The organism is Ancylobacter rudongensis (assembly GCF_900100155.1).
Taxonomy (GTDB): domain Bacteria; phylum Pseudomonadota; class Alphaproteobacteria; order Rhizobiales; family Xanthobacteraceae; genus Ancylobacter; species Ancylobacter rudongensis.
Genome location: NZ_FMTP01000006.1, coordinates 169040 through 224425, shown reverse-complemented (window position 1 = coordinate 224425; position 55386 = coordinate 169040). Strand labels below are relative to the sequence as shown.

At 68.9% G+C, this 55386-nt stretch carries 54 protein-coding genes and 1 tRNA gene (2 of these 55 only partly in view); 20 read left to right on the top strand and 35 right to left on the bottom strand.

What is annotated here, in order from left to right:
• The 5 genes from BLO63_RS16145 to BLO63_RS16130 all read left to right on the top strand — a co-directional run.
• Positions 1 to 1200, top strand: the 3' portion of a protein-coding gene (locus tag BLO63_RS16145) for a primosomal protein N' (RefSeq protein ID WP_244517908.1). The gene continues 1026 nt to the left of window position 1, outside the view; the window shows 1200 of its 2226 coding nt (coding positions 1027-2226); its start codon lies off the left edge, out of view; the stop codon is at positions 1198 to 1200.
• A 124-nt stretch (positions 1201 to 1324) separates the two neighbouring features.
• The gene (locus tag BLO63_RS21150; RefSeq protein WP_162841823.1) at positions 1325 to 1480 is read left to right on the top strand and encodes a DUF5993 family protein; all 156 of its coding nucleotides are present in this window, start codon (positions 1325 to 1327) and stop codon (positions 1478 to 1480) included.
• Between the two features lie 10 nt (positions 1481 to 1490).
• On the top strand, positions 1491 to 2090 hold the full coding sequence (locus BLO63_RS16140) for a disulfide bond formation protein B (RefSeq protein WP_091442591.1): 600 nt from the start codon (positions 1491 to 1493) through the stop codon (positions 2088 to 2090).
• Between the two features lie 207 nt (positions 2091 to 2297).
• Positions 2298 to 2591: a hypothetical protein gene (locus BLO63_RS16135; RefSeq protein WP_018388049.1), complete on the top strand. Its 294-nt coding sequence runs from the start codon at positions 2298 to 2300 to the stop codon at positions 2589 to 2591.
• A 3-nt stretch (positions 2592 to 2594) separates the two neighbouring features.
• Positions 2595 to 3539 (top strand): AEC family transporter, encoded by a 945-nt coding sequence (locus BLO63_RS16130; RefSeq protein WP_091442588.1) that lies wholly within the window; start codon positions 2595 to 2597, stop codon positions 3537 to 3539.
• 10 nt (positions 3540 to 3549) lie between these two features.
• Here the strand turns inward: BLO63_RS16130 and BLO63_RS16125 are convergent, their stop codons facing one another.
• From BLO63_RS16125 to sdhC, 10 genes are all read right to left on the bottom strand, one after another.
• The gene (locus BLO63_RS16125; RefSeq protein WP_091442705.1) at positions 3550 to 4821 is read right to left on the bottom strand and encodes a glycerophosphodiester phosphodiesterase family protein; all 1272 of its coding nucleotides are present in this window, start codon (positions 4819 to 4821) and stop codon (positions 3550 to 3552) included.
• An 80-nt stretch (positions 4822 to 4901) separates the two neighbouring features.
• A complete protein-coding gene (locus BLO63_RS16120) occupies positions 4902 to 5570 on the bottom strand; it encodes a DUF2161 domain-containing phosphodiesterase (RefSeq protein WP_126280742.1) in 669 nt (222 codons plus the stop codon).
• Between the two features lie 22 nt (positions 5571 to 5592).
• Complete coding sequence (locus BLO63_RS16115) at positions 5593 to 6303, bottom strand: spermidine synthase family protein (protein WP_091442584.1); 711 nt, start codon at positions 6301 to 6303, stop codon at positions 5593 to 5595.
• A gap of 93 nt (positions 6304 to 6396) precedes the next feature.
• A complete protein-coding gene (gene mdlC / locus BLO63_RS16110) occupies positions 6397 to 8013 on the bottom strand; it encodes a benzoylformate decarboxylase (RefSeq protein WP_244517907.1) in 1617 nt (538 codons plus the stop codon).
• 182 nt (positions 8014 to 8195) lie between these two features.
• Positions 8196 to 9074 (bottom strand): tRNA glutamyl-Q(34) synthetase GluQRS, encoded by an 879-nt coding sequence (gene gluQRS, locus BLO63_RS16105; RefSeq protein ID WP_091442580.1) that lies wholly within the window; start codon positions 9072 to 9074, stop codon positions 8196 to 8198.
• Between the two features lie 7 nt (positions 9075 to 9081).
• Complete coding sequence (locus tag BLO63_RS16100) at positions 9082 to 9696, bottom strand: LysE family translocator (protein WP_091442577.1); 615 nt, start codon at positions 9694 to 9696, stop codon at positions 9082 to 9084.
• A 69-nt stretch (positions 9697 to 9765) separates the two neighbouring features.
• Complete coding sequence (locus BLO63_RS16095) at positions 9766 to 10548, bottom strand: succinate dehydrogenase iron-sulfur subunit (RefSeq protein WP_091442576.1); 783 nt, start codon at positions 10546 to 10548, stop codon at positions 9766 to 9768.
• Between the two features lie 21 nt (positions 10549 to 10569).
• On the bottom strand, positions 10570 to 12408 hold the full coding sequence (gene sdhA / locus BLO63_RS16090; RefSeq protein WP_091442573.1) for a succinate dehydrogenase flavoprotein subunit: 1839 nt from the start codon (positions 12406 to 12408) through the stop codon (positions 10570 to 10572).
• A gap of 4 nt (positions 12409 to 12412) precedes the next feature.
• Complete coding sequence (sdhD, locus tag BLO63_RS16085) at positions 12413 to 12811, bottom strand: succinate dehydrogenase, hydrophobic membrane anchor protein (protein WP_018388059.1); 399 nt, start codon at positions 12809 to 12811, stop codon at positions 12413 to 12415.
• 4 nt (positions 12812 to 12815) lie between these two features.
• Complete coding sequence (sdhC, locus tag BLO63_RS16080; RefSeq protein WP_091442572.1) at positions 12816 to 13208, bottom strand: succinate dehydrogenase, cytochrome b556 subunit; 393 nt, start codon at positions 13206 to 13208, stop codon at positions 12816 to 12818.
• A 307-nt stretch (positions 13209 to 13515) separates the two neighbouring features.
• Here sdhC and BLO63_RS16075 point away from each other — a divergent pair, with 307 nt between their 5' ends.
• The 4 genes from BLO63_RS16075 to BLO63_RS16060 all read left to right on the top strand — a co-directional run bounded on the left by BLO63_RS16075 (position 13516) and on the right by BLO63_RS16060 (position 18449).
• Positions 13516 to 14814: a CE1 family esterase gene (locus tag BLO63_RS16075; RefSeq protein ID WP_091442569.1), complete on the top strand. Its 1299-nt coding sequence runs from the start codon at positions 13516 to 13518 to the stop codon at positions 14812 to 14814.
• A 336-nt stretch (positions 14815 to 15150) separates the two neighbouring features.
• Positions 15151 to 17088 carry a M23 family metallopeptidase gene (locus tag BLO63_RS16070; protein ID WP_091442566.1) on the top strand — a complete coding sequence of 646 codons (1938 nt, stop codon included), beginning with the start codon at positions 15151 to 15153 and terminating at the stop codon, positions 17086 to 17088.
• Positions 17088 to 17747: an alpha/beta hydrolase gene (locus BLO63_RS16065; protein ID WP_091442564.1), complete on the top strand. Its 660-nt coding sequence runs from the start codon at positions 17088 to 17090 to the stop codon at positions 17745 to 17747. The genes BLO63_RS16070 and BLO63_RS16065 overlap by 1 nt, the downstream gene beginning before the upstream one ends.
• A gap of 144 nt (positions 17748 to 17891) precedes the next feature.
• A complete protein-coding gene (locus BLO63_RS16060) occupies positions 17892 to 18449 on the top strand; it encodes an HNH endonuclease (RefSeq protein WP_091442561.1) in 558 nt (185 codons plus the stop codon).
• 64 nt (positions 18450 to 18513) lie between these two features.
• On the opposite strand, the gene BLO63_RS16055 is transcribed toward BLO63_RS16060, so the two are convergent.
• Both BLO63_RS16055 and BLO63_RS16050 read right to left on the bottom strand, forming a co-directional pair.
• Positions 18514 to 19059, bottom strand: a complete 546-nt coding sequence (locus BLO63_RS16055) for a disulfide bond formation protein B (RefSeq protein WP_244517906.1) — start codon at positions 19057 to 19059, stop codon at positions 18514 to 18516.
• A gap of 98 nt (positions 19060 to 19157) precedes the next feature.
• Entirely contained in the window at positions 19158 to 19973 is an 816-nt protein-coding gene (locus BLO63_RS16050) for an alpha/beta hydrolase (protein ID WP_091442558.1), read from the bottom strand.
• Between the two features lie 395 nt (positions 19974 to 20368).
• Between BLO63_RS16050 and BLO63_RS16045 the strand changes: the two genes are divergently transcribed.
• From BLO63_RS16045 to BLO63_RS16035, 3 genes are all read left to right on the top strand, one after another.
• The gene (locus BLO63_RS16045; RefSeq protein ID WP_091442556.1) at positions 20369 to 20707 is read left to right on the top strand and encodes an immunity 53 family protein; all 339 of its coding nucleotides are present in this window, start codon (positions 20369 to 20371) and stop codon (positions 20705 to 20707) included.
• 92 nt (positions 20708 to 20799) lie between these two features.
• Positions 20800 to 21891: a FecCD family ABC transporter permease gene (locus tag BLO63_RS16040; RefSeq protein WP_091442554.1), complete on the top strand. Its 1092-nt coding sequence runs from the start codon at positions 20800 to 20802 to the stop codon at positions 21889 to 21891.
• A complete protein-coding gene (locus BLO63_RS16035; RefSeq protein ID WP_091442551.1) occupies positions 21891 to 22703 on the top strand; it encodes an ABC transporter ATP-binding protein in 813 nt (270 codons plus the stop codon). The genes BLO63_RS16040 and BLO63_RS16035 overlap by 1 nt, the downstream gene beginning before the upstream one ends.
• Positions 22704 to 22766: 63 nt before the next feature.
• Here BLO63_RS16035 and BLO63_RS16030 read toward each other — a convergent pair whose 3' ends face one another.
• The 8 genes from BLO63_RS16030 to BLO63_RS15995 form a co-directional block, all read right to left on the bottom strand.
• A complete protein-coding gene (locus BLO63_RS16030; protein ID WP_091442548.1) occupies positions 22767 to 23543 on the bottom strand; it encodes a 2,3-dihydro-2,3-dihydroxybenzoate dehydrogenase in 777 nt (258 codons plus the stop codon).
• Entirely contained in the window at positions 23525 to 27418 is a 3894-nt protein-coding gene (locus BLO63_RS16025) for a non-ribosomal peptide synthetase (RefSeq protein ID WP_091442546.1), read from the bottom strand. The genes BLO63_RS16030 and BLO63_RS16025 overlap by 19 nt, the downstream gene beginning before the upstream one ends.
• Positions 27419 to 27422: 4 nt before the next feature.
• Complete coding sequence (locus tag BLO63_RS16020; protein WP_091442543.1) at positions 27423 to 27710, bottom strand: phosphopantetheine-binding protein; 288 nt, start codon at positions 27708 to 27710, stop codon at positions 27423 to 27425.
• Positions 27710 to 28351 (bottom strand): isochorismatase family protein, encoded by a 642-nt coding sequence (locus BLO63_RS16015; RefSeq protein ID WP_091442540.1) that lies wholly within the window; start codon positions 28349 to 28351, stop codon positions 27710 to 27712. Before BLO63_RS16015 ends, BLO63_RS16020 begins: the two co-directional genes overlap by 1 nt.
• A 1-nt stretch (position 28352) precedes the next feature.
• Complete coding sequence (locus BLO63_RS16010) at positions 28353 to 29978, bottom strand: (2,3-dihydroxybenzoyl)adenylate synthase (RefSeq protein ID WP_091442537.1); 1626 nt, start codon at positions 29976 to 29978, stop codon at positions 28353 to 28355.
• The gene (locus tag BLO63_RS16005) at positions 29975 to 31243 is read right to left on the bottom strand and encodes an isochorismate synthase (RefSeq protein WP_244517905.1); all 1269 of its coding nucleotides are present in this window, start codon (positions 31241 to 31243) and stop codon (positions 29975 to 29977) included. The genes BLO63_RS16010 and BLO63_RS16005 overlap by 4 nt, the downstream gene beginning before the upstream one ends.
• A gap of 22 nt (positions 31244 to 31265) precedes the next feature.
• Positions 31266 to 32414 carry a YncE family protein gene (locus BLO63_RS16000; RefSeq protein ID WP_091442531.1) on the bottom strand — a complete coding sequence of 383 codons (1149 nt, stop codon included), beginning with the start codon at positions 32412 to 32414 and terminating at the stop codon, positions 31266 to 31268.
• 64 nt (positions 32415 to 32478) lie between these two features.
• Positions 32479 to 33549 (bottom strand): ABC transporter substrate-binding protein, encoded by a 1071-nt coding sequence (locus BLO63_RS15995; RefSeq protein WP_244517904.1) that lies wholly within the window; start codon positions 33547 to 33549, stop codon positions 32479 to 32481.
• A gap of 428 nt (positions 33550 to 33977) precedes the next feature.
• Here BLO63_RS15995 and BLO63_RS15990 point away from each other — a divergent pair, with 428 nt between their 5' ends.
• Positions 33978 to 35300 (top strand): UDP-glucose dehydrogenase family protein, encoded by a 1323-nt coding sequence (locus tag BLO63_RS15990; protein WP_091442527.1) that lies wholly within the window; start codon positions 33978 to 33980, stop codon positions 35298 to 35300.
• Positions 35301 to 35467: 167 nt separating this feature from the next.
• A complete protein-coding gene (locus BLO63_RS15985; protein ID WP_244517903.1) occupies positions 35468 to 36520 on the top strand; it encodes a YihY/virulence factor BrkB family protein in 1053 nt (350 codons plus the stop codon).
• Positions 36521 to 36574: 54 nt separating this feature from the next.
• Here BLO63_RS15985 and BLO63_RS15980 read toward each other — a convergent pair whose 3' ends face one another.
• From BLO63_RS15980 to BLO63_RS15960, 5 genes are all read right to left on the bottom strand, one after another.
• Positions 36575 to 37195 (bottom strand): TPM domain-containing protein, encoded by a 621-nt coding sequence (locus tag BLO63_RS15980; protein WP_091442522.1) that lies wholly within the window; start codon positions 37193 to 37195, stop codon positions 36575 to 36577.
• Complete coding sequence (locus BLO63_RS15975; RefSeq protein ID WP_091442519.1) at positions 37195 to 38025, bottom strand: TPM domain-containing protein; 831 nt, start codon at positions 38023 to 38025, stop codon at positions 37195 to 37197. The genes BLO63_RS15980 and BLO63_RS15975 overlap by 1 nt, the downstream gene beginning before the upstream one ends.
• Before the next feature lie 2 nt (positions 38026 to 38027).
• Entirely contained in the window at positions 38028 to 38648 is a 621-nt protein-coding gene (locus BLO63_RS15970; RefSeq protein WP_091442517.1) for a LemA family protein, read from the bottom strand.
• A 349-nt stretch (positions 38649 to 38997) separates the two neighbouring features.
• Positions 38998 to 39813 carry a COG3904 family protein gene (locus BLO63_RS15965; protein WP_091442514.1) on the bottom strand — a complete coding sequence of 272 codons (816 nt, stop codon included), beginning with the start codon at positions 39811 to 39813 and terminating at the stop codon, positions 38998 to 39000.
• A 4-nt stretch (positions 39814 to 39817) separates the two neighbouring features.
• On the bottom strand, positions 39818 to 41104 hold the full coding sequence (locus tag BLO63_RS15960; RefSeq protein ID WP_091442511.1) for a hypothetical protein: 1287 nt from the start codon (positions 41102 to 41104) through the stop codon (positions 39818 to 39820).
• Between the two features lie 282 nt (positions 41105 to 41386).
• Between BLO63_RS15960 and BLO63_RS15955 the strand changes: the two genes are divergently transcribed.
• Positions 41387 to 43654: a class I SAM-dependent methyltransferase gene (locus BLO63_RS15955; RefSeq protein WP_091442509.1), complete on the top strand. Its 2268-nt coding sequence runs from the start codon at positions 41387 to 41389 to the stop codon at positions 43652 to 43654.
• Positions 43655 to 43851: 197 nt separating this feature from the next.
• Here the strand turns inward: BLO63_RS15955 and BLO63_RS15950 are convergent.
• Positions 43852 to 43927, bottom strand: a tRNA-Ala gene (locus BLO63_RS15950).
• A 236-nt stretch (positions 43928 to 44163) separates the two neighbouring features.
• Between BLO63_RS15950 and BLO63_RS15945 the strand changes: the two genes are divergently transcribed.
• Together BLO63_RS15945 and BLO63_RS15940 are read left to right on the top strand one after the other, a co-directional pair.
• Positions 44164 to 44448: a YggT family protein gene (locus tag BLO63_RS15945; protein ID WP_091442507.1), complete on the top strand. Its 285-nt coding sequence runs from the start codon at positions 44164 to 44166 to the stop codon at positions 44446 to 44448.
• A gap of 17 nt (positions 44449 to 44465) precedes the next feature.
• Positions 44466 to 44792, top strand: a complete 327-nt coding sequence (locus tag BLO63_RS15940) for a DUF167 family protein (RefSeq protein ID WP_205409346.1) — start codon at positions 44466 to 44468, stop codon at positions 44790 to 44792.
• A 48-nt stretch (positions 44793 to 44840) separates the two neighbouring features.
• On the opposite strand, the gene BLO63_RS15935 is transcribed toward BLO63_RS15940, so the two are convergent.
• The 3 genes from BLO63_RS15935 to BLO63_RS15925 form a co-directional block, all read right to left on the bottom strand.
• Positions 44841 to 45350, bottom strand: coding sequence for a GNAT family N-acetyltransferase (locus BLO63_RS15935; RefSeq protein WP_162841822.1), 510 nt, complete (start codon positions 45348 to 45350; stop codon positions 44841 to 44843).
• Between the two features lie 167 nt (positions 45351 to 45517).
• Positions 45518 to 47347, bottom strand: a complete 1830-nt coding sequence (typA, locus tag BLO63_RS15930) for a translational GTPase TypA (protein ID WP_091442501.1) — start codon at positions 47345 to 47347, stop codon at positions 45518 to 45520.
• 165 nt (positions 47348 to 47512) lie between these two features.
• Positions 47513 to 47746, bottom strand: a complete 234-nt coding sequence (locus tag BLO63_RS15925) for a hypothetical protein (RefSeq protein WP_091442498.1) — start codon at positions 47744 to 47746, stop codon at positions 47513 to 47515.
• A 232-nt stretch (positions 47747 to 47978) separates the two neighbouring features.
• Between BLO63_RS15925 and BLO63_RS15920 the strand changes: the two genes are divergently transcribed.
• The gene (locus tag BLO63_RS15920) at positions 47979 to 48275 is read left to right on the top strand and encodes a hypothetical protein (RefSeq protein ID WP_091442496.1); all 297 of its coding nucleotides are present in this window, start codon (positions 47979 to 47981) and stop codon (positions 48273 to 48275) included.
• An 18-nt stretch (positions 48276 to 48293) separates the two neighbouring features.
• Here the strand turns inward: BLO63_RS15920 and BLO63_RS15915 are convergent, their stop codons facing one another.
• Positions 48294 to 49421, bottom strand: coding sequence for a site-2 protease family protein (locus BLO63_RS15915; protein ID WP_091442494.1), 1128 nt, complete (start codon positions 49419 to 49421; stop codon positions 48294 to 48296).
• 152 nt (positions 49422 to 49573) lie between these two features.
• On the opposite strand from BLO63_RS15915, the gene BLO63_RS15910 reads away from it, so the two are divergent.
• Positions 49574 to 50071, top strand: coding sequence for a pyridoxamine 5'-phosphate oxidase family protein (locus tag BLO63_RS15910; protein ID WP_091442491.1), 498 nt, complete (start codon positions 49574 to 49576; stop codon positions 50069 to 50071).
• Positions 50072 to 50082: 11 nt separating this feature from the next.
• Here BLO63_RS15910 and BLO63_RS15905 read toward each other — a convergent pair whose 3' ends face one another.
• Positions 50083 to 50970, bottom strand: a complete 888-nt coding sequence (locus BLO63_RS15905; RefSeq protein ID WP_091442490.1) for an AraC family transcriptional regulator — start codon at positions 50968 to 50970, stop codon at positions 50083 to 50085.
• 133 nt (positions 50971 to 51103) lie between these two features.
• Between BLO63_RS15905 and BLO63_RS15900 the strand changes: the two genes are divergently transcribed.
• On the top strand, positions 51104 to 51859 hold the full coding sequence (locus BLO63_RS15900; protein WP_091442487.1) for an SDR family NAD(P)-dependent oxidoreductase: 756 nt from the start codon (positions 51104 to 51106) through the stop codon (positions 51857 to 51859).
• 184 nt (positions 51860 to 52043) lie between these two features.
• On the opposite strand, the gene BLO63_RS15895 is transcribed toward BLO63_RS15900, so the two are convergent.
• From BLO63_RS15895 to BLO63_RS15880, 4 genes are all read right to left on the bottom strand, one after another.
• The gene (locus tag BLO63_RS15895; protein WP_091442485.1) at positions 52044 to 53273 is read right to left on the bottom strand and encodes an argininosuccinate synthase; all 1230 of its coding nucleotides are present in this window, start codon (positions 53271 to 53273) and stop codon (positions 52044 to 52046) included.
• A gap of 102 nt (positions 53274 to 53375) precedes the next feature.
• The gene (locus BLO63_RS15890) at positions 53376 to 53909 is read right to left on the bottom strand and encodes a hypothetical protein (RefSeq protein WP_091442483.1); all 534 of its coding nucleotides are present in this window, start codon (positions 53907 to 53909) and stop codon (positions 53376 to 53378) included.
• A 9-nt stretch (positions 53910 to 53918) separates the two neighbouring features.
• On the bottom strand, positions 53919 to 55166 hold the full coding sequence (gene rlmN / locus BLO63_RS15885) for a dual-specificity RNA methyltransferase RlmN (RefSeq protein ID WP_091442481.1): 1248 nt from the start codon (positions 55164 to 55166) through the stop codon (positions 53919 to 53921).
• A 96-nt stretch (positions 55167 to 55262) separates the two neighbouring features.
• On the bottom strand, positions 55263 to 55386 hold the final stretch of the coding sequence (locus tag BLO63_RS15880) for a GyrI-like domain-containing protein (RefSeq protein WP_091442479.1). The gene runs 596 nt beyond the window's last position; only the last 124 of its 720 coding nucleotides appear in the window; its start codon lies off the right edge, out of view — the gene reads right to left on this strand; the stop codon is at positions 55263 to 55265.

Here is a 55386-nt window from a genome sequence, read left to right as displayed (position 1 = left end):
GGCGTCCACTACCATGCCCGCGACATGGCGGTGGTGCGGGCGCGGCTGGAGGGGGCGACCATCGCCCTCGTCTCCGCCACCCCCTCGATCGAGACCGAGGTCAACGCCCGGCGCGGGCGCTATACGCGCCTCGCTCTGCCCGAGCGCTTCGCCGGCACCAAGGTGCCCCGGCTGGAGCCGATCGACCTGCGCCGCGAGGGCCCGCCGCGCGGCCAGTGGATCGCTCCCCGCCTCGCCCGAGAGATGCAGAGCACCGTCGAGGCCGGCGGGCAGGCGCTGTTGTTCCTCAACCGGCGCGGCTATGCCCCCCTCACCCTCTGCCGCGCCTGCGGCCACCGCATCAAATGCCCCTCCTGCTCCTCCTGGCTGGTCGAGCACCGCTTCCGCCGCCGGCTGGAGTGCCACCAGTGCGGCTACGCCATGCCGGTGCCGAATGAGTGCCCGAACTGCCACGAGCCCAACGCGCTCATCCCCTGCGGCCCCGGCGTCGAGCGGCTGCATGAGGAGGCGGCGAAGCTGTTCCCGCAGGCCCGGCTGCAGGTGCTCTCCAGCGATCTCGCCGGAGGGGTGGAGCGGCTGCGCGCCGAGCTGAAGGCGATCGAGGATGGCGAGGTCGACATCATCATCGGCACCCAGCTCGTCGCCAAGGGGCACAACTTCCCCGGCCTCGCCATGGTCGGCGTCATCGATGCCGATGTCGGCCTGGGCCATGGCGATCCCCGCGCGGCCGAGCGCACCTTCCAGCTGCTGCACCAGGTCGCCGGCCGCGCCGGCCGGCACGAGGTGGAGGGGCGCGCGTTTCTCCAGACCTATATGCCCGAACACCCGGTGATGCAGGCGCTGGTGGCGGGCGACCGCGACGCCTTCTATGACCGCGAGATCGCCATCCGCGAGGAAGCGCATCTGCCGCCCTTCGCCCGCTTCTGCGCCCTCATCGTTTCCGGCACCGATTCGCACGCGGCGCAGGCGCATGCCCGCGCGCTGGCGGCCTGCTCGCCCTTCACCGACAAGGTGCGCGTGCTGGGCCCGGCCGAGGCGCCGCTGGCGCTGATCCGCGGCCGCCACCGCTTCCGCCTGCTCGCCCGCTGCGAGCGCAGCTTCGACCTCTCCGGCTATGTCCGCGCCTGGATGGCCGGCGCGCCGCGCGCCACCGGCAGCCTCAAGGTCGAGATCGACATCGACCCGCAGAGCTTCGTGTAACCGCCGGGTGTCGTGCGGAGTGTCGTGCAGGGCCCGGCCCCACCGCACTGCGTCATGACAATGCGTCACACTCCTGCTTCTCTACCAAGCGGTAGCATTTGCCGGCAGTGGAGCGTGCAGCATCATGATGAGTCTTCCGTTTTTCGGGTTCTGTCTCGCTCTGGCCTTCGCGGCGCTCGGCAGGCGGGCCCTTGCGGTTGCCGCAAGCCTCGTCTCGATCGGGGTGCTGCTGACCCTGTTCAAGCTGCACGCCACCTCCGCGCTCGACGTCGTGCTGTGAGGGGGGCGCCATGAAAACCCACCTTGCCGCCGATCCCCTGACCCCGGACCTCTCCCGCCTGCTCAACGCCCTCGGCCTCATCGCCATCGGCGTGGTGCTGCTGTTCGGCTTCTACGACCAGTTCGTCGGCGGTGAGTTGCCCTGCCCGCTCTGCATCCTGGAACGTGCCGGCTTTGTCGGTGTCGGCGTCGGGCTGGCGCTGAACCTGAAGTTCGGCCCGCGGCCGAGCCACTATGCCCTCGCCATGCTGTCCGCCATCGCCGGCGACGTTGTGGCCGTGCGGCAGACGCTGCTGCATATCGTGCCCGGCACCGGAACCTTCGGCGCCGCCTTTCTCGGCCTGCATTTCTACACCTGGGCGGCGCTGTTGTTCGTCGTCATTGTCGGCGGCTGCGCGCTGCTGCTGCTGTTCGATCGCCAGTTCGCCCCCGCCCCGCGCGTCTACCGGCTCGGGGGGCTGGCGCTACTCGCCTTCGGGCTGATCGCGCTGCTGGCGCTGGGCAATGGCGTCTCCACCGTGCTGGAATGCGGCAACGGCCTGTGCCCTGACGATCCGGTGAGCTATCTGCTGATTGAGGGCGAACCGCCGGCCCCGGCACCGGCGCCCTGAGCGGGGCGCCAGACGCCGCGCCGGCCGAAATCCATCCGCACCATTGACGGCGGCGCGCGCGGCGCCTAGCTTCCCGGCCATGATGATCGCTTCGATCGAGAGTGCGCGGTTTTGCGCGGGACGGCGAATTCGCCGCCCGGCCGACAGGTTCGGCCGGGTTTCCTGAACGCACGCCATCTCGATTCCTCGTCATCATCGGACGCTCCCATGACTGCCGGTCTTTGCCGCCACCGCCTCGTCGTCGAGGCGGATGCCCATCCCAATCTCATGCTCCGCCTGCTGGAGCCCTTCGCCATCCATGACGTGCAGCCCACCCGCATCCGGCTGGACGGGCCGGCCGATGGCAAGATCGACCCCGCCCATCTCGGCACGATGCGGGCGGAAATCGCCTTTGTCGCCGGCCCCGACATCGCCGAACGCCTGTGGGCACGCATCGACGTGATGGTGCCGGTGCGCACCTCGCATCTCGTGTCGAGCGCCTCGGGCGAGATCGCGGCCTGAGCGATGCTGGCCCAGCTCGGTGCCATCGCCCTTGTCGTGGCGCCGGTCTTCGGCCTGATCGGTCTCGGCTTCATCGCCTCGCTCTCGGGCCATCTGCGCGAGCGCGCCGCCGAGGGCCTGTCCGAATATGTGTTCGGGCTGGCCGTGCCGGTGCTCATCTTCAAGACGCTGGCCGAGGCGCAGCTGCCGCAGGAGGGCCAGCCCTGGGGCTACTGGATCGCCTATTTCACCGGCGCCTTCCTGGTCTTCGCCCTCGGCATGGTGGCGGCGAAAAGGCTGTTCGGGCGCGGGCACCTCGAATCGGTGATCCAGGGCTTCACCTCCGGCCAGGCCAACACGGTGTTTGTCGGCGTGCCGCTCATTCTCCAGGCCTTCGGGCCGGAGGGAGCGGTGCCGCTGTTCCTGCTGATCGCCATTCATTTGCCAATCATGATGGTGCTGGCCACCGTGCTGGCGGAAGGCGCGGCGGCCGGCGTGTCGCTGGCCAGCCTGCGCCGGCTGGGGCGGATGCTGGCCTTCAACCCGATCCTGCTCGGCATCTATGCCGGCGGCATCGCCAAGCTGGCGGGCTATGTGCCGGGCGGGGTCTTGAAGCAGACGCTGGACATGCTGGCCGCCTCCGCCGTGCCCTGCGCGCTGGTCTCGCTCGGCCTGGCTTTGCACCGCTATCCCATCCGCGGCGATATCGGCCCGGCGGTTCTCATCACCACGCTCAAGCTCGGCGTCCACCCGGCCATCGTCTATGCGCTGACGCGGGTGCTGCCGATGCCGCCGGTCTGGGCGGATGTGGCTGTCGTGTTCGCCGCCATGCCCTGCGGCATCAACGCCTATCTGCTGGCCCAGCGCTACAAGGCCGGCGTCACCGCCGCCGCCAGCGCGGTGTCGCTGTCGACGGCGGCGAGCCTGTTCACCGTGACGATCTGGTTCCTGATCCTCGGCGTGAGCTGAGACGCCGTCCTCAGTTGAGCTTCATGCAGTTGGCGTAGAAGGTGGTGGTCGCCGGCCAGTCCGAGAACACGCCGATCACGCCAATGTCGCGGCCGAGCACGTCGAGCAGCGCCAGCATGTCGCCGTCGCGGTCGATCACCGGCTTGACCGACTGGTAGTAATAGCCCCCGCCCGTATTGAGCGGGCCGGAGCGCTCCAGCGACCAGGCGATCAGGCCGAGCCCCGCCTTCTTCGCCGCCTCGGCATAGGCGGAGGGCACGATCCTGCCGTCCTTGTGCGTCACCAGCATCCACAGCGGCGGGGCGAGGATCTTCACGCCCTTATCCGCCAGTTCCTGCATGGAAGGCTGCCAGCTCTCGGGCTTCATATTGTCGAAGCCCTTGTTCTCCTCGTCGCGGCCGTCGAGATAGACCGCCTGGGCGCCGAAGGCCGGCTCGGCCTTGAGCCAGTAGAGCACGTCGTCGAGCCGGAAGGACTGGGCGTAGACATCGCGCGGGTCGATGCCGGCCGCCTTGTACTCGTCGATCATCTGCTGGGCGTAGTGCTCCTGGCTGTAGCTGCCCTCGAAGGGCATGGCGACCTCAGGGGTCTTCAGCTCGGGGGTGAATTTCAGGCCCAGCGACTTCACCAGATCGATATATTCCTTGTGCGAGACCAGCGTCGCCCGGTTCACGTAGAGGTCGGTGCGCCAGCTCGGCGTGCCGTCCATATATTCCTGCGCCGTCACCCCGCGCGGGTTGAAGCCGTCCATCTTCGGCCGCAGCGATTTGAACTCGGCCAGCGTCAGGTCGCTGGTGCAGCACTTGGCGCTGGCCTTGCGCCCGGTGGTCGGGTCGGCCGGCTGGAAGCCCTCCGAGCATTTCGCCGCCAGTTCCGGCCGGGCGAGAATGTCGGTCGTGGTGTGCAGGTCGCACTGGGCATGCCGGCACACCAGCTCGCGGTCTTTGGTGAAGGCGACATCGCATTCGATCACGCCGGCGCCCATGCGCGCGGCGGCGATGTAGCCCTCGCGCGTGTGTTCGGGAAATTGCAGCGGCGCGCCGCGATGGGCGATGGAGAAGTTCTTCGCCGTGAACGGGCCCTTGCACTGGGCCAGCTGCTCCTTCAGCGCCCCATCCTTCATCTCGCCGACGAGATAGAACGGGCGCGGACCGATCTCGATGCTGCCGATCCCGGGGCCGCCACTCTCCGCCGCCGCCGGAGCGGCAAGTGCCAGCGCGAACAGCGCCGCGGACAAGGGCCGGAGGGTGGGACGCAAGGTGGCGCGCAAAGCTGGGAAGATCGTCACGGAGCTCTCCTGTCGGCTCGGGCGGTGCCCCCTGGCTATTCCCCGCCGGTGACAGCGGTTTGACGCGGCGCCGGCTACACCGAGGGTTCGACCACCGCCTGCGGCCAGCGCGCCAGCGCCTCATGCCCGGCCGGCGTGAGTTCATAGACGCCGCGCTCGGTGCGGGCGAACCAGCCATAGACATTGTCGCGCAGGATTTTCCCCGCATCCGGCGCGCGCGGGCGCAGATCGCGCGGGCGTGCCGGCCCCGCCGCCAGCACGGCGGCGCAGGCCAGCGCCTGCTGGCGATAGGCGGTCATCACAGGCACCCGCGAGCCGCCGCCCACTGCCGGGTCGCCCTGCCGCCGCCTGTGCTCGGACACCAGGCGCGAGCGCCGGCGCGGGTCCTTGCGCGGCATCGGCGCATCAGGCGCGACCAGGATCGTCACCGCGCCGTCCGGCGCCACCAGCAGCATGCCGAAGCCGAGCCGGCGGCAGAGATTGCGGAAGCGGGCATCGCTCTCGCGGCCGCCGCCGCGCAGCGAGGCCCGTGCCGCGAGCCACACCTCGTCGCCGGCCCCGGCGCGGTGCACCGCCTGCAGCACCAGCTCCAGATTGAAGCTGAGCTTCAGTTCGCCGATCACCACAATAGGGGTCTCGTCATCGGAGAGCGCCACCAGGTCACAGCCGCCGATCTCCCCCTTCACGGTGAAGCCGCGTTGTTCCAGAAAGCGCTTGATCGGCAGATAGAGCGAGGTCTCCAGGGTCCGTCCTCCGGGCTTGAACTCAGGGACGGCGCGGCGGGCGCGGCGCCGCCGGGGCACCGCCCGCGCGCTTTTCGGCCAGCCAGATCACATGGCGCGCGCCGCTTTTGCCATGGGCGCGCACCCGCGCCTCCTCCACAGCGAAGCCCGCCCGGCGCAGGCGGCTGGTGAAGCCGCTATCGGGCGCCGAGGACCACACCGCCAGCACACCGCCCGGCCGCAGCGCCGCCCATGCCGCGCCCAGCCCGGCGGGGCTGTAGAGCCCGTCATTGGCCGCCCGCGTCAGCCCGCCCGGGCCATTGTCGACATCGAGCAGGATGGCGTCATAGGCGGCCCGGCCCTTGCCGATCAGGCCGGCGACATCGCCTTCCTGAACGGTGACGCGGGGATCATCGAGGCTGTCGCCGAAGATCTCCGCCATCGGCCCGCGCGCCCAGCCGATCACCGCCGGCACCAGCTCCGCCACCACGAGACGCGCCTCGGGCCCCACCTCGCCCAGCGCGGCGCGCAGGGTGAAGCCCATGCCGAGCCCGCCGATCAGCAGTACCGGCGCCGGGCGCGCGCCCAGCCGGGCGCAGACCAGCGTCGCCAGCGCCTGCTCCGAGCCGCTGAGGCGGCTGTTCATCAGCTCGATCGCCCCGGCCATGATGGAGAATTCCGCGCCCCGCCGCTTGAGGCGCAGCTCGCCGCCCTCGGGCACGTGGGCGGTATCGAGCAGGGTCCAGGGAATCATGAGGGCGTCTCGGTGCGCGGCATCCCCCGAGGTAGCGCCGAACGGGCCCCCCGGGCAAGACGCGCGCGCCGATACCGCCTTTCGCCGCGCCGCTCAGATCAGCGGCGGGATGGACGGGTTGATCGGCACCTCGAACACGGTCGGCCCCGTGGCATTGAACGCCGCCGCCATCCGCTGCTTCAGCACGCCGAGATCGCTGATCCGCTCGGCGGCGCAGCCAAATCCCTTGGCGAGGCTGACGAGGTCGAGGCCGGGAATGTCCAGCCCCGGCACGCCGGGCGTCTCCTCCAGCACGGCGAAGGATTTGAGGATGCCATATTCGCCATTGCGCAGCGCCAGGATCACCAGCGGCAGCCCGCTCTGCGCCGCCGTCCACAGCGCCTGCAGCGAATATTGGAACGAGCCGTCGCCGATGATCAGCATCACTGGCCGGTTGCGCCCGGTGTCGCGCTCGCCCAGCGCGATGCCGACCGAGGCCGGCAGGTTCCAGCCGAGCCCGCCGCTGGCGAAGGTGAAGAAGGTCGCCGGCTCGGTGATCGGCCAGTGCGTGTGCAGGTCGGCGAGGTTGGAGGGCGATTCCTCCACCAGCACCGTGTGCGGCAGCCGCGCTTCGGCCAGCGCCGCGAACACCTCAGCGGCGGTCGGCACCTCGCCCGCATGCGCCGGCGCGTCGGACGCCGGATGCGGCGCCATCCGGTGCGCCAGTTTTTCGCGGGCCGCGCCCGTGCCCGCCCGGGTCCTCACCAGCCCGGCCAGCCCGCGCGTCGCCAGCACCGCATCGCCCACCAGGCTGTCGCCGACCGGGGCGCGCGCCGTCTCCGCCGGATCGTCGCTGATATGCAGCAGCCGCAGCCCCTCCGGCAAATAGTCGCCGGCGACATAGGGGTAATAGCGGAACACCGGCGCGCCGATGACGAGGGCGACATCGTGCCCCTTCAGCTTCTCGGACAGCGGGCCGATGGCGAAGGGCAGCCCGCCGGCATAGAGCGGGTGGTCCTCCGGGAAGGGGCAGCGCTCGCTCGCCGGCGCCGCGAAGACGGTGGCGTCGAGCGCCTCCGCCAGCGCGATGGCATCCGGCCAGCCGGCGCCCCGGTCGATCGCCGCGCCGAAAATCAGCGCCGGGTTGGTGGCGCCGGAAAGGATGTCGGCGAATTCCTTCAGCCGCTCCGGGTCAGGCGCGATGCGCTGGCTCACCGTGCGCACCACCGCCCGGCCTTCCAGCGGTTTGTCCCAATCGTCGAGCGGCAGCGAGAGGAACACCGGCCCGGCCGGCGCCTGCGTGGCGGTGGCATAGGCGCGCATGAAGGCGGCGGGCACGTCTTCCGGCCGCGCCGGCTCATAGGCCCATTTCACCCAGGGACGCGGCAGCTGCGTCGCGTCGACATTGGTCAACCACGGCTCCATCAGCAGCATTTCGCGCGTCTGCTGGCCGGCGGTGACGATGAGCGGCGTCTTGTTGAGCGCGGCGGTGATGAGGTTGCCCATCGCATTGCCGAGCCCGGCGGCGGTGTGGACATTGACGATCGCCGGCTTGCCGGTCGCCTGCGCATAGCCATCGGCGATGGCGATGGCGGAGGCCTCCTGCAAGGCGAGGTGATAGGTGAAATCGGCCGGAAAATCCTTGAGGAAGGTTTCCTCGGTCGAGCCCGGATTGCCGAAGAAGGTCGTCAGGCCAAGGTCACGCAGAAGGTCATACGTGACCGAACGCACGGTTGAACCCGTCATCTTGTCCCCCACGGCGGCCCCCGCAGGCCGCGCGTCGCTCTGCCCCCCGCAAGCACCATGTCGCGGCGCCGGGCGGCCAAAGCTTCCCGATTACGGGAGGGAACTCAACCCCGTTCGTTGGCGTACGAGCGACGCATGCGGAAAATCTGCCGCCCGCCTCCATCCCGCTACCACGGCTCTTCCAGCGCCCTTCGCCGCACCTCGTCGGGGGGCACTCCCTGCGCCCGCAGCGCGTCGAGGCCCTGCGAGCCGATGGACTTGGAGAGCTTGCGCCCTTCCGCGTCGAGCAGCAGCGAATGGTGGGTGTAGAGCGGCGCCGGCAGGCCCAGCAGCACCTGCAGCACACGGTGCACCGAGGTCGCCGCCTTGAGGTCCGCGCCGCGCACCACATGGGTGATGCCCTGCAGCGCGTCGTCCACCACCACGGCGAGATGATAGGCGGTCGGCACGTCCTTGCGGGCGAGGATCACGTCGCCCCAGGCCAGCGGGTCGGCGGCGACGAGGCGGGCCGTGCCGCCGGCCGCCTCCACTTCCTGCCAGCCGAGCGGCCCGGCCACCGCCACCGCCGTCTCCACCGCCCGCGCCATGTCGAGCCGCAACGCATAAGGCTCCCCCGCCGCGACACGGCGCGCCCGCTCGGCCGCGCTCATGGCACTGCGGGGAAACGGAAACAGCGGCGCCCCGTCCGGGTCGCGCGGCCAGTCAGGTCGCGCCGCCACCGCGCGGCGGATATCGCCCCGGCTCTCGAAGCTGGGATAGACGAGGCCCAGCGCGTCAAGCCGGACGAGCGCCGATGCATAGTCGGCGAAATGTTCCGACTGCCGGCGCACCGGCCGCTCCCACTCCAGCCCCAGCCAGGCGAGGTCCTCGACGAGCGCCGCCTCGAATTCCGGCCGGCAGCGCTCAATGTCGATATCCTCGATCCGCAGCAGGAGCCGCCCGCCGCAGGCGCGCGCCAGCGCCTCGTTCAGCAGCGCCGAGCGGGCATGGCCGAGATGCAGAAGCCCATTGGGGCTGGGGGCGAAGCGGAAGGCGGGGCGCGGCACGGCGTCCTCAGCGCGCCGCGACCACCGCGACGCCCGCGCCCACCATCACGCCGCCGGCGGTACGGTTGACCCGGCGCACCACGGCCGGGGTGCGCAGCAGCCGGCGCGCGCGCCCGGCGAGCAGCACATGGCCACCCACCACCAGCACCTCCACGGCGAGGATGATGGTGGCAAGGCTCGCCAGCTGGCCGAGCGTCAGCGAGGGCCCCACCACATTCGGCAGCAGCGCCAGATAGAACAGCGGCATCTTCGGATTGCCGAGATTGAGCGCGAGGCCGGTCGCGAAATCCGGCAGCAGCCCACGCCGCACGGTCCCCGGCGCCAGCGCCGGCACCACAGGCACGGCGGTCCACAGCCGCACGCCCATCCAGATCAGCCAGGCCGCGCCGGCATAGCGCAGCGCCGTCATCAGCCACCCCATCTCCTGCGCCAGCAGCGAGAGGCCGCAGGCGGCAAGGGCAAGGAAAACGAGCACCCCGGCGACGGTGCCGGCGCCATAGGCAAGCCCGGCGCTCGCGCCATGCGAAAGGGTGCGCGCAACGATGGTCATATTGTCAGGGCCGGGGCTGGCGGCGAAGACGAAGAAGGCCGCCGCGAAGGCGAGCAGCGTCCAGACATCCATGGTCAACTTCCCCCGGCGCAGCGGCGCGCCGGAAGCCGAGGATAGAAGCTCCGCCGCCCGGCGTTAAGCTCAGAACTGGCGCGCCACCATCATCTTCTTGATCTCGGCGATCGCCTTGGCCGGGTTCAGCCCCTTCGGGCAGGCCTTGGCGCAGTTCATGATGGTGTGGCAGCGATAGAGCCGGAACGGGTCTTCGAGGTCGTCCAGCCGATCGCCGGTGGCCTCGTCGCGGCTGTCGATCAGCCAGCGATAGGCCTGCAGCAGCGCGGCCGGGCCGAGATAGCGGTCGCCATTCCACCAATAGCTCGGGCAGGAGGTGGAGCAGCAGGCGCACAGAATGCACTCATACAGCCCGTCCAGCTTCTCGCGATCGCCGCGCGCCTGCCGCCATTCCTTCTCCGGCGCCGGGGTCTCGGTGTGCAGCCACGGCTCCACCGAGGCGTGCTGGGCGTAGAACTGGGTGAGATCAGGCACCAGGTCCTTCACCACGGGCATGTGCGGCAGCGGGTAGATCTTCACCGCCGAGGCATCCACCTCGTCCATGCTCTTCAGGCAGGCCAGCGTATTGGTGCCGTCAATGTTCATGGCGCAGGAGCCGCAAATGCCCTCGCGGCAGGAGCGGCGGAAGGTCAGTGTCGGGTCGATCTTGGTCTTGATCCAGATCAGCCCGTCCAGCACCATCGGCCCGCAATCGTCGCGGTCGACATAATAGGTGTCGACGCTCGGATTTTTCCCGTCATCCGGGTTCCAGCGGTAGATCTTGTACTCGGTCAGCCGGTTGGTGCCGGCCGGCTTGGGCCACACCTTGCCTTCGACAAGCTGCGAGTTCTTCGGAAGCGTGAGCTGGACCATGGCGAGCGATCGTTCCCCGGCTCAATACACCCGCTTGCGCGGCTCGATGTACTGGATGTCGTTCGACAGCGTGTAGGTGTGCACCGGCCGGTCGTCGAGGCGCACCGACTGCGTCTCGAAATCCATGAAGGCCAGCGTGTGCTTCATCCAATGGGCGTCGTCGCGCTCGGGATAATCCTCGCGCGCATGGGCGCCGCGGCTCTCGGTGCGGGCGGCGGCGCTTTCCATGGTCACGCTCGCCTGCGCGATCAGATTGTCATATTCCAGCGTCTCGATGAGATCGGAATTCCAGATCAGCGAGCGGTCGGTGACGTCGATGTCGCTGGTGCCGGCGAACACGTCGGCGATCAGCTTGCGGCCTTCCTCCAGCACCTCGCCGGTGCGGTAGACGGCGCAATTGTTCTGCATCACCTTCTGCATCGACAGGCGCAGCTCGGCAGTCGGCGTGCCGCCATGAGCGTTGCGGAAGCGGTCGAGCCGGGCCAGCGCCAGATCGGCGGAATCGGCCGGCAGCTCGCGCTGCTTGTCGCCGGCGGTGAGGATGTCGGCGCAGCGCAGCGCCGCCGCGCGGCCGAACACCACGAGGTCGGTGAGCGAGTTGGAACCGAGCCGGTTGGCGCCGTGAATGGAGACGCAGGCGCATTCGCCCACCGCCATCAAGCCGGGCACCACATGGTCCGGGTTGCCGTGCTTCTTGGTGACGACCTCGCCGTGGAAGTTCGTCGGGATGCCGCCCATGTTGTAATGCACGGTCGGCAGCACCGGGATCGGCTCCTTGGTCACGTCGACGCCGGCGAAGATCTTGGCGCTCTCGGAAATGCCCGGCAGCCGCTCATGCAGGATCGCCGGGTCGAGATGGTCGAGATGCAGGTAGATGTGGTCCTTGTTCTTGCCGACGCCGCGTCCCTCGCGGATCTCCATCGTCATCGACCGCGAGACCACGTCGCGCGAGGCAAGGTCCTTGGCCGAGGGGGCGTAGCGCTCCATGAAGCGCTCGCCCTCGGCATTGGTGAGATAGCCGCCCTCGCCGCGCGCGCCCTCGGTGATCAGGCAGCCCGAGCCGTAGATGCCGGTGGGGTGGAACTGCACGAACTCCATGTCCTGCAGCGGCAGGCCGGCGCGCAGCACCATCGCATTGCCGTCGCCGGTGCAGGTGTGGGCTGAGGTGGCGGAGAAATAGGCGCGGCCATAGCCGCCGGTCGCGAGGATCACGGTCTGGGCGCGAAAACGGTGCAGCGTGCCGTCATCCATCTTCAGCGCGACCAGGCCCCGGCAGCGGCCTTCCTCGTCCATGATCAGGTCGAGGGCGAAATATTCGATGAAGAACTCGGCCGAGTGCTTCAGCGCCGCGCCGTAGAGCGTGTGCAGGATGGCGTGGCCGGTGCGGTCGGCGGCGGCGCAGGTGCGCTGCGCCGGGGTCTTGCCATAGTCCACCGTCATGCCGCCGAACGGGCGCTGGTAGATCTGGCCCGCTTCCGTGCGCGAGAACGGCACGCCCCAGTGCTCCAGCTCGTAGACGGCGGCGGGGGCGTGGCGCACGAGATACTCGATGGCGTCCTGGTCGCCCAGCCAGTCCGACCCCTTCACGGTGTCGTACATGTGAAAGCGCCAGTCGTCGGTGCCCATGTTCCCGAGCGAGGCGGCGATGCCGCCCTGCGCCGCCACGGTGTGCGAGCGGGTGGGGAACACCTTGGTCACGCAGGCGGTGCGCAGCCCGGCTTCCGAGCAGCCGACCACGGCGCGCAGGCCGGCGCCGCCGGCGCCAACCACCACCACGTCATAGGTGTGGTCGGTGATCGGGTAGGCGGAACGCAGCGACGCCCCGTTGGCGGCGCCAGTGGCGGAAGAGGTCCCGGCCATGGTCTCAGCCTCCGAAACTGATCTTGAGGACGGCGAAGGCGCCGGCACTGCCGACCGCAATGGTGAAGAACGTATTGGCGATCAGCGCGAGCACCTTCATCCCCTCGGCAGGCACATAATCCTCGATCACCACCTGCATGCCGATCCGCATATGGAAGCAGACCGAGAAGATCAGCAGCAGCAGCACGATGGCGACCAGCGGGTGCCCGAGAATGGCGAGAGTCTGCGCCTGCTCCTGACCCGCTGCCCATATTACGATTGGCAGGGCGATCAGGATCAGCAGAAGATTGGCGAGCGCGGTCACGCGCTGCAGCCAGAAATGGCCGGTGCCGGAGCGCGCCGAGCCGAGGCCGGCGACGCGCCGGCGCGGGGTGCGCATGGAGGAACCCGGGGTCGCGCTCATGGGGTCAGCCCTTCACCAGCCAGATGACGATCCACAGCACCGCGGTCAGCGCGATCGACCCGCCGATGGTGAGCTTGGCGAACAGTTCGCGCGGCCCGGGGCCGAAGCCCGCGCCGGTGTCCCAGACGAAATGGCGGATGCCGCCCAGCGCGTGGTGGATCAGCGCCCAGCTGTAGCCGACCAGGAGAAGAAGGCCGATCCAGCTGCCGTAAATCCCGTTCACGAAGGTGAAGGCCCGCTCGGAACTGGCGGCGGCCAGCAGCCAGGCCACCAGCAGCGGCGTGCCGAGATACAAAGCCACGCCGGTGATGCGATGGACGATGGACATCATCATCGTCAGCATCGGGCGGTAGATTTGCAGATGTGGGGAAAGGGGCCGCTCGGCCGCTCCTGCCATGTCGGTGTCCCAGATCACTCAGGAATGTGGTGTGTGCGTAGCGGAAACGATTGCAGTTCGCAATCATTCCAAAGGTGGCGTCTATCGTTCCCTCCGCCGCGCCCCTGTTTCCGGTTGCGCTGCAGCAAGCACACCCTAGCGCATCGAAGCCGCCGCGCGCACCCCCCCTTTTCGGCCCGTATCCGGCCCGCGCAAGCCCCGCGAAAGCCGATGCTGACGGCCTGTTAACCATCTTTGCCTTTTAATTGACGGAAATCCGCCGTCTGTAGGGGTCTCGCGGAACCCGCGCACCGAGGTCGCCTCGTCCATGCTTTTTGCGAAACCCAGCTGCCTGCCTGGCGCAATACTGGTGCTGCTCGTCGCCCTGCTCGGCCTTGCCGCCTCCCCGGCTGCTGCGCAGTCACGGGATTCGGTCCGCACGCTGACCTCCGGCGGCCTCAGCCGCGAGTACATTCTGCACCTGCCGAAGAACGCCCCGCCCGAGCCGCTGCCGCTGGTGATCGCCCTGCACGGCGCCCTGCAGCCGGCCGGCATGATGCAGCGCTATCTCGATCTCGACGCGGTGGCCGACCGCGAGGGTTTTATCATCGCCTACCCTAAGGGGATGAACCTGCTGTGGAATGACGGCCGCAGCTCGATCGCCGGCTTCATCCCGCTGCTGCACAAGCGCGACGATGGCCGCTTCGTGCTGGATGTGCTGGAGGCGCTGACGGCGGAGGGGCTTGTCGATCCCTCCCGCGCCTATCTGATGGGCTTCTCCAATGGCGGCTTCCTCACCGCCTATGTCGCCTGCAAATACGCCGACCGCTTCCAGGCCTATGCGACGCTGATGATGACGGTGCCGATGGACTATGCGGAAAGCTGCCGCCCGTCCAAGCCGGTGCCGATCCTGCTGATGAACGGCACTTATGACCCGATCGTGCCGGCCTTCGGCCGCCCGACCCCGGGCGCCCGGCTGATGTCGGCCGACGCCACCGCCGCGCTGTTCGCCCGGCTCGACGGCTGCGCGGCGCCAGCCATCTCCAGCGCCCCGCATGCCCGCATCACCCGCTGGAACGACTGCGCCCCCGGCGGCGCCGTCGCCTATTACGAGGTGGCCGGCGGCCACCAGCCGCCCTCACAATCGACCGACGCGGTGGACGCGCTCGCCTCCGTGCTGCTCGGCCCCCGCCGCAGCGGGCTCGACGCGCCGGAGGAGATCTGGACCTTCTTCAAGCGCTTCGGCGGCGCCCCGCCGGTCGAGATCGCCGGGCGCGCTCCCGCTTCCACCACCTCCGCCTCCTCCGCCCTCGCCCTGGCGCCGCCCGCCCCTCCGGCGCGGCCGGTCCGGGCCCAGCCGGCCACGCCGGCCAATGCCTGGGCCGGCATCGTGCCGGACGCCGACGGCGCGAGCGCCCCCGCGCCCACCGCCTTCGCCGCGCCGGAGCCCGCCCCCTCGCTCACACGGCCGATCGCGCCCGGCGCGCCGCTGCCGCTGCAGGCCGGCTTTGTCCGGGCCGGCTTCGTGCAGGGCACGCAGGTCGCCCCGGCCCCGGCCACCCGGCTGGCGCAGGTGCCGCTGCCGCCGCCCTCGCCGCTGCGCCCGCGCGCCGCCAGCGCCCAATAGGGCGCCGCGCCGACCGCCGGCCGCCGCCCGCCGGCGGCCCTTCCCATAGGGTCGTCGCCATCCTTTTGCCGTGAGCCGGCTCTACATCGGCTCCGCCCGTCGGCAGTGCTGCCGATGGTCAGGTCGATTCGCCGGCGCGGCGGGTTGACGGGCGGTGTTGCCGGCGGCATCGTCGCCTCCCATCCGCGCCGGGGGTATTTTGCAACCTCCGATGCCATCGCGCCCGTCGGGCGCCACAGGAAACAGACGTGCCGAAGCCGGTCGTGGACCGCGCGGCGAGCACATCGGGAAAAGGCGGGGAAAGCCGGTTTGGAGACAAGGCGCGGACTGGCAGGCGTGAGGCGCTCCCACCTCGCGGCGTTTGATCTCGGCGACGAGCCTCCGCTCGGCGTCGATGGTGACGCCGAGGAGCCGATCAACCGCCGCCGCATCTCCATTCGCTGGCTCATGGCCACGCTGCTCACCGGCATTTGCGGTGCCGCCCTCATGGGTGGGGCGGTCTATGCCGCGCTCGATGGCGAATACCGCTTCGCCCAGTCGCCCGAAACCGTCCGCTCCGCCCTGCGCGGCGCCCTGGCCGCCGGCGAGCGCCCGTCCAATGTCGCCCGCAAGGGCGACCGGATGTCGATCCTCTCGGAGAGCTTTTCCGCCAAGCAGACGCTGCGCCTGTCCACCACCGTCAAGGATGGCGACCGCGAAGTCATCAAGGTGCGCGCCGTCACCAAGGTGGCGACCAATCTCGCCCAGTCCGTCACCTCCGCCTCGGTCGACGTGCCGCGCTTCAACCCGGCCAAGCTGATCGCCGAATCGACCAATGACGAGGCCGAGGCGGTGCAGGCCGAGCCCACCGGCGACCTCACCATCGTCGTGCGCGACATCGGCGCGCTGCCCCCCAGCACCCGCTTCGCGGCTGAGTTGCCGATGGAAGACGTGCTGATGAAGGTGCGTGAAACCGCCGAGTTCAGCATCCCCACCGCCGACGCCCGCGCCCCGGCCTTTCCGGGTCTCGGCGTGCTGGCCTATGCGCCGTCAGGCGCCGCCGATCCGCTGAATGCGCTGCAGCAGCCGGAGAATGTGTCGGCGGTCGACAAGTCCGCCGACGACGCCTCCGGCGGCAATGACTGGTCCGAGCGCACCGTAGTGGCCAAGGCCGGCGATACCGTCGCCTCCGTGCTGATTGATCTCGGCGTGCCGGAAGGCGCCGCCAACGATGCCGCCCGGGCCTTCGGCACCCGGGAGCTGTCCGGCACTCTCACCCCCGGCCTGCGGCTGAAAGTCCTGCTCGACAACGCCACCGAGGGCGCGATGCCGCTGCGCGTGGCGGTGTTCGGCGAAAGCGGCCATCAAGGCACGGTGGCGCTGTCCGACAGCGGCAACTTCCTGCCCGTGCAGGAAGCCGGTGACACCCAGGTCGCCGATCTCGCTCCCGAGGATGGCGAAGAGGAAGGCGGCAGCGGTCGCATCACCCTCTATGACAGCATCTGGGAGACCGCGCTGCGCCACGAGGTGCCCCGCCCGGTCATCGAGAGCATGATCCGCGTCTATTCCTTCGATGTCGACTTCCAGCGCCGCGTGCGCGCCGGCGATTCCTTCGAGGTGCTGTTCGAGCCCGACGAGGCCGGCGGCGCCGGCGGCGTGCTCTATGCCGGCCTCACCGTCGGCGGCGAGGAGCGGCGCTATTACCGCTACCAGACCCCGGATGACGGGCTGGTCGACTTCTATGACGATGCCGGCAAGAGCGCGAAGAAGTTCCTGGTGCGCAAGCCGCTCTCCGGCGGCCAGCTGCGCTCGGGCTTCGGCATGCGCCGCCACCCGATCCTCGGCTATAGCCGCCTGCATTCGGGCGTCGACTGGTCCGACCGCACCGGCACGCCGATCTATGCCGCCGGCAATGGCGTGATCAAGAAGGCCGCCTGGACCTCCGGCTATGGCCGCCGCATCGAGATCCAGCACGCCAACGGCTATGTCACCACCTATTCGCACCAGTCCAGCTTCGCCAAGGGCATCCGCGAAGGGGTGCGGGTGCGCCAGGGCCAGCTGATCGGCTATATTGGCTCCACCGGCCTCTCCACCGGCGCGCATCTGCACTATGAGGTGCTGGTGAACGGGCGCTTCGTCGACCCGATGCGTATCCGCCTGCCGCGCGGGCGGGCGCTGGACGGGCGCGTTCTCGCCAGCTTCGAGAAGGAGCGCGCCACGATCGACGCGCTGCTCAACCACAGCAATGCCGCGCGCGTCGCCGCCAGCGCCGCCGGCACCGCCGAGACCAACTGATGCTGGACGGACCCCGCCTTCCGCCCCGTGCCGGCGGCCCCGCCACCTCTCTGGTGGTGCTGCTGCACGGCTATGGCGCCGACGGCCGCGACCTGATCGACCTCGGCGAGTACTGGGCGCCGCTGCTGCCCAACACCGCCTTCGTCTCCCCGCACGCGCCCGAGCCGCTGGCCATCGCCCCGGTCGGCCGGCAATGGTTCGGCTATACCGAGCGCGACGACCGCGAGCGCTGGACCGGGGTGCAGAGCGCGCAGCGCGCGCTCGACGGCTTCCTCGACGCCGAGCTCGCCCGGCTGAACCTGCCCGGCTCGCGCCTCGCGCTGGTCGGCTTCAGCCAGGGCACGATGATGGCGCTGCACACCGGCCTGCGCCGCACGGTGGCGCCCGCCGGCATTGTCGGCTTTTCCGGCATCCATGTGCTGCCGCCCGCGCGCGCCATGGCGGAATTCGACGCCGAGATCATCGCCCGCCCGCCGGTGCTGCTGATCCATGGCGATCTCGACCAGGTGATCCCGCCGCTGGCGCTGCCGCGCGCGGTGGAAAGCCTGCAAAGACAAGGGATCGCGGTGCGCGCGCACCTCTCCAACGGCCTCGCCCACGGCATCGACGCCACCGGCCTGTCGCTGGCCGGCAGCTTCCTCACCGAAGTGCTGGCCTGACGCCTGACCTCTGCCATCTGCCGCACTGCGGCGAATTGCCGGCCGGCGCTTCACAAGACTGACACGCTCCCTATAGAGTATCGCCGTGCGTCACGCGGCGCCGACTCAAGCGGCCGTGCTGACGCTCCTGACAGGGAGCGAGCGTTGACGGCGACTTTGTCTCCGGGTGCCTGGCCTGCCCTCGTGCTCAACGCCGATTACCGGCCGCTGAGCTATTACCCCCTCTCGGTCTGGGCATGGCAGGACGCGATCAAGGCGGTGTTCCTCGATCGGGTGAACATCGTCGAATATTATGAGCGGCAGGTCTCCAGCGCGACCTTCCAGATGCGGCTGCCGAGCGTGGTCTCGCTGAAGACGTTCATCCGCCCCTCGCGCCAGCCCGCCTTCACCCGATTCAACGTCTTCCTGCGCGACCGCTTCACCTGCCAGTACTGCGAATCGCGCGAGGATTTGACCTTCGACCACGTCATTCCGCGCTCGCGCGGCGGCCAGACCACCTGGGAAAACGTCGTCGCCGCCTGCTCGCCCTGCAATCTGCGCAAGGGCAGCCAGATGCCGGAAACCGCGCACATGGTGCCGCGGCAGAAGCCCTACCAGCCGAGCGTGTTCGACCTGCACCAGAACGGCCGCCACTTCCCGCCGAATTATTTGCACGACAGCTGGATGGACTATCTCTACTGGGACACCGAGCTCGACCCGTGAGCCGCGTTCTCCCTCTCCCCGTGGGGGAGAGGGCCGGGGTGAGGGGGCGGATGAACCGTCTTTCTCACGCCTTCGCCGAGGCGCCCCACATCGCCACGACCGTCAGCGCGCCGGCGATGAAGGCGTTGTAGCCCGCCAGCGACAGTCCGAGCAGCCGCCACGCCGCCTCGTCGCAGCGCACCACCCGCGCGCTCTGCAGCTGGCCCAGCAGATTGCCGCCGCCCAGCGCCGGCCCGGCGCCGGAGCAGGTGTCCGGCCCGGCCCACCAGGCCCATTCCACCCCGGCATGATAGACGGCGAGAAAGGCGCCCAGCGCCATCAGCATGCCGCACAGCGCCAGCGCCACCCGCGCCGGCCCTTGCCTGCCGAAAGCCGCGCACACGGCGCCGATCAGCGCCACCGGCACGGCGATGTAATAGGGAATGCGCTGTTCCAGGCAGAGCGGGCATGGAGCCAGCCCCACCACCAGCTGGAAATACCACGCCCCGGCCAGCGCCCCGGCGCTGGCGACCGCCACCACCAGCGCCGCCGTCACCTGGCGGTTGCGCACCGCGCGGCGGGCGGCGGGCGAAGGGGCGGAAGCGGTCGCGGTCGCGGCAGGTATGTTCATGGGCGGGCACCGAGCGTGAAGCAATCGCGCCACTTCTAGCCGCTCGGCCCGCCGGCGCAAATGGGGGCGCCGATCACGTCTGCCGGATACCGGCGCCCTCACGCCAGCGCGAAGCGCAGCGCCCGCGCCATCGCCGCCGGCAGGATCGAGGCATGGTCCTCCCCCGCCAGCCGTTCGAACCGCACCTCCGCCTCCGGCCCGAGTGCCGCCCGCGCCCGGTCGGCAAAGCCCTGCGCCCGGTCGACCATGGCCCGCCGCGCCCGCCGCGCCGCCATCTCGGCCGCCTCCGGCCGCGCCGCCTGCCAGGGGGCGAGCGCCTGCTCCCATTCGCCGACGAGAATGGACAGCCGCGGCGGCATCGCGCGCGGCCGCGCCAGCCCTTCGATGAGCCGCCCCTCGTCCCACCACAGCGAGGGGCTCACCGCGACATAGGAGCGGAAGGCGGCGCTGTCGCGCGCCATCACATCGAGCGTGAACCAGCCGGCGAGCGAATGGCCGAACAGGGTCTGCCGCGCCGGGTCGAGGGGAAACCGGCGGCCAAGCTCCGGCTTCAGCACCTGCTCGATGAAGGCGAGAAAGGCGTCGCGCCCGCCGGTTGGCCGCCCGCGGCCCTCCGCCCCCGGTCCGGCCGTATAGTCGAAATGCCGCCGCACCCGCGCGTCGTCGCCCTCGGGGGTGCCGATGCCGACCAGCAGCATCGGCCCGATGCCGGTGGCGGCGGGGCGCACCGCCCCACGCCGCAGCACCTCAGTGAGGGTGGCAAAGCCGGCATTGGCGTCGAGCATGAACAAGGCGGGATAGCCCGCCGCCGGCGCCTCGCCCTGCGGGTGGGCGAGAAAGATCCGCCACGGCGCCCCGCCGCCGGGCGGGGCGAGGTCGAACCATTCGGCATCGGGCAGGGTGACAGGGTTCATGGGCAGGCGCCGCGGCAGAGGGAACGTGGTGTCAGCGCCGGAGGGCTCCGGCCCTTCCCCTCTTGCCCCACCCGCGCCCCGGCGCCAAGGGAGAGCCACGCTCGCCTGCGGACAATCAGCCCCCCGCGCGTCACCCCGGCCGGAGCACAGCGCAAAGCCGGGATCGCAATCCAGTCAACACATCTAGCGATCCCGGATCGGTCCTGCGGACCGTCCGGGATGACGCCATGGGAAGGCGCCGGCGTGCTCCCGTGGGTCCCGGCGCACCGCCCTTCCCCCTTTCCCCGTCGGGGAGAGGGTCGGGGTGAGGGGCCGCCGACGGCACGGGCCTGCGTCCTTCGAGATCAGGCGCTCGCACGCTTTGGCACGGCCTGGCCCGGTGATACGGTTTGCGAATGGACGTGTTCGATTGGTTGACCGGCTGGTATCAGGCCCAATGCGATGGCGATTGGGAGCACAGCTACGGCGTACGCATCGACACCCTCGACAACCCGGGCTGGACGTTGACTGTCGACCTTTGCGGAACGGACTGCGACGGCCGGACACTCGATCGGATTCAGCATAATTACGAGCACCCGACGGACTGGTGGACCTGCTGGACGGAAGACAACCTGTTTCGGGGGGCTGGCGGCCCGCTCCATCTTCGTTCGCTGCTGGAGGCGTTCCGCACCTTCGCACTAGAGACGCCTCCAAAGAACCGCCCCACACTGGAACGATTCCAGAAATTTCCCTGACGCAGCAGCAACTTGACCCGCCGTTGCGGCTCATGCAGAACCGCCGGTGTGCCTTTGGCGCCCCGTGGCGCCGAACGGCCGCCGGAGATCGCATGCGCCCGCCCTCTGCCCCCATCGACGCCGCAGATGCGGCCCCCCACGCCGCCCATGCCGGCGAGCGCGCCGCCTATGCCCGCCTGGTGCGCCGGCGGGTGCTCATCGTTGCCGGGCTCGGCGCGCTGATGGTGATGGCGCTGCTGTTCGACATCGCCACCGGCCCGTCCAACCTGCCGCTTGCCGAGGTGGTGTCGGGCCTTGTGAACCCCGCCGGGCTCGACGCCCCCTCCCGCGTCATCATCTGGGAGGTGCGCCTGCCCACGGCGCTGATGGCGGTGCTGGTGGGCACGGCGCTGGCGCTGGCCGGGGCGGAGATGCAGACCATCCTCAACAACCCGCTGGCCAGCCCCTTCACCCTGGGCGTCTCTTCCGCCGCCTCCTTCGGCGCGGCGCTGGCGCTGGTGCTGGGGGTGAGCCTGCCGCTCCTTCCCGCCGACTGGAACCTGCCGGCCTTCGCCTTCCTCTTCGCCCTCGGCTCGGTGCTGATGCTGCAGGCCATGGCCAATCTGCGCGGCACCGGGGTGGAAACGCTGGTGCTGTTCGGCATCGCGCTGGTGTTCACCTTCAACGCGCTGGTGGCGCTGGTGCAGTATGTCGCCAGCCAGGAGGCGCTGCAGCAGCTGGTGTTCTGGAGCATGGGCAGCCTCTCGCGTGCCAGCTGGGGCAAGCTCGGCGTGCTGGCGCTCGTCACCGCCGCCGTGGTGCCGTTCTCGCTGGCCGCCGCCTGGCGGATGACGGCGCTGCGCCTGGGCGAGGACCGGGCGCGCTCCTTCGGCATCTCGGTCAAGCGGCTGCGCTTCTTCTCGCTGCTGCGGGTCAGCCTGCTGGCCGCCACCTCGGTCGCCTTTGTCGGCACCATCGGCTTCATCGGGCTGGTGGCGCCGCACATCGCCCGGCTTCTGGTGGGCGAGGACCACCGCTTCTTCCTGCCGGCCTCGATGCTGGCCGGCGCCGTCATCATGTCGCTGGCCTCGGTCGGCTCGAAGCTCATCGTGCCCGGCGCGCTGCTGCCGGTCGGCATCGTCACCGCGCTGATCGGCGTGCCCTTCTTCATGGTGCTGATCTTCAGCCGGCGGGAGCGGATGTGATGGTGCCGCACCTCACCATCGAGGGCCTGTCCGTCGTCTATGGCAAGCGTCCGATTATCGACAACCTCACTCTACCTCCGGTTGCAGGTGGCGGGGTGACGGCGCTGATCGGCCCGAACGCGGCCGGCAAGACCACGCTGCTGCGCGCCCTCGCCGGGCTGGTGCCGGCGCGGGGGTCGGTCCGTCTTGGCCATATCGGTCCCACCGCACCGATCGTCCACCCGATCGAACTGACCCGCCTGCCGATTTCGCAGCATGCGCGCCATGTCACCTACATGCCGCAGGCGCTGCCGCAGCGGGTGGCGCTCACCGTGTTCGAAGCGACGCTCTCGGCGCTGATGTCGGCCCGCAGCGATAGGGTCCTGTCCCAGACGCAAGCGCAGGCGCGCGCGCTGGAGGTGCTGGAACGTCTTGGAATCCTTGATCTTTCCCGGCGCGGACTCGATGAATTGTCCGGCGGCCAGCGCCAGCTCGCCAGTCTCGCCCAGTCGCTGGTGCGCGAGCCGACCGTGCTGTTGCTGGACGAGCCGACCAGCGCGCTCGACATCCACCATCAGATGCGGGTGATGCAGCTGGTGGCGGAACTGGCGCGCGAGCGGTCCATCATCGTGGTGATCGTCCTGCACGACATCGCCCAGGCCGCCCGCTATTGCCAGCGAATTGTCGTTCTGGAACAAGGGCTTGTCGCCGCCGACGGCCCGCCGGAACAGGCCATCACGCCTGAGATGCTGGCCCGCGTCTACAAGGTCGAGGCCCGGGTCGAGCCCTGCTCGCAGGGCTTTTTGCAGGTCATTGTCGACCGGGCGGTGTAGCTAGAGCGTTTTCGAGCGAAGTGGATACCGGTTCGCGTCAAGAAAACGCGTAGATTCAAGGCTCTAGCCGCGCAGCGTGGCGCCGCCATCGACATAGAGATCGGCCATGGTGACATGGCCGGCACGGTCGGAGAGCAGGAACAGCACCGCGTCGGCGATATCGTCCGGATTCGCCAGCTTTCCCAAGGGGATGCCGGATTTGAAGGTGGCCGGCGTGCCGGCGATCACCCGGGCGGCGCCGTGTTCGTCCGCCCACATGCCGGTCTGCATCGGCGTCAGGGTCGAGCCCGGCGCGACGATATTGCAGCGTATGCCGTGCGGCGCCAGCTCCAGCCCGAGGCAGCGGGTGAACATGGTCGCCGCCGCCTTGGAAGCGGCATAGGCCGCCATGGCGTGGCGCGGAATGCCGGCGGCATTCGACGACACCACCACCATCGCCCCGCGATGGCGCGGCTGCATCACCCGCGCCACCGCCCGCGCCACCCGGAAAACGCCGGTGGCGTTGATATCCAGCACCCGCTCCCACTCCGTGTCGGAAAGGCTCACCACCGGCTCATAAGAGAGCACGCCGGCGACATGGGCGAGCAGGTCGATGGGACCGACCTCACATTCCACGCGTGCCACCAGCGCGTCCACCGCCTCGCTCGAACGCACGTCGAGCACGACCGGAATCACCGCCGCGCCCAGCTCTTCGGCCAGCGCCTTCACCCCTGCCTCGTCGCGGTCGGTAGCGACGACGCGCGCGCCCTCGCCGGCAAGCTGGCGCACCACGGCGGCACCGATACCGCCGGCCGCGCCGGTCACCAGCGCGATTTTCTCCTTTAACCCGCTGTCGCGCATCGCGTTTCCTCGCTCGCCTCTGTCACGGCCAGCGCCTTCGCCAGCACCGGAGCGATGGTCTGCACCGCCTCCGGCCCGGTGAGATGGGCGTGCAGGCTCGGCACCTCGATCACCTCGACCGCCGCTGCATAAGGCTTCCACTGCGCCGGCGAGAGGTCGCGCCCCACGTGGTCCAGCGCGGCGCGGAAATGCAGGATCGAGCCACCATAGCGCTGGTGAAAATGCTGGCGCACCAGCCGGTTATTGCCCGCCACCACCCGCACGACGCCATCGAGCGCCGCGTCGGGCAATTGGCCAAGCGGGCTGTCGGAGGCGCGCAGGAAGGCGCGCACGCTAGCGCGGTTCAGCGCCAGCGCCGGCAGCCGGTCGGGGTCATGGCCGGCAATAGCGAGCAGCGCCCGCAAGGCACCGTCTTCGCCCGGATCCGGCTCGCCGCGCCAGACATCGCAGGGGTAGGAATCGAGCATCGCCAGCACGCCCACTGCCGCGCCGGCCTCGGCGAGTCGCACCGCCATCGCCTGGGCGAGGATGCCGCCGACCGACCAACCGAGCAGGTGGTAAGGCCCCCGAGGATACAGCGCGCGGATATGCTCCACATAGTGTGCGGCCAGCGCCTCCAGGCTTTCCGGCGGCGGCACGCCCGGCGCCAGCGCCGGCGCCTGCAGGCCATACACAGTGCGACGGGGCGTTAGCGCCCGCGCCAGTCGTCCGTAGCACCACGAAATGCCGCCGGCGGGATGGATGACGAACAAAGGCGGCAGGTCGGGCGCGCCCTCCACAAGGGTGATGAGCGGGGCGAGGCCAAGATCCTGCGCCGGAGCCTGCGCCTCCAGCAGCCGAGCGAAGCCTTCCACCGTCGGCTGGGTGAACAGCGCGCCAAGGCCGGGGTCGTGCCCGAAAGCCGCCCGCACCCGCAGCAGCAGCGCGACGGCACTGAGTGAATCCCCGCCCAGCGCAAAGAAATCGTCCTCCGCTGCCACCGGCGCGCCGAGCTGCAGCTCGGCCGCGAACAGCCCGGCCAGCGTCCGCTCGGTCGGCGTGGCCGGCAAACGCTGGCCGGCACTGGCGAAATCCGGCGCCGGCAGGGCGGCACGGTCGAGTTTGCCATTGGCGTTCACTGGCAGTACGTCCAGCGCGATGATCGCCGCTGGCACCATATAGTCCGGCAGGCGGGCGGCCATCGCCACCTTCAGCGTAGAGGGGTCGGCGCCGGCTTCGACCACCACATAGGCGACGAGGCGGGTCGTCCCCCGGTCCTCGCGGGCGAGGATGACGACCTGGCGCACGAGGCCGCTGTCCATCGCCGCCGCCTCGATCTCGCCGAGTTCGATGCGCAGGCCGCGTATTTTCACCTGATGGTCGGAACGACCGAGGAAAACCACCGCCCCGTCCGGCCGCCACAGAGCGAGATCGCCGGTGGCATAGATTCGCTCGTCCGGCCGGAATGGGTCGGGACGGAAGCGCTCGCTGGTCAGGTCGTCGCGGCCGAGATAGCCGCGCGCCAGCTGCACGCCGCCAAGGAAGAGATGCCCCGGCACGTCAGGCGGCTGCGGCCGGCCCTGGGCGTCCAGTACATAGAGCCGCGTGTTCCACACGGGAAAGCCGATCGGCACCGGGCGCGAACGATCATCCGCACCGGCCGGCCAATAGCTCACATCCACCGCCGCCTCGGTCGGCCCGTAGAGATTGTGCAGCTCGGCGGAGAGGGTGCGGCGGAAGCGGTCGCGCAGATCCGCCGGCAGTTCCTCGCCGGAGCAGAACACGCGGGCAAGGCTCAGCCCCTTTGCGGTCGGCTCCGTGAGAAAGGCCGCCAGCATGGAGGGCACGAAATGCGCCGTGGTGATCGCCTCGTCGCGGATGATCCGCGCCAGCGCCAGCGGTTCGCGATGCGCCTCGGGCGGCGCGACGACAAGGCAGGCGCCTGATATCAGCGGCAGGAAGAACTCCCACACCGAGACATCGAAGGTCGCCGGGGTCTTCTGCAGGATGCGGTCGGCGGCGGAGAACCCGTAATGCGTCCGCATCCATTCAAGCCGGTTGACGATGGCGCGGTGCTCGATCACCACGCCCTTCGGTTCGCCGGTCGAGCCGGAAGTGTAGATCACATAGGCCGCATCCTCCGGCGCCGGGCCGGGCAGCGGGTTGCCGGCGGGCGCCTCCGGCCAGTCGGCCGGGGCCAACACCTGGACCTCGCCCTTGAAGCGGTGCGCGTCCTCCGCCTGCGCCAGCACGAGGCGCGGCCGGGCCGAGGCAAGAATGCGGGAAAGCCGGGCATCGGGCTGGACGAGGTCGAGCGGGAGATAGGCAAGCCCCGCCCGCAGCACCGCCACCAGCGCCACCACCAGCTCAAGGGAGCGTGGCAGCGCCACCGCGACGATGTCGCCGGAAATCGCCAGCCGCTCCGCCAGCGCCCGACTGCGCCTCTCAAGCGTCGCGTAATCCATGTCCTCGCCGGCAAAGCGGAGCGCTGGCGCCTGCGGCGTCGCCGCCATCTGCGCCTCGATCAGCGCGGCGAGCGTGGTGTCGGGCACGGCGTGGTCGGTGGCGTTGAGATCGAACAGATGGCGGCGCATCTCCTCCGGCGTCGCGGTGGGTATATCGGCAAGGCCCTCCGCCGCACTGGCCGCCGCGATGAAGTGCGCGAGCCGGGCAGCATGTGCCGCGACGCTCTCGATGCTGTAGAGATCGGGGTTGGCGTCGACCTCCAGCCGCAGCCCGTCCGTACCATGCAGTCGGAAGGTGAAGGTGATGTCCTCCACCGGCCCGGTCGACAGCACCTCCAGCCGGCAGGTCAGCCCTTCAAAGCGCGGCGTCTCGTCGAAGGGCAGAAGGTTGATGAGCGGCCCGTGCAGCCGGCGCAGACCGCCGACCCGCCCGAGGTCGCGGCGCAGCTGTTCGGAGCGGTAGCGCCCGTGCCGGCGGGCGCGGGTCAGGCTTTTCGCCACCGCGCCAAGATAGGCGTCGAGGTCGCCCCCCTCCGTCACGTCGACGCGCAGCGGCAGCACGTTCATCAGCATGGAAGGCACCCGCGCGGCCGCGCTGCCGAGCCGGGCCATGAAGGGCACCCCGACGATCACCTCGGGCGTGCCGGCGTGGCGCCCGACATAGGCCGCGGCCAGCGCCGTCACGACATCCGGCCAGGGAATGGCCGTGCGCTCGGCTACCGCTTTCACGCGGGCGAAGACCTCCGCCTCGATCTCCACCGCGCGGCGATGGAAAGCCGGCCCGCTCGAAGGGTTGCCGGGCGCAAGGCTCGCCACGTCGGGCGCGTCGGCGAACAGCGCGCGCCAATAGGCGCCATCCTTTTCCCGCTTCTCCGAGCCGCGATAGGCCGCGTCCTCGGCAAAGGCGACGGCAAGGCCGGGCAGCAGCGCGCCCGGGGCGATGCCGCGTCGGCGAGCATTGTAGAGCTCTGCCACGCGCTGGGTGAGCAGGATCATCCCGTAGCCGTCAATGGCGAGATGGTGGATGCGCTGCTGCCAGACATGCCGCGTCGGCCCCAGCACGAACAGCCGCTCGGCGGCGAGTTTGTCGCGCGTCGGGTCGATCGGGGTCGCCATGTCGCGGGCAATCTCCGCCCGCGCGGCGGCCAGCGGGTCGATCTCCCGCGAAAGGTCGATCACCTCAAGCACCGGACGCTGCGCGGGGTCGATCGCCTGCATCGGCTCGCCGGCCGCGTCGATCATGCGCAGCGAAAGCGCGTCGGCCTCGGCCACCGCTTGCGCCAGCGCGGCTTCAAAAGCGGCGCGGTCCAGCGGACCGGTCAGCTCGATAGACTGGCCGGTGTTGAACAGCGGATTGGCTGGGTCGAGCCGCTGCGCATACCACAGGCCGGACTGCGCCTCGGTGAGCGGATGGGCCTGCTGTTTGATCATACGGTCAGCCACCCGCGCGCTGCCGGGCCTCGACCAGTGCCCACCAGCCGTCCAGCGTCGGGTTCTCGGCGAATTCGGCGAAGTCGAGCGCCAGCCCGCCTTCGCTCCATTTCAGCACAAGGTTCATCGCCCGCATGGAATCGAGGCCGAGGTCGAGCAGGCTGTCGCCGTTGCCGATCTCCTCGGGGTCCTCATGCAGCATCCGCGCAATGTCGGCGCGCATGGTCTCGCGCGTCACCGGCGCAGCGGCAGGGGTAACGATGCGCCTGATATCGCCGGGCTCGATGGCCATCACAGCACCTCCAATATTTGCGCCGTGGTCAGCGGCACGCCGCACACATCAGCGACATAGGCCAGCGCGAGGTCATGCTTGGCGCGGGAGAAATCCGCCACCGCATCGGCCGCGATGAACGGCTCGATATCGCGCATGAAGGCATCGGCGGCAGTGAGCGTGCAGCCGATATGGGCATAGACGCCTGATATGATGAGCTGGTCGCGCCCGCGTGCGCGCAGCAGCGTCTCCAGGTTCGAGCGCTGGAACGCGCTGTAACGGTGCTTCACCAGCGTAAAATCGCCCGGCTGCGGGGTGAGCGCGGCGAGGATCGGCTGGTGCGTGGGCGAGGCGCTCATGCCCGGCCCCCAGAGGTCGGCCTGCAGGCCGCGGTCGCGCCGGTCCTGGTCGCCCTCCTGCGCGGTGTAGAACACCGGCACCCCGGCCTTGCGCGCCGCCTGCGCCAGGGTGGCGATATGGCCGACGACGGTGGCGAGCGGGTCGGCCTCGGGCGTGAAGGGGCGCAGGAAGTAGTTCTGCATGTCGTGGATCAGCAGAGCCGCGCGGTCGCGCTGCAGCTTCCACGGCGCGCGCGGACTGGGCAGTTCGTCGGCGCGCGGCAGCGCGTAGGGAGCGATCGTCGGCAAGCCTTTCGCACTCATGTCAGTCCTCCGCCTGTGCGAGAAAGCGCCGGCGCAGGCTGGCGCGCAGCTCCTTGCGCGACACCTTGCCGACCGCCGTGGTCTCGAAGCCATCGACGAACATGATCTGGTCCGGCACCTTGAAGTCGGCGAGGCCGCGCGTGCGCATCCACGCCTTCAGCGCCGCCGCCTTCGGTTTCTGCCCCTGCGCGATGATGAACGCGCAAGCGCGCTCGCCGAGAAACGCGTCCGGCAGCGACACCACGGCGGCGTCGAACACATTCGGATGGCCGAGCAGATGGTCCTCGACCTCCTCGGCGGAGATCTTCTCGCCGGCGCGGTTGATGTGGTCTCCCGCCCGGCCCTGCACGACGAGGGAGCCGTCCGGCAGGCGCTTCACCACATCCCCGGTGCGGTAGAAGCCGTCCGGCGTGAAGGCGCGGGCATTGGCGCCGCCATTGTTGTGATAGGCGCGGATCGTATATGGCCCGCGCGTCAGCAGGTTGCCGGCCTCGCCCTCCGGCACAGGGTGGCCCTCATCGTCGAGGATCAGCACCTCGTCGTCCGGGCTGATCGGCCGGCCCTGCGTCGTGACGATGGTCTCCTCCGGGTCGTCGAGGCGGGTATAGTTGACCAGCCCCTCGGCCATGCCGAACACCTGCTGCAGCGTGCAGCCGAGCACGGGGCGTACACGGCGGGCAGATTCGGCAAGGAATTTCGCCCCGCCCACCTGCAGCACCTCGAGCGATGACAGGTCGTGCGGCGTCGTCGGTGCCGCCTGCAGCCAGAGCAGCGCCAGCGGCGGCACCAGTCCGGTGATGGTCACGCCCTCGCGGGCGATCAGCGGAAAGGCCGCTTCCGGGCTCGGTGAGGGGGCCAGCACCACGCGCGATCCCGCATAGAGCGCACCAAACACGCCGGGCGAACTCATGGGGAAATTATGCGCCACCGGCAGCGCGGCGAGATAAACGCTGTCGGTGGTGAGCCCGCAGATCTCGGCGCTGGCGCGGAAGGAATAGATATAGTCGTCATGGGTGCGCGGGATCAGCTTGGAGAGCCCGGTAGAGCCGCCGGAAATCTGCAAGAAGGCCACCTCGGAGGGGTCGGCATCCTCCGGCAGCGTGGCCGCATCACCATCGGGCAGCGCGTCCAGCGCGGTGAACGGCCCGGCATCGCCCACAACCACGACATGAGCGACCTCCGACACCTCGCGGCACACCTCCTGTGCCAGCGCACGATAGTCGAATCCGTCATGGCGGGCGGCGATGATGTAGCCGCGCGCCTCGGCGGTGCGGGCGAAATGAACGATTTCGACGCTGCGATGCGCCGGCAGTGCATAGACCGGGACCATCCGGGCGCGGAACAGGCCGAACACGACGGAGAGAAATTCCACAATATTGGGCAGCTGCACCACCACCCGGTCACCGGGCTGCAGCCCCAGCGCCAGCAGGCCGCGCGCGACCGCCTCGGCCCGCGCTTCCAGCTCGGCAAAGCTCCAGCGCTGATCGCCGCCGATGACGGCCAGGCGATCGGGCACCTGCGCGGCACGGACCCGCAGGAAGGAGGTGAAGGTCTCTCTGCGCCAATAACCCTTGTCCCGGTAGCGGGCAGCGAGCGCCGCCGGCCAGAGCTGTGTCAGCGGCCTCATGCACGATCCTCCGCCACGGGAATGCCGTTCTCGTCGATGCCAAGCGCGGTCAGCAGGGCGGCGAATTTGGCCGACGTCTCCTCGCCCTCCGCCGCCGGGTCGGAACCCGCGACAATGCCGGCGCCGGCATAGAGCCGTGCCTCGCGCCCCGAAAGCTCGGCGCAGCGGATCGCCACATGCCAGTCGCCATCGCCGGACGCCTCGCACCAGCCGACCGCGCCGGCATAGAAGCCGCGCTCATAGCCTTCCAACTCGGCGATGGCCCGCGCCGCCGCGCCCCTCGGCGTGCCGCAGACGGCGGGCGTCGGGTGCAGCAGCAGCGCGAGGTCGAGCGCGGAAAGCGAGGCGTCGCGCAGGCGACCGGTGATCGGGGTGCCGAGATGCCACATGCTGGCGGTGGAGGTCAGTTCCGGCTCGCCTGGGACGGCAAGATCGGTGCAATGGGGTGCCAACTGGTCGAGAATGGCCGCCACCACCTCCCGGTGCTCGCGCCGGTCCTTCTCGGAGCCGATAAGCGCCTGCGCCGCCGCGTGGTCGGCCCCGGCCTCGCGAGCCCGGCGGGACGAGCCGGCGAGCGGGTGCGAGGTAACGCGCGCGCCCCGCCTCGACACCAGCAGCTCCGGCGTCGCTCCGACCAGCGCGCGTGGCGCGCCGGTGCTCGGCAGTGGCACGCAGAAGGCGGTGACACTCTCGTCCTGCGCCAGGGCGCGCAGCAGCGCGGTGGCGTCGATCAGCCGGTCGGCGATGATCTTCAGGCTGCGCGAGAGCACGATCTTGCGCAACCCCTCCCCGCCTTGCGACATCCGCGTCAGCGCTGCGGCGACGGCGGCCTGATAGGCGGCAAGCGTTGGCTCCGGCGTCACCTGCCAGCGCACCGGCCGGACGCTTTCAGCCCGGCGCGGCGATGGCACGGCGGCCGCGAAGCCGCCGCGGCCGGGATGGCGCGACAGCTTCGCCGGCCGGTAGAGATGGGCCGGCGCCGGCGCGCCGAAAGGCAGCGCGCCGACCACGAGATCGGGTCCCTCCCCCTCCGCCAGCAGTTGGCGCACCCGCGCGCCCAGAGGCTCCGGCCCCTCGGCGACGGATGAGAGCGCGCCCCCCGCCACCAGCGTCTCGCCGGCGCCGACGAGCACGAACGGCATGTCGGACGCCGGGGAGACCGACGGCGCGGCGGCGGCGCCGAAACCGGCAGCCGGCGCCACCTCGGTCGCATCCGTCCGCGCCGCGCCCGCGCGCCGGCGCATCGCTCCGTGGGAAGCCGTCATGACGGCGAAGCTCCGGCGACGCTCAGGGCTTGATCAGGGTGACGGTGTCGCCATAGGGATCGACCATCGGTACCGGGCGCGGGCGGGGGGCCTCGCCGGCGGGCGCGGCGGCCGGCGGGGCACCCGGAGCCGCGGTGGCCCCCGCAGGCGGCGTAGCCGGGCGCGGCGGACGGCCGGCGCTCTTCATCTTGTTGGAGACATAGGCATTGCCGGTGGCGACATCGACCGCAACCGTCTGCGGCATCGAGCCGGTGACGATATTGGCGACCGGCTCCAGCGTCTTGGTGTCGACCAGCGAGGTGAAGCCGGCCTGCCGGTTGGTGACATAGAGCAGGCTGCGCTGCGGATCGATGGCAAGGCTGAGAGTGCCCGCGCCCGTCGGTATTTCCTTGATGATCTTGCCGTCCTTGGCATCGAGCACCGTCACTTCGCCAGAGCCCTGATTGGCGACGAATACCTGGTCGCCCGAGGCGTCATAGACAAGGTTGATGGCGCCCTCGCCGCCCGAGGGGAAGCGGTTCGTCACCTTCTTCGTGGCAAGATCCACCACCACCACTTCATTGACCTGGAGCGCCGAGAGGAAGAGACGGTTGTTCTTGGCATCGAGCGAAATGCCGGCGATGCCGCCCGAGATGTCGTCGATGCTGTCGACGATCTCCTTCCTGGCGCCGTCGACGATCCACACCGCGCTCGGCGTGTCGCGCATGCCGAGGACGGTCACATAGGCGCGATTGGCCGCCTCGTCGACGGCAACCTCGCGCACATGCGCCTTCTCCCCCTTGGCGAGCTTGGCCACGACCTTGCCGGTGGCGAGATCGACCACCGCGAGCGAACCGTCGCGGGTCTGGGTGCCGTAGAGCGTCTTCGTCTTGTTGTTGATGCCGAGGCCGAACACCGGATCGTCGCCAAGCGCGATGGTTTCCTTCGTCTCCAGCGTCGCCGGGTCGAGCGCGTAGATGAAGGTCTCGGTGGCCCCGCGGGTGCCGGCGGCGGCGACATAGACACGGTTCATCGGCGCGCTGAACACCAGTTCGTACAGTCCCGCGCCGGGCTTCACCGTCTTGACGAATTCGGGGTCGGCCAGCGCCGCCCCGGCTAGGCCGACCAGCGCGACGGTAGCGAGGACAAGGGATCGCAGTCGGGGCCGGGCAAAGGTCGCGTCGATCGGCATGACGTGTCTCCGTTGAGTGATGGCGGGATATCCGCGACAGGGCCGCCCCCGGCGGGCGTCCCCGTCAGTCGAGGCTGACCCAGTTGGGTCCCTCGACCGGAACAGTGAGGAAACGCTCATTGACCTGCGCCACCGTGCGCTCGACATCGAGCGCGCCGAAGCGTTCGGGATGGATCCACTTGGCGAGGATCTCCACCGTGAACAGGTCGAGCGGCGAGTTGAGCATCTGGTGCGAGAGCCCATGCACGCGGTGGTCGCGCACCGCCGCGAAGCCGGCGAAGCCCGGCCGGGCAACGACGCGCGCCAGCGTCTCGCGCGCCTTTGCGGCACTGTACTCCGGACCGATCAGCAGCCCGGCAGTGCCTTCCATGTGGCTGCCGCCGGTGGCGATATAGACCTGCGGGTCCTGGGCGATGACATATTCGAGGTTGAGCTTGCCGAAGGCGCGCGGGATCACCGCCGCGCCGATATTGGCGCCGCCCACCGCCTCGATGATGTCGCCGACATTGCCGCGGCCGGGCGAATTGCAGCAATCAGCCGTCATCGCCGCATGCGGTTCAAGAAACACGCGCGGACGCTCACTCTCGGTCAGCCCGGTGAGACTGTCGCGCACCGCGTCGAGATGGCTGCGGCGGAAGGCAAGGAATTCCTGCGCCTTGGCGGAAGCCCCGGTGGCCGCGCCCAGCAGCAGCAGGCTCGGCTCCATATGCGTCAGCGGATGGGTGAAGAAGTCGATCACCACCACCGGAATGCCCGCCGCCTCGATGCGCGCGCGCGCCTCCGGCGAGGGCTGGCCGCCGAGCGAGAACACGGCAAGATCGGGCCGCGCCGCCACCACCTGCTCGATCGAGACGGCACCGGCCGAACTCGCCACCTTGGCGAGAGCATCAATGGCCGGGAACGCTGCCCGGTAGGCCTCATAGGTGCGGGTGCCGATCCGATTGATGTCGCGCGGCCAGGCGGCCAGCACGCTTACTGGGTCGCGATGAATCAGCGCCAGCGCGATGAGGAACCGCCCGTCATCGATCAGCAGCCGCTTTGCCGGCGCCGCCAGCGTCACCTCGCGCCCGGTCACGTCCTTCAGCGCGATCTGCGCCTGCGCCGGAACCGCAAGCGCCAGGAAGACGAGAACCAACGCCGCCCGCCATCCCGCCTGGAGGCGGCGCGCGACGGCAGTCTTGGCGCGATTGCGGTGAAACATGAGCGGAAAATACCAGCAGGCAACGCTATTGATGCGTGCCTAATCCCTCCGCAGCACCGCGCATGTCAACTAAACAATTTGTAATTGCTTGTTTTTAATTAGTCTAATTTCGACTAAATTAGATCAGAGAGTATATTTTACTTATCGTAAGGCGCCTTGTCTTGACGTCGCGTCATCACAACGCCGTGGCTGGTGCGGCCAGCTCGCGGTCCGGTGTCGTCCAGCCGACGCAGAAAACTGGCAATCTTCTTTCCCCTGAAACCACCCGCCGCAATGCTCTCCAAGTGAAAGCGTCATTGGCGAAAGGGCTGCGGGCTCCTGACGGGCGGCAGGAGCCCCGCCGAACCGGAGTGAGAGGACCCATGCGCGTCGCGATGATCGGTACGGGCTATGTCGGCCTGGTTTCCGGCACCTGCTTTTCCGATTTCGGCCATGACGTCACCTGCGTCGACACCGACCTCTCCAAGATCGAGCGGCTGAAGGCCGGCATCATGCCGATCTTCGAGCCCGGCCTGGACGATCTGGTCGCCCGCAACGTCGCCGGGGGAAGGCTGCGCTTCACCACCGACCTCACCGAGGCGGTGGCCGAGGCGGAGGTGGTGTTCATCGCCGTCGGCACCCCCTCGCGGCGCGGCGATGGCCATGCCGACCTCAGCTATGTCCACGCCGCCGCCCGCGAGATCGCCCGCGCCGCCAGGGGCTTCACCGTCGTCGTCACCAAGTCGACCGTGCCGGTCGGCACCGGCGCCGATCTCGAAGCGATCATCCGCGAGGAAGCGCCGGACGCCGATATCGCCGTCGTCTCCAACCCGGAATTCCTGCGCGAGGGCGCCGCGATCGAGGATTTCAAGCGCCCCGACCGCATCGTCGTCGGCACCGCCGACCCGCGCGCCCGCGAGGTGATGGCGGCGCTCTACCGGCCGCTGTCGCTCAACACCGCGCCGCTGCTGTTCACCGAGCGGGCCAATGCCGAGCTGATCAAATATGCCAGCAACGCCTTTCTCGCGGTCAAGATCACCTTCATCAACGAGATGGCGGATCTGTGCGAGAAGGTCGGCGGCGACGTGCAGGAAGTGGCGCGCGGCATCGGCCTCGACCGCCGCATCGGGTCGAAATTCCTGCATGCCGGCCCCGGCTATGGCGGCTCCTGCTTTCCCAAGGACACGCTGGCCCTGACCCGCACCGCCCAGGAGGCCGGCACGCCGCTGCGCCTGGTCGAGACCGTGACCACGGTCAACGAGACCCGCAAGGCGGCGATGGGCCGCCGGGTGCTGGAGGCGCTGGCCGTGCCCGCGCGCGGGGCCACCGTCGCCGTGCTCGGCCTCACCTTCAAGCCCAACACCGACGACATGCGCGACAGCCCGGCGATCAACATCGTGCAGCTGCTGGTCGACCGGGGGGTGAAGATCCGCGCCTATGACCCGGTCGGCATGGCGGAGGCGCGCAAGGCGCTGCCCGAGGGCATCCATTACGCCACCGGCCCCTATGAATGCGCCGAGGGCGCCGACGCCCTGGTCATCGTCACCGAATGGGACGCCTTCCGCGCCCTCGACCTCGACCGGCTGAAGGCGCAGCTGCGCAGCCCCATCGTCGTCGACCTGCGCAACATCTACCCCCCCGAAGACCTCATCCGCCGCGGCTTCACCTATGTCGGCATCGGGCGGGGCGAACGGTCGACCGGCTGAATCGCGCGCGCCTCCCTGGGAACAGGCCCCCGCCCGCCGCGTTGCCCCCTCGATCAGCAACCCGGTACGGCGAGGAACGGGCCTAGCCACCGCATGCAATGCGGCGGGATTGGGAGGGAGGGACAGGCGTGAGCACAGGCGCAAGACGCAGGATATGGGCAGCGGCCTTGAGCGGCGCGGTTATCGGCACCGTCGCCACCGCCGCGCTTCGCCCCACCCGCCAGTCTATTGACGGCGCCGCTCGCAGTACCGATCCCGCCGCTGCGAGGCGGGAGCCGGCACGCGGGCGCGCGGCCGCCAACCCGACGCAGATTCCGCACCGGGGCTGGCGCGATATCGTCCTTCGCACCGGCAAGGCCTTCTTCGCCAATCGGGTGCTCGGGCTTTCGGCCGGCGTCACTTTCTACACGCTCCTCGCCACCTTCCCCGCCCTTGCCGCCATCATTTCGCTCTACGGGCTGTTCCTGGACCCCGCAACCATCCAGGGCCAGCTTGAGGCGGCCTCCTGGCTGCTGCCGTCGGGGGCCATCGAGGTGATGCGCGACCAGATCCTGCGGTTGACGCAGACCGACACATCCAGCCTTGGATGGCGGTTTCTGTTCAGCCTGGGAGCGGCGCTGTGGAGCGCGAATGCAGCCACCAAGGCGATGATCGAAGCGCTCAATATCGTCTATGAGGAGGAGGAGCGGCGGTCCTTCCTCCATTTCACCTTGGTGACGCTGGGCTTCACCCTCGCCGCCGTGCTCTTCGCGGTCGTTGCTCTGGCTGCGGTGGTGGTGCTGCCCCTCGTGCTCAGCGCTCTCGACCTGCCCAGCGGCAACGAGCGGCTGATCTCGCTGCTCCGATGGCCGGCTCTGGCCGTGGTCGTGGCGTTCCTCATCACCGTCATCTACCGCTTCGGCCCGTCGCGCGAGCGGCCGCAATGGAAGTGGGTGAGCATGGGCAGCGCGGTCGCCGCGTTTCTCTGGCTCGCGACCTCGGCCGGTTTCTCCTGGTATGTGAGCCACTACGCCTCCTATGAGCAGACCTATGGCTCGCTGGGCGCGGTCATCGGCTTCATGGTGTGGATATGGCTGTCGATGTCGGTGCTGCTGCTGGGCGCGGAGCTGAACGCCGAGATCGAGCATCAGACCGCTGTCGACACCACCACCGGGGCTCCGCTGCCGATGGGCCTGCGGGGCGCGCGGATGGCCGATACGATCGGCGCGTCCCAGGGCTGACCGCACGGCCGCGCGCTGGCAAGAGCTTTCCCTACAGCGGGTCGGGCGGCTCGTTCAGATGATGATCATGCGGTCCGGCAGTTCATTGGCATCGCCGGCCGTGGGTGGCACATGCCGGGCGAGAAGACTCCCGGCCACCGCCACGCCCGCCACCAGCCCGTCACCGAGACGCCCCTGCCGGGCGCCGGCCAGCACGGCGGCACATACGCTCTCCCAGGCCTCGTGTCCCACCTTGGCGTGGATCGCCTCGTCGGCGACCACTTCCACCAGGTGGTCGGCCGGCGCCACCACGATCAGCACCCCGGTGCGGCCCCGGGTCTGGTGCACGCCGAGGCTCAGGAAATGGTCGATGGCGGCGGTCCGGCCGGCTTCCTCGCGGGCAAAGCGCGGCACGGTGAGCGCCCCGAGCGGGGTGAAGATCAGCACCGCGCCGGCGATCATGAAGGCGCAGGCCTGCAGGGAAAGCAGCATCGGCGTGTCCAGCGCGGTCAGGAGCGCGAGCGGCCAGGGCAGCACCAGCGCCAGCAGCGCCGCCCACATCAGCCCGTAGAAGGGGTGGCGCACCAGCGGCCGCGTCAGCACCACGACGCGGATCTCGCCTGCCGTCGCGCGCTCCGCCTGCGCGATGGCGGCGGCCACATCGGCGTGCTCCTGTTCGCTCAAGCTCTCGCCCATCACCAGCTTCCCGATGCCCCGCCGCCGCCGGAGGAACCTCCGCCGCCCGAGAATCCGCCACCGCCGCTGCCGCCGCCGGACCATCCGCCACCGCTCCGGCGCGACCAGTCCCAGCCGGCCGCGCCGCCAGTGAGCGCCCCGGCGCCGCGCCGCCCGCGCGTGCGCAGATGGCCGGACTTCGCCTGCCGGTACAACACGAAGGCCCAGAAGGCGATCATCAGCACGACGAAGATGATGTGCACCCAATCCTCGCCGCTCATCGCCGGCTCGGCCGCAAGGCGCGCACGTTCCCGCGCCTCCTCGGGGTCGAGATTGAGCACCTCGATCACCGCGTCGGCGCCTTTCTCGATGCCGGCAGCGAAATTGCCTGCGCGGAACTCGGGGAGAATGGCGGTCTGGATGATGGTGCTCGCCACCGCATCGGGCAGCACGCCCTCCAGCCCATAGCCGGTCTCGATCCGCACCCGCCGCTCACTGGGCGCCACCAGCAGCAGCACGCCATTGTCCTTGTCCGCCTGCCCCAGCTTCCAGAAGCGGAAAAGCCGGTTCGCATAGTCCTCCACCGAGGTGCCCTGCAGCGAGGGCACGGTGGCGACGACGAACTGGTCGGTGGTGCGCGCTTCCTGCGCGGCCAGCCTGGCCTCCAGCGCCGCCCGGGCGTCGGGGCTCAGCACCTGCGCGCCGTCCACCACCCGCCCGGAAAGGGCAGGAAAGGTCATCTCCGCCCGCACCGGGCCAATGCCGAGCGAAAGACCGGCGAGGGCAACCAGCCCCGCCAGCAGCAGCGCGAAAACGCGCGCGAGGGGTCCCAAGGGAGCCAGTGCCCGCACGGTCAGTTGAACTTCACCTGAGGCGCCTTCATCTGCTCCTCGGCGATGGTGAAGGTCTCCATCGGCCTGCTGCTGCGATAGAGCGTGTTGGCCCAGAGGACGCCGGGGAAGGTGCGCAGCTCGGTGTTATAGACGCGCACCGCCTCGATATAGTCGCGCCGCGCCACGGCGATGCGGTTTTCCGTGCCCTCGATCTGCGCCTGCAGCGCCAGGAAGTTCTGGTTGGCCTTGAGGTCGGGATAGGCCTCGGAAACGGCGATCAGCCGCCCCAACGCGCTGGAAAGCTGCGATTGCGCCTGCTGGAACTGCCGGAACTGTTCGGGATCGGTGATGGTGGAGGCATCGACCTTGATCGAGGTGGCCTGCGCCCGCGCCTGCGTCACCTGGGTCAGCACCTCACTCTCGTGTTGGGCATAGCCCTTCACGGTCTCGACGAGGTTGGGGATCAGCTCGGCGCGGCGCTGATACTGGTTCAGCACGTCGCTCCACGCCGCCTTGGCCTTCTCCTCATTGGTGGGGATGTTGTTCACCCCGCAGCCGGCGAGGCCGGTGGCAAGGACCACCAGAAGCAGCGGCGCGAGCAGGCGACGCGAGAGCCCGGACAGACGGGAGAGATTCGGCATGACGGGCCCTTTCAGCAGCACGGCCGCTTGGCGACGCACTGATTATAGAGCGGAGCGCTGCCGAGTTCATCACTCCAATCAGGACTTGCCGCTGCCGTGCTCGCCCAGCACGTTGAAGGCGATCATCATGGACACGGCAAAGCCGATCAGCAGCAGGGCCGAGACGAGGGGGATGGGGAGAAAGCCGAGAGCGCTCATGGCGGCACGTCCAGTCAGAGAGGCGCTTGATATAGGCGCGCCAGCCCGCTTTGGGATGGGGGACATCCATGCAGGCAAGCCATTGATGAAGTGCAAAAATGTCGGCGCCGCGGCGCTTTTTTCGCCGATTTGCGACGCCGTCTGAAAAAGCCTAGGGCGTCGCCAGCTTGAACTCGCGCAGTTCCTCTGGCGTGAAATAGAACATCTCCTGCGGCGGGGTCTCCATCGCGCTGATCCAGACTCGGGGATCGACCCCCATGCTGACCAGATGGCGCTGCGCCTCGGCGGATACGCGCTGCGCCTGCGCCATGCCCTCGGCGCCATCGAGGTGCGGCCCGCCCGGCTGAGGCGCGGCGAAGACCTGATGCACGCCGATGGCCGCCCCCGGCTCCGCCGTGCGTTTGACACCGGCCGCCAGAATGAGCGGGCAGGACGAGGCGCAGAGCGCTTTCGCCTCGACGCGCGTGTTCAGCCCTCGCGCACGGATCAGCCGGCCCATGGACAGCGCATCGGCAACTGAACCGCCCGGCGAACTCAGCACCACCGCTTTCACATAGCTGCCGCGCTTCTCAAGCTCGGCCTTGAACCGCTCGGCCGTGCCGGGGGTGATGGTTCCCCGCGCCTCCAGCCGGCCATCGGCCAGCAATTCGATCGTCATCGCCTGCCGCAGCTCGGAATCGGGCTGGCGGCCGGGGCGGTCCTCGCCCGGCGCCGCCTTGTCGGGGCGCGCGGAGGGCAGATAGGGCACCGCCGGCGCCTGCGCCGGGGCGGTGGGGTCGGCGTTCGGCAGAGAGGCTGGCGCCTGCCCGCGCTCGTGGAAATCCCACACCACCACCAGCACTGTCAGCCCGACAAGGGCGCGGAAGAACAGCCTTAGCAGCGTCTCGTCCGGACGGTCCCCGAGCGCGCGGCGCCACAGGGCGCGCCGCGGCGCGGGAGAGTTTGGGCCCGAGACGGTGGTGTCCAACGGCTCAGTCCTTCTTGATCCGGCCGGCGGGCAGGGTCGTGACGGTTGCCGCAGGCGGAACTGCCGCGCCCTCCGCTTCCGCCATCGCCACCTCGAACGTGTCGGGCTCCTCGACTGTCCGCCGTTCCTCGCCGACCTGACGGGCCAGGCGCAGCGCGGTGATGAGCTGGGCAGCCGACATCGTGTCGGCCTCGGCCGGCTGCTCCTCGCGCCGAATCGCGGCGTGTACCACGCACAGGATGAGCACCAGGACCGCCGGAAGCAGGTCGATCGAGATGGCCCCGGCCCAGCTCGGCAGGAAATCGCTGGCATAGCGCACCACCGCTTCGGCGGTGGAGAGCGGCTGGAAGCGCGCCGGCTCGACCGATCCGGTGCCGATGATCTTGTCGGCGGCCTGCGAAAGGGCGCTCGCCTGCGCCTGCACCGCCTTCTCGACGCTGCCGACGACGGTGCTCTGGCGCCCCGCGAGGTCCGCCGTGCGGCCATCGGCGGCGGGGGCGATGAAGCCGGTGACGAGGTCGTCGGCCGCCCGCCGCACCGCCGGCGCCATGGACGTCTGCTCCAGCGAGGCAATGGTGCCGATCAGCGCCAGCGCCTGGGCGCCGAAGGCATCCGAGCGGGCCTTGATGTCGCCCTGACCGGACACGAAGGCGCGCATGCGGGCGATCTGCGCACTGCCTTCCTCATACAACGCGCGCGCCCGCTCGCCGCTCGCCGCGACCTGCCGGGCGAGATCGTCGAGCTGGCTCGACATCTGGCTGAGCAATTGAACCACCGTGCCAGACCCGCCGGTGCCGGTCAGGGCGCCGCCGCGTTCCGCCTCGGCCAGGCGGGCGAAACGGGTCGAGGCCAGCTGAATGTCGGGCAGGAGGCTCTGCGCCCCCAGCGCCCGGTTATGCGCCGTGTCGAGGTCGCGGGTGTAGTTCTGCACCGTCACGGCGAGGTGCTGCTCGATGGCCGCCGCCCCTGCCAGCGCGGCCGCGTTCAGCCAGGACGACATGGCGATGATCATCAGCGAGCCGAGCAGCATGGCGGCCGTCAGCCACAGCCGGCTCGCCATGTCCCGCACATGCGGCAGGAAGCGCAGGAGGAACGACCAAAAGGCGTAGATCGCGATCGAGACCGCGCTCGAATAGATGATCGCGGCAAAGACCGTCATGACAGGCGAGCCGTCGAGCAGTTCGCGGACGCCGAGATAGGTATAGACGCCCGACGCCAGCGCCAGCACGGCAAGCGTGAGGCGCATGGTCGTGTCGAGCCCGGACACGCCTTCGCGCAGAGCCGAAGCCATTCAGGTCAACCTCATGGGAAAACTGTCTTGATGTTGCCGTACTTTGCGCCGGCAATGTGACGCAAGATAAAGCAGGTTTCCGCCCTGCGTCACAGCTCCGTTATCCGTGCACGCGAAAAGCCTGGTGCCTGCCCGGCTGCGATGAGCGGACGACGAATAATTCGAACCACACGATACCAATGGACGTTCAAATCGCACGCACCCTGGACGACCTGGCCCGGAGCCGTGGCCGCAAGCGACCTGTGAAAGAAGCCGGATCACCCGGTAAAGGCATGAGTTGGTATGGATTTACGTTTCTTCGACGACCACCGGGAGCTTCCGAGCGTCTGCCCGATGTGCAAACAGCGCGGTGCGACCGCGCGTCTGCGCGTCGAAAACATCCGCTACCTCCGCGCGCCGCTGGAGATGTCGGAGTGCACTCATTGCCAAACGCTCTACTACACCTCGGAAAACCCCGTCATCGGCTATGATTTCCCGGGATTCGAAGAGAAATACTGGTTGAACTATGTCCAGTCCGGCGCTGGGATAACCGCCATGCTGGAACCTCTACTGGCCATTTCCACCGGAAGGGCCGGCCGGCTGCTGGATATCGGCTGCGGCTTCGGTTTTGTCGGGCATTTCTGGGAACAATCCGGCCATGGCCGCGCAGTCGGGCTGGAAACGAGTCTTTATGGCAAGATCGGCCGCGAGACGCTCGGCACCACGATCTACCATTCCTACTACGCCGACACGCCCGAGATCGCCGGCCAGACCTTTGACGTGGTCTATTCCAGCGAGGTGCTGGAGCATGTGCCCGACCCGGCCGCCTTTATCGCCGAGATTTCCCAAGCGCTGAGCGATAACGGCATCCTGGTCTTGACCACCCCCTGCGCGGACGCCGTGCTCCCGGGAGGGTCCTACCCGGAAGTGATCGCCATCCTCTCGCCCGGGTTCCACTATTTCGTGACCCGCGAACAGGCCTTGCGCACCCTGCTGCACAATCAGGGCTTCGAGCACGTTCAGGTCGCGAACAGCGGCACGCGCCTTTTTGCCTGGGCCTCCCATGCTCCCCTGCCCGAGATTTCGTCCGGCTTCACCCAGTGGGAGGCCTATTACGACTATCTCGAGGCCCTCAGCCGCCACTCCAATCCCCATGTCGCGAACGGCGCCTTTTACCGCCTGGTCAAGGACGCGGTGAATCGCGGCGAGCTTGAGCGCGCGTCGGCCGCCCTGGACCGATGGGTGCCTCTGGCACGGTCCACCTATGGCGTCGATTTTCTCGCGCCCGAGGCGATCGAGCAGCGATTCATGACAACGGCGGAGCCCGGCAACGACGAGTTTCCGTCCTGGCTGGGATGCGGCCTCCTGTTCTATGCGCGCACCGCTTCGATGCTGGGTGGCAATCCACGCCTGCTCGCGGCTGTGGTTCGCGCCTCCATCGCCATCATGCAGCGCGAAATCGAGATATTCGCCCAGTTCGCGCAGGAGCCGGCCCATTTTCTCCCGCTCGCCGAGGCGCTTCTGGACGAGCTGGAGCGAGCGGAAACGCCTCCTCCGGCATCGGAGGTGAGGCCCCATTTCGTGCGTGCCCCGACGGCCAGCCTGAGCGGCCGGGCCGTGGCGCTGCTCTGCGGCTACGCACCCGATGGCTTGCCCAGTCCCGCCCTGCTGGCGCTTTGCCAGGCCCTCGCGCGAAATGGCATCGACACGCATGTCTGCCTGGCCGTGCAGTCAGAGGTTGAGCAGCTTGCCGTCGCCGGGCTGGAGGACGCCCGGACCATCGCCTACCGGATGAATGACAGCTATGATTTCGGTATATGGGCGGCGCAACTTGGCGCGCTGCCGGACATCTGGAACGCCGAACGCATCATATTTGCCAATGACAGCGTCGTCCTGGTCAATGAGGCCGGCTTTGACGATCTGATGGGCCAGATGAGCCGGGATCGGTCCGAGTTGATCGCCCTGACCGAAAGCATCTCTCCGCTTCCCCATGCCCAGAGCTATTTTTTCCAGATGCGCGGTGGTGCGCTGAACGATTGGCGAATCCGGAGCTTCTGGGCGGGCATGCCTGCGGCGATGAGCAAGCTGGAGGTGATCGACAGCTGCGAACTTCAGTTCGCGGGGTTGATCGACAGGAACGCGACCTTTCGCCGGACTACTGCGTTCGGTCTGGAGACGATATTTCCGCATTGCGCGACTGAGAACTGGCCAACCGGGAATATCTCCCACCTGCTGTGGGAACGACTGCTGCTGAAAGGCATGCCCTTCATCAAGGCGGAGCTGCTCCACCGCAATCCGATGAATCTGCCGATCGATCATTGGCGCCATGCCGTGCTGAGTCTGGGTGGCGACCTCGATCTCGCCGACCGACACCTGAAGGAGATGGACCGCACGCGTGGCGTCCCGCCTCCCCCGCCGCCCGTCGACCTGCCGCGTCCCCGCCCTCTCAAGGACATGCGCAACTACGTTCTGGGGGTCATCCTGGGGAAACCGCGACTGGAGCGGTTGCGCGCCTGGAACCGGCGCCGGCGGGCGCGGCGCCGGCAGCGGCGCCTGGCCAGACAGGCGTGAAGGCACGGGCGGGGATGAGGCGCCCGCCTCGGGCACGCTCGTTCTTCAAGGCGTGGCGCACCTGTCTCGCCGCCCCCGCGCCTTGAAGCGCGGTGCAGCCGTCAGCCGCCGTCCGAAAGGTGAAATCTCAGCGCCGAGCACCCGTTTAAGGGGGGGTGTCGTAAAGCGCCGGACGTCGACAGGAAGGCCTGGAGGGATGGTGGAGCCGAGGGGATTTGAACCCCTGACCTCTGCAGTGCGATTGCAGCGCTCTCCCAACTGAGCTACGGCCCCAAGCCTCAGGCCGCGCCTTGTACGTTCGCCGCCCCTGCGCTGTCAAGGCGGCTGGGCCCGGTTGCCGCACGACCCTGTGAATCAGGGTTGCCGCAATGCAGCGGCAGCATTAAGCATCGTGGCGGACGGCGCTTTGGCGGCCGATCCGGTCCGATCGCAAAACCGGACCGGCAGACGGTTTCCATCGCGATCGAGAGTGTCCGCGCCGTGCCCCCGCCCCTGCTTCGAGGCTGCCGATGTATTCGATTCTCTGGCTGTTCGACACGCTGATCACGCTCTATGTCTGGATTCTCATTGCCTCGGCCATCCTGTCCTGGCTGGTGGTGTTCAATGTGGTCAACGCGCACAACCCCATCGTGCGCAGCGTCGGCGAATTCCTCTGGCGGGTGACGGAGCCGGTGCTGGCGCCACTGCGGCGCGTGCTGCCCAATCTCGGCGGTATCGACGTCTCGCCGGTGATCCTCATCATACTTCTCTACTTCATCCGCAATCTGGTGTTCGAGCTCGTCGCCGGCTCGTGAGCGCCGCGCTTGCCGCCCTGCCGTGGACGCTCACGGCCGATGGCGTGACGGTGACGGTACGCGCCACCCCGCGGGGCGGGCGCGACGCCATTGACGGCATCGTCGCCCTGGGCGACGGGCGCCGCGCCCTGAAGGCGCGGGTCAGCGTCGCCGCCGAGGATGGCAAGGCCAATACCGCACTGGCAAAGCTGCTGGCCAAGGCCGCCGGCATCGCCCCCTCGCGCGTCGAGCTGCTGTCGGGGGCAACCGGGCGAACCAAGAGCTTCCGCCTCAACGGAGATGCGCAGGAGATTGCCGCCCGGCTGGCGGGCCTCACTGGCGGAAGCGAGGCCGCCCCCACCTAGGCCACGGCAGGAGAGGGCCGCCGGTAGTGTGTGGTTCGGCGTCAGGCCTCAGGCGTTCCAGCCGAAAGCCAGCTTCTCCAGCGCGCGGCCACCGAAGGTTTCGGTGGAACGGGCAACGCCGAGCCCGCCCATGGCGCGATAGAAGCCCAGCGCCGGCTCATTGGCCGCCAGCGCCCATACCGCCAGCCCGTCAAAGCCGGCACTGGCAAGTTCCTTGCGGGCATCCTCGAACAGACGGCGGCCGAAGCCCAGCCCCTGATATTCCGGCCGGAGGTAAAGCTCGTAGATCTCGCCCTCGAAGGGCAGGCCGCGCGCGCGGTTGCGCCCGACATTGGCATAGCCGGCCACCGCATCGCCGAAGGTCAGCACCATGACGCGCGAGCCGCGCTTGAGCGCGGTCTGCCACCAGGCGGGACCGCGCCGCAGGATCATCTTTTCCAGCTCGGCGCCGGGAATGAGGCCGCGATAGGCGAAACGCCATGCCGAATCATGGATATCGGCAATGTCGCCTGCATCGGCCGGCCGAGCCCGGCGTGTCTCGACGAGAAGCGTGCTCATGGCCCGATGGGAGCAAATGCGCCCGGCGGGATCAAGGGCTTTCCGCACCCACGGCGCCAACGTTCCACCGGGGCGTGGCGCGAACGCCACGCTCTCTTGCCAACAACAAAGGCCTGCCCGCGCATGCGGACAGGCCTTTTCCTGTATCGAATTGGAAGGTGAAGGCGTCAGACGCCCTCGGTCTCCTTGCGGCGCTCCTCGCGCTTGCGCTCGTTCGGGTCGAGGAAGCGCTTGCGGATGCGGATCGACTTCGGCGTCACCTCGACCAGCTCGTCGTCCTGGATCCAGGCCAGCGAGCGCTCCAGCGTCATGCGGATCGGCGGGGTGAGGCGCACGGCCTCGTCCTTCGAGGTGGTGCGGATGTTGGTGAGCTTCTTGCCCTTGAGAACGTTCACTTCCAGGTCGTTCTCGCGGTTGTGCTCGCCCACGATCATGCCCTGATAGACCTTCCAGCCGGGCTCGATCATCATCGGGCCGCGATCTTCGAGGTTCCACAGCGCATAGGCCACCGCTTCGCCGGCCTCGTTGGAGATCAGCACGCCGTTGCGGCGGCCGGGGATCTCGCCGCGATGCGGCTGATAGGCGTGGAACAGCCGGTTCATGATGGCGGTGCCGCGCGTATCGGTCATCAGCTCGCCCTGATAGCCGATGAGGCCACGGGTGGGCGCGTAGAACACCAGGCGCTGGCGGCTGCCGCCCGAGGGCTTCATCTCCACCATTTCGGCCCGGCGCTCGGACATCTTCTGGACGACGACGCCGGAATATTCCTCGTCGACGTCGATCAGCACTTCCTCGACCGGCTCAAGGATCTCGCCGGTGGCCTCGTCCTTGGAGAACACCACGCGCGGACGCGAGACGGCGATCTCGAAGCCCTCGCGACGCATGGTCTCGATCAGCACGGAGAGCTGGAGTTCGCCGCGGCCGGAGACGAAGAACGAATCCTTGTCGGAGGATTCCTCGATCTTCAGCGCCACATTGCCTTCCGCCTCGCGCAGCAGGCGGTCGCGGATGACGCGGCTTGTCACCTTGTCGCCTTCGGTGCCGGCCAGCGGCGAATCGTTGACGATGAAGGACATGGTGACGGTCGGCGGGTCGATCGGCTGCGCCTTCAGCGGCTCGGTAACCTCAAGCGCGCAGAAGGTGTCGGCCACCGTGCCCTTGGAGAGGCCGGCAATGGCGATGATGTCGCCCTGCACGCCTTCCTCGATCGGCTGGCGCTCGATACCACGGAAGGCGAGGATCTTGGAGACGCGGCCCTGCTCGACCAGCGAGCCGTCCTGCGCCAGAACCTTGATCGACTGGTTCGGCTTGATCGAACCGGAGGTGATGCGCCCGGTGATCATGCGGCCGAGGAAGGGGTTGGCTTCCAGCAGGGTGCCGATCATGGTGAAGGGGCCGTCATCGACGGTGGGCTCGGGAACGTGCTTGAGCACCAGGTCAAACAGCGGCGCCATGCCCTGGTCCTGCGGGCCTTCGGCGCTCGCGGCCATCCAGCCATTGCGGCCGGACCCGTAGAGGATCGGGAAGTCGAGCTGCTCGTCGCTGGCGTCCAGCGCCGCGAACAGGTCGAACACCTCGTTGATGACTTCCTGCGAGCGGGCGTCCTGGCGGTCGACCTTGTTGATCGCCACGATCGGACGCAGCCCCACCTTCAGCGCCTTGCCGACCACGAACTTGGTCTGCGGCATCGGGCCCTCGGCGGCGTCGACCAGCACGATGGCGCCGTCCACCATGTTGAGGATGCGCTCCACCTCGCCGCCGAAATCGGCATGGCCGGGGGTGTCGACGATGTTGATCCGGGTATCCTTCCAGACCACCGAGGTGGCCTTGGCGAGGATGGTGATGCCGCGCTCCTTTTCGAGATCGTTCGAATCCATCACACGCTCGGCGACGCGCTGGTTCTCACGATAGGAGCCGGACTGCTTCAGCAGTTCGTCCACCAGCGTGGTCTTGCCGTGGTCGACGTGGGCGATGATGGCGATGTTGCGCAGCTTCATATGAAAACACCAAAAAGCGGGCCCGAAACGGTTTCGGACCCGCATGAATTTTGCGGCGCACTATACTCACAACGCCCGCAAGATCAACGTCGGAAGCCGGAAGCGGCCGGCAAAGGCGCGAAAAAGCCACTCTGGCACGCCACGACAGCCGCCCCGCGAAGACGCCTAATGGTCGCGGCGCAGCTCCCACAGGCGGCGGATCTGGGCCGGCTTCAGGATCTCCCCCTCGGCCGTGCGCAGCCACGCCACCTCGCGATTGGCCGGCGACTGGGTCATGGCGAAGGCAACCGCATCGTCCACCGTGCCGAACTCATAGGCCTCCGGCCAGGGGTCGGGGGCGTCGATAGTGTGCGAAGGCGGCCAGTATTGCAGCCGGACGGGCTCGTGATCGGGGGTCATGAACCTTCTCCTCGGCGCGCCAGGGATCGACAAGCCGCCGCGCCCGCGCGCGCTGGAACGAGGCGCGACATTTGTGATAACGCGCCGCCGGGCGGAAGGTTCCCACGCCTCTGCCCGTGAGGCATAACGCCCGCCACCCGTTGAAAACACTGAAACGGTGGCGCTCGCCCCCGCCCTTGAAGCGCCCGCCATACCGCCCACTTCAGAAGGGTCGACACGCAAGGAGTGGGTCATGGTTCCGAACAACGGCAAGCCGCAGAATCCCGACTATACCGAAAGGGAGATCGACGAGAGCGTCGAGGAGAGCTTCCCCGCCAGCGATCCGCCGGCGCTGGGCGGCATCACCGGCGATGTGCCGCCCTCCGATGGCGGCGTGCCGGGCGGGACGCAGGTCATTCCCCCGCCTGGCGCCAAGGCCGGCGACGCCGCCCCCACCGAGGCCGAGATCGACGAGGCGCTGGAGGAGAGCTTCCCCGCCAGCGACCCACCTTCCTTCACCGCCGTCACCGGCGTGAAGGAAGGCAACTGAGCGAACGCCCGCCGCCCGTCAGGCCGGGCGCGTGGGCGCCTGCCGCTTGGCCCATGGTCCGAAGCGGGCCTCGGGCTGGGCGGCGCGCAGCATCATCATCTCGCCGACATTCTCCGGCGAAAGCAGGCCGACCAGCCGGCCGCCCGCATCCACCACCCCGACGACAGGCGCGCCGCGCTGGGTGATCAGCACCAGTGCCCGGTCCAGCGGCGTGCGGGTGCCCACGGTCGGCACATCCGCCTGCATCGCCTCGAGCACCGAGGCGCCCGGCCCCTGCGCCTGCAGCGCCGCGATCATCGCGTCGCGGGTCAGCACGCCGCGTAGATGCTCGGCGCCGTCGACGATGGGGAAATCCTTCTGCGTGGTGCGGATCAGCGCCTCAGCCGCGTCGCCCACGCTCGCCGTCGGCCCCAGGGTCTCGAACTGAGTGATCATCGCGTCCTCGACCAGCAGCCCCTGCGCCGCCTGCTTCATCTGCACCTGCCCGGCCTCGCCGGAGGCGGCAAGAAAGACGAAGACGGCGATGATGATCAGCATCGGGTTGCCGAAAATACCGAGCACGCCGAGACCGATGGCGAGGCCCTGGCCGATCGACGCCGCCATCTGCGTCGCCTGGGCGTGGCTCATCTTCATCGCCAGCAGCGCCCGCAGAACCCGGCCGCCATCCATGGGGAAGGCGGGAATGAGGTTGAACACCACGAGGAAGATGTTCGCCGCTGCCAGCTTGGCCAGCAGGCTCACCTGCGGGTTCTCGATCGCCTCGATGTGCTCCACCCCGACATTGCCGCCCAGGAACACCAGCAGCACGGCCGCGATGACGACATTGACCGCCGGCCCGGCCAGTGCGACGACCAGTTCCTCCGATGGCTTCTCCGGGATGCGCTCCAGCCGGGCGATGCCGCCGAACGGCCAGAGCGTGACCTCCGGCGTCTTCACGCCATAGCGCCGCGCCGCGAAGATGTGGCCGAATTCGTGCAGCAGCACGCAGAGGAAAAGCAGCGCCACAAAGGCCACGCCCTCCCACGCCGCGCCCGCCCCCCCGCGCTGGTAATAGGCAACCCAGATCCAGGCGAGGAACAGCAGGAAGGTCACGTGGATGCGGACCGCGGTGCCGTAGACATATCCGACGGTGAGCGACCAGGGCATGAGATTCTCCTTGAGGTGCCGCTTCCTACCATAACGGCACCGACGCCGCATGACAGCGCGACAGCACGCCTGGCGCCGGGTCATCGGCCGGCCCGGGACGGAACCACCGCTGCGCCTCCGGGTTCTCCCCTCGAACCCGAGGAGGCATTCACATGGACGACAAGACCACTGCCGAGGCCATCGACCGCGTGTGGGAGATGATGGAGGACATGCGGATTTGCATGCTCGTCACCCGCGAGGGCGAGACCCTGCGCGCCCGCCCGATGGATGCCCATCCGTCCCGCGAGGAAGGCTGCATCTGGTTTCTCTCCGACCGCCGCGGCCACAAGGACGACGAGCTGGACCGCGACCCGCAGGCCGCGCTCACCTTCGCCAAGCCGGGCGACAACAACTACCTCTCTGTCTCCGGCCAGGCGGAAGTCTCGAACGACCGTGCCAAGATCGACGAGCTGTGGAGCGACATGAACAAGGCGTTCTGGCCGGAGGGCAAGACCGACCCGAATATCTGCGTCCTGCGCTTCCTGCCCGAGCAGGCCGAATATTGGGACGGCCCATCGAGCTCCATCGGCGTGCTGTTCAAGATGATGTCCGCCCGCCTCACCGGGTCGACCACCGATCTCGGTGACAACCGCAAGGTGCCGCTGGACTGAGCGCCTGACGCTCAGGCCGCGCGCGCTTTTTCGCGAGCGGACTTGGCGTCCCGCACCGGCGGGATGCCAAACAGCCTTCCATATTCGCGGGTGAACTGCGGCACGCTCTCATAGCCGACGGCAAAGGCAGCGGTGCTGGCGGAAGCGCCTTCCGCCGCCATCAGCCGCCGCGCCTCGATCAACCGCAGCTGCTTCTGGAACTGCAGCGGCGAGAGCGACGTCGCGCTGCGAAAATGCTGGTGGAAGCTGGACGGGCTCATCCCTGCGGCCTCCGCCAACCGGCTGACCGGCAGAGGCTTGGTGAACTCGGCGCGCAGCAACGCCACGGCGCGGCCGATGCGCTGGGCATGGCCGTCGGGCCAGCCGAGCCGGCGTATCGCGGCACCATGGCGGCCGGCCAGCAGCCAGTAGTGCAGTTCCCGGATCAGCGGCGCCTGCAGCAACGGCAGCGCCGCCGGACGATCGAGCAATTGCAGCAGCCGCAGCCCCGCGGCCGCGACCTCGCCATCCGTCGGGTCGACCCGCACCGGATCGGCATCGCCCGCCAGCGCCGGCCCCATCTCGCGCACGAGTTCGGCCACCACCGCGAGGTCCAGCTCCAGCACCAGCGAGACATAGGGCGCAGCGTGGCTTGCCTTCGTGATCTGGCTGACGATCGGCACATCGGCGGTGATGAGCAGCGAGTCGCCGGAGCCGAGCTGAAAATCCCGCGTGCCCATCGTCACCTGCTTGGCGCCCTGCACCACCAGGCAGACCAGCGGCCGGGCAATGGCGTGGGTGACGCCCGACGGTGTGGCGACACGAAAGAACATGAGCCCCGGAATCGGGGTTGCGGCGATCCCGTTCGCGTCGGCGTGCCGCCGGCCGTGCCGGTCCATGATGTCGAGCAGTGTTGTCATGCTGGCATCCTACCCCGCTCACGTGGGAAGGAAAGCACCTTCGGAGGATCAGGCAAGAACTCGCGGCTATCCGGCAACCGAAGGCGGGTGGGAGGCGTCATATCTGGCTCACCCCACTGACAGGAGACCGATCATGACCACCATTACCCTCATCACCGGCGGCAGCCGTGGCCTTGGCCGCAACACCGCGCTCAGCGTCGCTCGTCGCGGCGGCGACGTCGTTCTGACCTATCACAGCCGCGCGGAGGACGCGCAGGCCGTCCTGGCCGAGATCGAGGCGCTGGGCCGCAAGGCGGTGGCGCTGCAACTCGACACCGGTAAAATCGCCGCCTTCCCCGCCTTCGCCGACACGCTGCGGGCCACCCTGTCCGACGTGTGGGGCCGGACGCATGTCGACCATCTCGTCAACAATGCCGGCCATGGCGACTATGCCTCGATCGCCGAGACCACCGAGGCGCAGTTCGACCGGCTGGTCGACGTGCATGTGAAGGGTGTGTTCTTCCTCACCCAGGCGCTGCTGCCTCTGATCGCCGACGGCGGGCGCATCGTCAATTTCTCCTCCGGTCTCACCCGCTTCGCCTATCCCGGCTACGCCGCCTATGCGGCGATGAAGGGCGCGGTGGAGGTACTCACCCACTACATGGCCAAGGAATTCGGCGCGCGCGGCATCGCCGTCAACACGGTGGCGCCGGGGGCGATCGAGACCGATTTCGGCGGCGGCGCGGTGCGCGACAATCCCGAGATCAACAAGCACCTCGCCGGCATCACCGCGCTGGGCCGCGTCGGCGTGCCGGATGATATCGGCCCGATGGTGGCGAGCCTGCTGTCGCCGGACAATCGCTGGATCAACGCCCAGCGCATCGAGGTGTCGGGCGGCCAGGCGATCTGAGGAAAAGCGGAGTGCTGGGGAAACTCGCCCCCCTCATGCCCGGGCTTGACCCGGGCACCCAGTGGCTGGGCGCACTGGAAAGTCTGGATCCCCGGGTCAAGCCCGGGGATGAGGAAGGTTGCACAGGAAGGCGGGCAGAGCTTGCGGGTTAAGCGCGCGCAAACCCTCCCGCCCGTCTGTTGCCTCAGCCACGGACCTTGCGGTCGCGATTGGCCAGGGTGCGCAGGCGCAGCGCGTTCAGCTTGATAAAGCCGGCGGCGTCACGGTGGTCATAGGCCACCGCGCCTTCCTCGAAGGTCACGAGGTCCTGATTGTAGAGCGAATAGGGCGAGGAGCGGCCGACCACCTCGACATTGCCCTTGTAGAGCTTGAGCCGGACCTCGCCGCTGACGAATTCCTGGCTCTTGTCGATCAGCGCCTGCAGCATCTCGCGCTCGGGCGAGAACCAGAAGCCGTAATAGATCAGCTCCGCATAGCGGGGCATGATGTCGTCCTTCAGATGCGCCGCGCCACGGTCGAGCGTGATGCTCTCGATGCCGCGATGCGCCTGCAGCAGGATCGTGCCGCCGGGGGTCTCGTAGACGCCGCGCGACTTCATGCCGACAAAGCGGTTCTCGACGAGGTCGAGCCGGCCGATGCCGTTGGCCTTGCCGAGTTCGTTCAGACGGGTCAGCAGCGTGGCGGGCGAGAGCTTCTCCCCGTCGATGGAGATGGCGTCGCCCTTCTCGAAGCCCACCGTGATGTAGGTCGCCTTGTCGGGCGCCGCCTCGGGCGAGATGGTACGCTGGTAGACATATTCCGGCGCTTCATCGGCCGGGTCTTCCAGCACTTTTCCTTCCGAGGAGGAGTGCAGCAAATTGGCATCGACCGAGAACGGCGCCTCGCCGCGCTTGTCCTTGGCGATCGGAATCTGGTGGGTCTCGGCGAATTCCAGCAGGCGGGTGCGCGAGGTCAGGTCCCATTCGCGCCAGGGCGCGATCACCTTGATCTCCGGCTCCAGCGCGTAATAGGCGAGCTCGAAGCGCACCTGGTCGTTGCCCTTGCCGGTGGCGCCATGCGCCACGGCGTCGGCGCCGACCTTACGGGCGATCTCGATCTGCTTCTTGGAGATCAGCGGCCGGGCGATGGAGGTGCCGAGCAGGTACAGCCCCTCATACAGCGCATTGGCGCGGAACATCGGGAAGACGTATTCGGAAACGAACTCCTCGCGCACATCCTCGATGAAGATGTTTTCCGGCTTGATGCCGAGCAGCTCGGCCTTCTTGCGCGCCGGCTCCAGCTCCTCGCCCTGGCCGAGATCGGCGGTGAAGGTCACCACCTCGCAGCCATAGGTGGTCTGCAGCCATTTGAGGATCACCGAGGTGTCGAGACCGCCGGAATAGGCGAGCACCACCTTCTTCACATCGTTCGCCATGTCAGATTCCGAAAAAGTCATGTTGCGCAGGAAAGAGGCCGAGCCCGAAAGGGCGCGCGGACTATAGGCATGGCGCGCGCCGGTGCAAGCTCTGCACGATGGCTAGGGGGCCGGGGGCGGCGCCGGCTGTGCGGGCACCGGCTGGGCGGGCACCGGCTGGGCGGGCGGCAGCGGCCGTGCCACCAGCTCGGCCCGCAGCGGCTTCCAGAAGCCGGCATTCCACCCGGCCACCAGCCAATAGGCGAGCCCGCCGGCAAAGCCGGCCGCGATCACGTAGAGATCGCCGTCGAAGGGCACCGGCACCTGCGCATAAGGCGCGAAGACCGAGGCGGCGAGCCAGGCCGATACGGCGCCGTTCGCCACATGGAACATCCAGGAGCGCACGGCGAAGGCTTCGGCGAACAGGATGCCGATCAGCGCCACCGCCCACATGGCCAGCACCACCATCATCAACAGGTAGCTCGCCGCCGCCAGCGCGTCATAGAGCGCGATCGCCTCGACATCGACATTGCCGGCGAGAAGGTCGCCGACCCGCCAATAGCCGAACAGGATCACCAGGAAGGAGGCGATGAAGCCGCAGATCATGCCGAGCGGCACGAGGATGAAACGCAGCAGCAGGCGTAGCAGATTGTCCATCGTCCCCGCCTATTCCGCCGCCGCCGCCATCGCCCGCAGCGCCAGCCGCTCACGGGCGGAGAGCTTTTCCGTCTCGCTCTTCAGCTGGCCGCAGGCGGCGAGGATGTCCCGCCCGCGCGGCGTGCGCACCGGGCTGGAATAGCCGGCGCGAAACACGATGTCGGAGAACTGCTCGATCGTCTCCCAGTCCGAGCACTCATATTTCGTGCCCGGCCAGGGGTTGAACGGGATCAGGTTGATCTTGGCGGGAATGCCGGCCAGCAGTTTCACCAGCGCCTTGGCGTCGGCGGGGCTGTCGTTTACGCCCTTGAGCATGACGTATTCGAAGGTGATGCGCTTGGCGTTAGAGGCTGGCGGGTAGGTGCGGCAGGCCTCCAGCAGCACTTTCAGCGGATATTTCTTGTTGATCGGCACCAGTTCGTCGCGCAGTTCGTCGCGCACCGCGTGCAGCGAGATCGCGAGCATCGGCCCGACCTCGCGGCCGAGCTTCTCGATCTCCGGCACCACGCCCGAGGTGGAGACGGTGATGCGCCTTTTGCCGATGCCGAGGCCTTCGCCATCGGCCAGCACCTCGATGGACTTCGCCACCGAGTCATAGGCGTAGAGCGGCTCGCCCATGCCCATGAACACGATGTTGGTCACCAGCCGGTCGCCCTCTGTGGGCAGGCCGGGGCCGACGGCCCGGTCGCGGCCGGGATAGTCGCCGAGCCGGTCGCGCGCCACCATCACCTGCAGCACGATCTCGGCCGCCGTGAGGTTGCGCACCAGGCGCTGGGTGCCGGTGTGGCAGAACGAGCAGTTCAGCGTGCAACCGACCTGGGAAGAGACGCACAGCGTGCCGCGGTCGCTCTCGGGGATATAAACCATCTCGACATCGTGCGGCCTGTCGCCGTCAATATCGGGCGGCAGGCGCAGCAGCCATTTACGGGTGCCGTCATTCGACACCTGCTCCACCACCACCTCGGGGCGGTCGAGCGTGAAGGCGGCACCGAGCTTCTCGCGCAGGCCTTTGCCGACATTGGTCATCTCGTCGAAGGACAGCGCCCCGCGCAGATAGATCCAGTGCCAGAGCTGGGCGACGCGCATGCGGCTCTCCCGCTCGGAGACGCCGATTTCAGCCAGCGCAGCGGCCAGCCCGTCGCGGTCGAGCCCGGCAAGGGACCGCTTCGCAGGCGAGCGGCGCGGCTCGGTGCCGGCGATCTCTACGGGCGCGCGCGCCCCGGCGGCAGGAGCCGCAGTGGTATCGATCAGGTTCATGTCGCTATCGATGATGTCCGTTTGCGCGCCTCATAGCACAGAGCGGCGGGCGAGGCGAATATGGGGCCGCGGACGCCGTCATCCCGGCTCGTAAGATCACTTCAGCGGCACCCAGATGTCGATGACGAGGTCGTCCTCCGGCGTGCTGCGCGGGTCGGAGCGGTATTCCTCGACATAGACGTCCTGGGCCTCCAGGTCCTTGGCGTCGAGCAGATTGGCG

What these genes read in the sequence shown, in the direction of transcription:
- BLO63_RS21150 (WP_162841823.1), top strand. Translation starts at nt 1,325, where the DNA reads ATGATGAGTCTTCCGTTTTTCGGGTTCTGTCTCGCTCTGGCCTTCGCG.
- BLO63_RS16140 (WP_091442591.1), top strand. Translation starts at nt 1,491, where the DNA reads ATGAAAACCCACCTTGCCGCCGATCCCCTGACCCCGGACCTCTCCCGC.
- BLO63_RS16135 (WP_018388049.1), top strand. Translation starts at nt 2,298, where the DNA reads ATGACTGCCGGTCTTTGCCGCCACCGCCTCGTCGTCGAGGCGGATGCC.
- BLO63_RS16130 (WP_091442588.1), top strand. Translation starts at nt 2,595, where the DNA reads ATGCTGGCCCAGCTCGGTGCCATCGCCCTTGTCGTGGCGCCGGTCTTC.
- BLO63_RS16115 (WP_091442584.1), bottom strand. Translation starts at nt 6,303, where the DNA reads ATGATTCCCTGGACCCTGCTCGATACCGCCCACGTGCCCGAGGGCGGC.
- BLO63_RS16100 (WP_091442577.1), bottom strand. Translation starts at nt 9,696, where the DNA reads ATGGATGTCTGGACGCTGCTCGCCTTCGCGGCGGCCTTCTTCGTCTTC.
- BLO63_RS16095 (WP_091442576.1), bottom strand. Translation starts at nt 10,548, where the DNA reads ATGGTCCAGCTCACGCTTCCGAAGAACTCGCAGCTTGTCGAAGGCAAG.
- sdhA (WP_091442573.1), bottom strand. Translation starts at nt 12,408, where the DNA reads ATGGCCGGGACCTCTTCCGCCACTGGCGCCGCCAACGGGGCGTCGCTG.
- sdhD (WP_018388059.1), bottom strand. Translation starts at nt 12,811, where the DNA reads ATGAGCGCGACCCCGGGTTCCTCCATGCGCACCCCGCGCCGGCGCGTC.
- sdhC (WP_091442572.1), bottom strand. Translation starts at nt 13,208, where the DNA reads ATGGCAGGAGCGGCCGAGCGGCCCCTTTCCCCACATCTGCAAATCTAC.
- BLO63_RS16075 (WP_091442569.1), top strand. Translation starts at nt 13,516, where the DNA reads ATGCTTTTTGCGAAACCCAGCTGCCTGCCTGGCGCAATACTGGTGCTG.
- BLO63_RS16065 (WP_091442564.1), top strand. Translation starts at nt 17,088, where the DNA reads ATGCTGGACGGACCCCGCCTTCCGCCCCGTGCCGGCGGCCCCGCCACC.
- BLO63_RS16055 (WP_244517906.1), bottom strand. Translation starts at nt 19,059, where the DNA reads ATGAACATACCTGCCGCGACCGCGACCGCTTCCGCCCCTTCGCCCGCC.
- BLO63_RS16050 (WP_091442558.1), bottom strand. Translation starts at nt 19,973, where the DNA reads ATGAACCCTGTCACCCTGCCCGATGCCGAATGGTTCGACCTCGCCCCG.
- BLO63_RS16045 (WP_091442556.1), top strand. Translation starts at nt 20,369, where the DNA reads ATGGACGTGTTCGATTGGTTGACCGGCTGGTATCAGGCCCAATGCGAT.
- BLO63_RS16040 (WP_091442554.1), top strand. Translation starts at nt 20,800, where the DNA reads ATGCGCCCGCCCTCTGCCCCCATCGACGCCGCAGATGCGGCCCCCCAC.
- BLO63_RS16035 (WP_091442551.1), top strand. Translation starts at nt 21,891, where the DNA reads ATGGTGCCGCACCTCACCATCGAGGGCCTGTCCGTCGTCTATGGCAAG.
- BLO63_RS16030 (WP_091442548.1), bottom strand. Translation starts at nt 23,543, where the DNA reads ATGCGCGACAGCGGGTTAAAGGAGAAAATCGCGCTGGTGACCGGCGCG.
- BLO63_RS16025 (WP_091442546.1), bottom strand. Translation starts at nt 27,418, where the DNA reads ATGATCAAACAGCAGGCCCATCCGCTCACCGAGGCGCAGTCCGGCCTG.
- BLO63_RS16020 (WP_091442543.1), bottom strand. Translation starts at nt 27,710, where the DNA reads ATGGCCATCGAGCCCGGCGATATCAGGCGCATCGTTACCCCTGCCGCT.
- BLO63_RS16015 (WP_091442540.1), bottom strand. Translation starts at nt 28,351, where the DNA reads ATGAGTGCGAAAGGCTTGCCGACGATCGCTCCCTACGCGCTGCCGCGC.
- BLO63_RS16010 (WP_091442537.1), bottom strand. Translation starts at nt 29,978, where the DNA reads ATGAGGCCGCTGACACAGCTCTGGCCGGCGGCGCTCGCTGCCCGCTAC.
- BLO63_RS16005 (WP_244517905.1), bottom strand. Translation starts at nt 31,243, where the DNA reads ATGACGGCTTCCCACGGAGCGATGCGCCGGCGCGCGGGCGCGGCGCGG.
- BLO63_RS16000 (WP_091442531.1), bottom strand. Translation starts at nt 32,414, where the DNA reads ATGCCGATCGACGCGACCTTTGCCCGGCCCCGACTGCGATCCCTTGTC.
- BLO63_RS15990 (WP_091442527.1), top strand. Translation starts at nt 33,978, where the DNA reads ATGCGCGTCGCGATGATCGGTACGGGCTATGTCGGCCTGGTTTCCGGC.
- BLO63_RS15980 (WP_091442522.1), bottom strand. Translation starts at nt 37,195, where the DNA reads ATGGGCGAGAGCTTGAGCGAACAGGAGCACGCCGATGTGGCCGCCGCC.
- BLO63_RS15970 (WP_091442517.1), bottom strand. Translation starts at nt 38,648, where the DNA reads ATGCCGAATCTCTCCCGTCTGTCCGGGCTCTCGCGTCGCCTGCTCGCG.
- BLO63_RS15960 (WP_091442511.1), bottom strand. Translation starts at nt 41,104, where the DNA reads ATGGCTTCGGCTCTGCGCGAAGGCGTGTCCGGGCTCGACACGACCATG.
- BLO63_RS15955 (WP_091442509.1), top strand. Translation starts at nt 41,387, where the DNA reads ATGGATTTACGTTTCTTCGACGACCACCGGGAGCTTCCGAGCGTCTGC.
- BLO63_RS15945 (WP_091442507.1), top strand. Translation starts at nt 44,164, where the DNA reads ATGTATTCGATTCTCTGGCTGTTCGACACGCTGATCACGCTCTATGTC.
- BLO63_RS15935 (WP_162841822.1), bottom strand. Translation starts at nt 45,350, where the DNA reads ATGAGCACGCTTCTCGTCGAGACACGCCGGGCTCGGCCGGCCGATGCA.
- typA (WP_091442501.1), bottom strand. Translation starts at nt 47,347, where the DNA reads ATGAAGCTGCGCAACATCGCCATCATCGCCCACGTCGACCACGGCAAG.
- BLO63_RS15925 (WP_091442498.1), bottom strand. Translation starts at nt 47,746, where the DNA reads ATGACCCCCGATCACGAGCCCGTCCGGCTGCAATACTGGCCGCCTTCG.
- BLO63_RS15920 (WP_091442496.1), top strand. Translation starts at nt 47,979, where the DNA reads ATGGTTCCGAACAACGGCAAGCCGCAGAATCCCGACTATACCGAAAGG.
- BLO63_RS15915 (WP_091442494.1), bottom strand. Translation starts at nt 49,421, where the DNA reads ATGCCCTGGTCGCTCACCGTCGGATATGTCTACGGCACCGCGGTCCGC.
- BLO63_RS15910 (WP_091442491.1), top strand. Translation starts at nt 49,574, where the DNA reads ATGGACGACAAGACCACTGCCGAGGCCATCGACCGCGTGTGGGAGATG.
- BLO63_RS15905 (WP_091442490.1), bottom strand. Translation starts at nt 50,970, where the DNA reads ATGACAACACTGCTCGACATCATGGACCGGCACGGCCGGCGGCACGCC.
- BLO63_RS15900 (WP_091442487.1), top strand. Translation starts at nt 51,104, where the DNA reads ATGACCACCATTACCCTCATCACCGGCGGCAGCCGTGGCCTTGGCCGC.
- BLO63_RS15895 (WP_091442485.1), bottom strand. Translation starts at nt 53,273, where the DNA reads ATGGCGAACGATGTGAAGAAGGTGGTGCTCGCCTATTCCGGCGGTCTC.
- BLO63_RS15890 (WP_091442483.1), bottom strand. Translation starts at nt 53,909, where the DNA reads ATGGACAATCTGCTACGCCTGCTGCTGCGTTTCATCCTCGTGCCGCTC.
- rlmN (WP_091442481.1), bottom strand. Translation starts at nt 55,166, where the DNA reads ATGAACCTGATCGATACCACTGCGGCTCCTGCCGCCGGGGCGCGCGCG.